50 protein-coding genes and 1 pseudogene are annotated in these 57,671 nt (G+C 67.6%); 39 read left to right on the top strand and 12 right to left on the bottom strand.

Annotation, left to right across the window (positions count from 1 at the left end; all coding sequences use genetic code 11):
- The first annotated feature begins 105 nt into the window (after positions 1-105).
- From gcvH to QK291_RS15905, 5 genes are all read left to right on the top strand, one after another.
- Positions 106-492, top strand: a complete 387-nt coding sequence (gene gcvH, locus QK291_RS15925; protein ID WP_282383641.1) for a glycine cleavage system protein GcvH — start codon at positions 106-108, stop codon at positions 490-492.
- Positions 493-645: 153 nt separating this feature from the next.
- Positions 646-1,122: an FHA domain-containing protein gene (locus QK291_RS15920; protein ID WP_282383640.1), complete on the top strand. Its 477-nt coding sequence runs from the start codon at positions 646-648 to the stop codon at positions 1,120-1,122.
- Between the two features lie 23 nt (positions 1,123-1,145).
- Positions 1,146-1,862: a MerR family transcriptional regulator gene (locus QK291_RS15915; RefSeq protein WP_282383639.1), complete on the top strand. Its 717-nt coding sequence runs from the start codon at positions 1,146-1,148 to the stop codon at positions 1,860-1,862.
- Positions 1,862-2,365 (top strand): bifunctional nuclease family protein, encoded by a 504-nt coding sequence (locus QK291_RS15910; RefSeq protein WP_282383638.1) that lies wholly within the window; start codon positions 1,862-1,864, stop codon positions 2,363-2,365. The genes QK291_RS15915 and QK291_RS15910 overlap by 1 nt, the downstream gene beginning before the upstream one ends.
- A gap of 271 nt (positions 2,366-2,636) precedes the next feature.
- Positions 2,637-3,233 (top strand): MerR family transcriptional regulator, encoded by a 597-nt coding sequence (locus tag QK291_RS15905; RefSeq protein WP_282383637.1) that lies wholly within the window; start codon positions 2,637-2,639, stop codon positions 3,231-3,233.
- Between the two features lie 122 nt (positions 3,234-3,355).
- Here the strand turns inward: QK291_RS15905 and QK291_RS15900 are convergent, their stop codons facing one another.
- On the bottom strand, positions 3,356-4,207 hold the full coding sequence (locus tag QK291_RS15900) for a ParA family protein (RefSeq protein ID WP_282383636.1): 852 nt from the start codon (positions 4,205-4,207) through the stop codon (positions 3,356-3,358).
- A 350-nt stretch (positions 4,208-4,557) separates the two neighbouring features.
- Here QK291_RS15900 and QK291_RS15895 point away from each other — a divergent pair, with 350 nt between their 5' ends.
- Positions 4,558-7,953 carry a pyruvate carboxylase gene (locus QK291_RS15895; protein WP_282383635.1) on the top strand — a complete coding sequence of 1,132 codons (3,396 nt, stop codon included), beginning with the start codon at positions 4,558-4,560 and terminating at the stop codon, positions 7,951-7,953.
- A gap of 203 nt (positions 7,954-8,156) precedes the next feature.
- Here the strand turns inward: QK291_RS15895 and QK291_RS15890 are convergent, their stop codons facing one another.
- Positions 8,157-9,977 (bottom strand): AMP-dependent synthetase/ligase, encoded by a 1,821-nt coding sequence (locus tag QK291_RS15890; RefSeq protein WP_282383634.1) that lies wholly within the window; start codon positions 9,975-9,977, stop codon positions 8,157-8,159.
- Between the two features lie 182 nt (positions 9,978-10,159).
- Here QK291_RS15890 and QK291_RS15885 point away from each other — a divergent pair, with 182 nt between their 5' ends.
- Positions 10,160-11,251, top strand: coding sequence for an ROK family glucokinase (locus QK291_RS15885; protein WP_282383633.1), 1,092 nt, complete (start codon positions 10,160-10,162; stop codon positions 11,249-11,251).
- Between the two features lie 47 nt (positions 11,252-11,298).
- On the opposite strand, the gene QK291_RS15880 is transcribed toward QK291_RS15885, so the two are convergent.
- Genes QK291_RS15880 through QK291_RS15870 form a run of 3 tightly spaced genes read right to left on the bottom strand, consistent with a single transcriptional unit; the run spans position 11,299 to position 13,605 of the window.
- The gene (locus QK291_RS15880; RefSeq protein WP_282383632.1) at positions 11,299-11,988 is read right to left on the bottom strand and encodes a hypothetical protein; all 690 of its coding nucleotides are present in this window, start codon (positions 11,986-11,988) and stop codon (positions 11,299-11,301) included.
- On the bottom strand, positions 11,981-12,784 hold the full coding sequence (locus QK291_RS15875; RefSeq protein ID WP_282383631.1) for an alpha/beta fold hydrolase: 804 nt from the start codon (positions 12,782-12,784) through the stop codon (positions 11,981-11,983). The genes QK291_RS15880 and QK291_RS15875 overlap by 8 nt, the downstream gene beginning before the upstream one ends.
- The gene (locus QK291_RS15870) at positions 12,781-13,605 is read right to left on the bottom strand and encodes an alpha/beta fold hydrolase (RefSeq protein WP_282383630.1); all 825 of its coding nucleotides are present in this window, start codon (positions 13,603-13,605) and stop codon (positions 12,781-12,783) included. The genes QK291_RS15875 and QK291_RS15870 overlap by 4 nt, the downstream gene beginning before the upstream one ends.
- A gap of 112 nt (positions 13,606-13,717) precedes the next feature.
- On the opposite strand from QK291_RS15870, the gene QK291_RS15865 reads away from it, so the two are divergent.
- Together QK291_RS15865 and QK291_RS15860 are read left to right on the top strand one after the other, a co-directional pair.
- Entirely contained in the window at positions 13,718-14,461 is a 744-nt protein-coding gene (locus QK291_RS15865; RefSeq protein ID WP_282383629.1) for a lysophospholipid acyltransferase family protein, read from the top strand.
- Between the two features lie 139 nt (positions 14,462-14,600).
- Complete coding sequence (locus tag QK291_RS15860; RefSeq protein ID WP_282383678.1) at positions 14,601-15,974, top strand: 3-deoxy-7-phosphoheptulonate synthase class II; 1,374 nt, start codon at positions 14,601-14,603, stop codon at positions 15,972-15,974.
- A gap of 148 nt (positions 15,975-16,122) precedes the next feature.
- Here the strand turns inward: QK291_RS15860 and QK291_RS15855 are convergent, their stop codons facing one another.
- The gene (locus QK291_RS15855) at positions 16,123-18,246 is read right to left on the bottom strand and encodes a PASTA domain-containing protein (protein ID WP_282383676.1); all 2,124 of its coding nucleotides are present in this window, start codon (positions 18,244-18,246) and stop codon (positions 16,123-16,125) included.
- Positions 18,247-18,386: 140 nt separating this feature from the next.
- Positions 18,387-19,775: a LysM peptidoglycan-binding domain-containing protein gene (locus QK291_RS15850; protein WP_282383628.1), complete on the bottom strand. Its 1,389-nt coding sequence runs from the start codon at positions 19,773-19,775 to the stop codon at positions 18,387-18,389.
- Positions 19,776-20,053: 278 nt separating this feature from the next.
- Here QK291_RS15850 and QK291_RS15845 point away from each other — a divergent pair, with 278 nt between their 5' ends.
- Positions 20,054-20,407: an Rv2175c family DNA-binding protein gene (locus QK291_RS15845; RefSeq protein WP_282383627.1), complete on the top strand. Its 354-nt coding sequence runs from the start codon at positions 20,054-20,056 to the stop codon at positions 20,405-20,407.
- Positions 20,408-20,582: 175 nt separating this feature from the next.
- On the opposite strand, the gene QK291_RS15840 is transcribed toward QK291_RS15845, so the two are convergent.
- Positions 20,583-21,677, bottom strand: a complete 1,095-nt coding sequence (locus tag QK291_RS15840; RefSeq protein ID WP_282383626.1) for a polyprenyl synthetase family protein — start codon at positions 21,675-21,677, stop codon at positions 20,583-20,585.
- Positions 21,674-22,207: a hypothetical protein gene (locus tag QK291_RS15835; protein ID WP_282383625.1), complete on the bottom strand. Its 534-nt coding sequence runs from the start codon at positions 22,205-22,207 to the stop codon at positions 21,674-21,676. Before QK291_RS15835 ends, QK291_RS15840 begins: the two co-directional genes overlap by 4 nt.
- A gap of 176 nt (positions 22,208-22,383) precedes the next feature.
- Between QK291_RS15835 and dinB the strand changes: the two genes are divergently transcribed.
- The 23 genes from dinB to dnaE all read left to right on the top strand — a co-directional run bounded on the left by dinB (position 22,384) and on the right by dnaE (position 50,305).
- Complete coding sequence (gene dinB / locus QK291_RS15830) at positions 22,384-23,544, top strand: DNA polymerase IV (protein ID WP_282383624.1); 1,161 nt, start codon at positions 22,384-22,386, stop codon at positions 23,542-23,544.
- A 275-nt stretch (positions 23,545-23,819) separates the two neighbouring features.
- Entirely contained in the window at positions 23,820-24,194 is a 375-nt protein-coding gene (locus QK291_RS15825) for a DUF3040 domain-containing protein (RefSeq protein ID WP_282383623.1), read from the top strand.
- Positions 24,195-24,566: 372 nt separating this feature from the next.
- Entirely contained in the window at positions 24,567-24,995 is a 429-nt protein-coding gene (mraZ, locus tag QK291_RS15820) for a division/cell wall cluster transcriptional repressor MraZ (RefSeq protein WP_160666519.1), read from the top strand.
- 196 nt (positions 24,996-25,191) lie between these two features.
- Positions 25,192-26,187: a 16S rRNA (cytosine(1402)-N(4))-methyltransferase RsmH gene (gene rsmH, locus QK291_RS15815; protein WP_282383622.1), complete on the top strand. Its 996-nt coding sequence runs from the start codon at positions 25,192-25,194 to the stop codon at positions 26,185-26,187.
- Positions 26,184-26,867, top strand: a complete 684-nt coding sequence (locus QK291_RS15810) for a hypothetical protein (RefSeq protein ID WP_282383621.1) — start codon at positions 26,184-26,186, stop codon at positions 26,865-26,867. The genes rsmH and QK291_RS15810 overlap by 4 nt, the downstream gene beginning before the upstream one ends.
- A 42-nt stretch (positions 26,868-26,909) precedes the next feature.
- Positions 26,910-28,712 carry a penicillin-binding protein 2 gene (locus tag QK291_RS15805; protein WP_282383620.1) on the top strand — a complete coding sequence of 601 codons (1,803 nt, stop codon included), beginning with the start codon at positions 26,910-26,912 and terminating at the stop codon, positions 28,710-28,712.
- A 126-nt stretch (positions 28,713-28,838) separates the two neighbouring features.
- On the top strand, positions 28,839-30,485 hold the full coding sequence (locus tag QK291_RS15800) for a UDP-N-acetylmuramoyl-L-alanyl-D-glutamate--2,6-diaminopimelate ligase (protein ID WP_282383619.1): 1,647 nt from the start codon (positions 28,839-28,841) through the stop codon (positions 30,483-30,485).
- A gap of 6 nt (positions 30,486-30,491) precedes the next feature.
- The gene (gene murF / locus QK291_RS15795; protein WP_282383618.1) at positions 30,492-32,081 is read left to right on the top strand and encodes a UDP-N-acetylmuramoyl-tripeptide--D-alanyl-D-alanine ligase; all 1,590 of its coding nucleotides are present in this window, start codon (positions 30,492-30,494) and stop codon (positions 32,079-32,081) included.
- Positions 32,078-33,187 carry a phospho-N-acetylmuramoyl-pentapeptide-transferase gene (gene mraY, locus QK291_RS15790; protein WP_282383616.1) on the top strand — a complete coding sequence of 370 codons (1,110 nt, stop codon included), beginning with the start codon at positions 32,078-32,080 and terminating at the stop codon, positions 33,185-33,187. Before murF ends, mraY begins: the two co-directional genes overlap by 4 nt.
- Entirely contained in the window at positions 33,184-34,770 is a 1,587-nt protein-coding gene (murD, locus tag QK291_RS15785) for a UDP-N-acetylmuramoyl-L-alanine--D-glutamate ligase (RefSeq protein ID WP_282383614.1), read from the top strand. Before mraY ends, murD begins: the two co-directional genes overlap by 4 nt.
- 2 nt (positions 34,771-34,772) lie before the next feature.
- Positions 34,773-36,374 (top strand): putative lipid II flippase FtsW, encoded by a 1,602-nt coding sequence (ftsW, locus tag QK291_RS15780; protein ID WP_282383612.1) that lies wholly within the window; start codon positions 34,773-34,775, stop codon positions 36,372-36,374.
- Between the two features lie 7 nt (positions 36,375-36,381).
- On the top strand, positions 36,382-37,569 hold the full coding sequence (gene murG / locus QK291_RS15775; protein WP_282383610.1) for an undecaprenyldiphospho-muramoylpentapeptide beta-N-acetylglucosaminyltransferase: 1,188 nt from the start codon (positions 36,382-36,384) through the stop codon (positions 37,567-37,569).
- A 4-nt stretch (positions 37,570-37,573) separates the two neighbouring features.
- The gene (murC, locus tag QK291_RS15770; protein ID WP_282383609.1) at positions 37,574-39,019 is read left to right on the top strand and encodes a UDP-N-acetylmuramate--L-alanine ligase; all 1,446 of its coding nucleotides are present in this window, start codon (positions 37,574-37,576) and stop codon (positions 39,017-39,019) included.
- Positions 39,012-39,875 carry an FtsQ-type POTRA domain-containing protein gene (locus QK291_RS15765; RefSeq protein WP_282383608.1) on the top strand — a complete coding sequence of 288 codons (864 nt, stop codon included), beginning with the start codon at positions 39,012-39,014 and terminating at the stop codon, positions 39,873-39,875. Before murC ends, QK291_RS15765 begins: the two co-directional genes overlap by 8 nt.
- Positions 39,876-40,086: 211 nt before the next feature.
- Positions 40,087-41,307 (top strand): cell division protein FtsZ, encoded by a 1,221-nt coding sequence (ftsZ, locus tag QK291_RS15760; RefSeq protein WP_282383607.1) that lies wholly within the window; start codon positions 40,087-40,089, stop codon positions 41,305-41,307.
- Between the two features lie 100 nt (positions 41,308-41,407).
- Positions 41,408-42,181, top strand: a complete 774-nt coding sequence (locus QK291_RS15755; RefSeq protein ID WP_282383605.1) for a polyphenol oxidase family protein — start codon at positions 41,408-41,410, stop codon at positions 42,179-42,181.
- A 4-nt stretch (positions 42,182-42,185) separates the two neighbouring features.
- Positions 42,186-42,932, top strand: a complete 747-nt coding sequence (locus QK291_RS15750) for a YggS family pyridoxal phosphate-dependent enzyme (RefSeq protein ID WP_282383603.1) — start codon at positions 42,186-42,188, stop codon at positions 42,930-42,932.
- Between the two features lie 88 nt (positions 42,933-43,020).
- Positions 43,021-43,551 (top strand): cell division protein SepF, encoded by a 531-nt coding sequence (sepF, locus tag QK291_RS15745; protein WP_282383602.1) that lies wholly within the window; start codon positions 43,021-43,023, stop codon positions 43,549-43,551.
- A gap of 138 nt (positions 43,552-43,689) precedes the next feature.
- On the top strand, positions 43,690-43,998 hold the full coding sequence (locus QK291_RS15740; RefSeq protein WP_282383601.1) for a YggT family protein: 309 nt from the start codon (positions 43,690-43,692) through the stop codon (positions 43,996-43,998).
- 149 nt (positions 43,999-44,147) lie between these two features.
- Positions 44,148-44,843, top strand: a complete 696-nt coding sequence (locus QK291_RS15735; RefSeq protein WP_282383600.1) for a DivIVA domain-containing protein — start codon at positions 44,148-44,150, stop codon at positions 44,841-44,843.
- A 148-nt stretch (positions 44,844-44,991) separates the two neighbouring features.
- A complete protein-coding gene (gene lspA, locus QK291_RS15730; RefSeq protein WP_282383599.1) occupies positions 44,992-45,570 on the top strand; it encodes a signal peptidase II in 579 nt (192 codons plus the stop codon).
- Positions 45,560-46,654, top strand: a complete 1,095-nt coding sequence (locus tag QK291_RS15725) for an RluA family pseudouridine synthase (RefSeq protein ID WP_282383597.1) — start codon at positions 45,560-45,562, stop codon at positions 46,652-46,654. Before lspA ends, QK291_RS15725 begins: the two co-directional genes overlap by 11 nt.
- A 93-nt stretch (positions 46,655-46,747) precedes the next feature.
- Entirely contained in the window at positions 46,748-50,305 is a 3,558-nt protein-coding gene (gene dnaE / locus QK291_RS15720) for a DNA polymerase III subunit alpha (RefSeq protein ID WP_282383596.1), read from the top strand.
- A gap of 113 nt (positions 50,306-50,418) precedes the next feature.
- Here dnaE and QK291_RS15715 read toward each other — a convergent pair whose 3' ends face one another.
- Positions 50,419-50,877, bottom strand: coding sequence for a flavin reductase family protein (locus tag QK291_RS15715; protein WP_282383675.1), 459 nt, complete (start codon positions 50,875-50,877; stop codon positions 50,419-50,421).
- Positions 50,878-51,098: 221 nt separating this feature from the next.
- Here QK291_RS15715 and QK291_RS15710 point away from each other — a divergent pair, with 221 nt between their 5' ends.
- The 3 genes from QK291_RS15710 (at position 51,099) to nrdR (ending at position 53,830) form a co-directional block, all read left to right on the top strand.
- Positions 51,099-51,692 carry a hypothetical protein gene (locus QK291_RS15710; protein ID WP_282383595.1) on the top strand — a complete coding sequence of 198 codons (594 nt, stop codon included), beginning with the start codon at positions 51,099-51,101 and terminating at the stop codon, positions 51,690-51,692.
- 105 nt (positions 51,693-51,797) lie between these two features.
- Positions 51,798-53,165, top strand: coding sequence for a histidinol dehydrogenase (gene hisD, locus QK291_RS15705; RefSeq protein WP_282383674.1), 1,368 nt, complete (start codon positions 51,798-51,800; stop codon positions 53,163-53,165).
- A gap of 173 nt (positions 53,166-53,338) precedes the next feature.
- The gene (gene nrdR / locus QK291_RS15700; RefSeq protein WP_282383594.1) at positions 53,339-53,830 is read left to right on the top strand and encodes a transcriptional regulator NrdR; all 492 of its coding nucleotides are present in this window, start codon (positions 53,339-53,341) and stop codon (positions 53,828-53,830) included.
- A 146-nt stretch (positions 53,831-53,976) separates the two neighbouring features.
- Here the strand turns inward: nrdR and ppgK are convergent, their stop codons facing one another.
- Both ppgK and map read right to left on the bottom strand, forming a co-directional pair.
- A complete protein-coding gene (gene ppgK / locus QK291_RS15695) occupies positions 53,977-54,780 on the bottom strand; it encodes a polyphosphate--glucose phosphotransferase (protein WP_282383593.1) in 804 nt (267 codons plus the stop codon).
- A gap of 88 nt (positions 54,781-54,868) precedes the next feature.
- Positions 54,869-55,747 carry a type I methionyl aminopeptidase gene (gene map / locus QK291_RS15690; protein ID WP_282383592.1) on the bottom strand — a complete coding sequence of 293 codons (879 nt, stop codon included), beginning with the start codon at positions 55,745-55,747 and terminating at the stop codon, positions 54,869-54,871.
- A 70-nt stretch (positions 55,748-55,817) separates the two neighbouring features.
- Here map and QK291_RS15685 point away from each other — a divergent pair, with 70 nt between their 5' ends.
- The 3 genes and pseudogenes from QK291_RS15685 to QK291_RS15675 all read left to right on the top strand — a co-directional run.
- The gene (locus QK291_RS15685) at positions 55,818-55,985 is read left to right on the top strand and encodes an SPOR domain-containing protein (RefSeq protein WP_282383591.1); all 168 of its coding nucleotides are present in this window, start codon (positions 55,818-55,820) and stop codon (positions 55,983-55,985) included.
- Between the two features lie 272 nt (positions 55,986-56,257).
- Positions 56,258-56,548, top strand: a complete 291-nt coding sequence (locus QK291_RS15680) for a transposase (RefSeq protein WP_282383673.1) — start codon at positions 56,258-56,260, stop codon at positions 56,546-56,548.
- A gap of 14 nt (positions 56,549-56,562) precedes the next feature.
- Positions 56,563-57,438 (top strand): annotated as a pseudogene (locus QK291_RS15675) (IS3 family transposase); the annotation flags it as partial.
- Between the last annotated feature and the right edge of the window lie 233 nt (positions 57,439-57,671).

Below are 57,671 nucleotides of genomic sequence, written 5' to 3'. Positions count from 1 at the left end.
GCCAGAGTCCTCCCCGGGCCCGACCGGATATGCCTATACTTTCAGCGGCGGGCCGTTCACATGCCCGCCGCCGATATTGGTGATTGACCCGACGAAAGGCCCGTCATGAGCATCATTCCCGAAGAGCTGTCCTACACCGCAGAACACGAATGGGTTTCCGCCCCGAACGCCGACGGCGTCGTGCGCGTGGGCATCACTGATTTTGCCCAGGACGCCCTTGGGGACGTCGTCTATGCCCAGATGCCGGAGGTCGGCACGACGATCAAGGCAAACGACGTGATCGGCGAGGTCGAGTCCACCAAAAGCGTCAGCGACATCTACGCCCCGGTGTCCGGTGAGGTGGTGTCCCGCAACGAGGCACTGGACACCGATTCCGCCCTGATCAATTCGGATCCCTACGGCGAGGGCTGGCTGATGGAAATCAAGCCGGCTGAAGCCGACGCGATCGAGTCGCTCCTCAGTGCATCGGAGTACGAACAGCAGGTAGGCTAAAGCTAAAGGCCTTTCGGTCCGGGTCGTTGTTTCCAGCGCTGGGAAACCAGCCAAACGACGCCCCGCCGAAGGGTTGAATCCCGGATTTGCCAGGCACTTCCGGACGGCATGCGTTGTTTGCAGGGGGGACACCTGCAGCGAATGGAGGAATCAATGTTTGGGCACGAACGCAACAACACCGGTGACGGTTTTGGCACGGGTGGAGTGAAGTCTTCGGAGACCACGTCGATCAACCTCACGCCGGTCCGCGATGAACCCACGATCACCCCGAAGCTCTCGGCCGAGGAGCGGACCGCCGCGGAGGCGCTGCCGTACGGCTCGGCCCTGCTGGTCGCGCACAGCGGCCCGAACATGGGCGCGCGCTTCCTGCTGGACTCGGACGTCACGACGGCGGGCCGCCACCCGGACGCCGACATCTTCCTCGACGACGTCACGGTCTCGCGCCGGCACGTCGAGTTCCGCCGTACGGCGCGCAGCTTCGAAGTGGTGGACACCGGAAGCCTGAACGGCACGTACGTGAACCACGACCGCGTCGACAGCGTCGAGCTGAAGTCCGGCAACGAAGTGCAGATCGGGAAGTTCCGCCTCACCTTCTACCTGAGCCCTGCCCGCGCAGCAGGCCACGTCTGATTCCGGGGTAGCTGCCTGTGGCCATGGCACAAGCGGAACGGCGCGGACCCCAGGTTCTGAACATCGGGGAAGTCCTGGCTCAGCTAAGCGACGACTTCCCCAATATGACCGCGTCAAAAATCCGGTTCCTTGAGGAAAAGGGACTGATCAACCCCCAGCGGACCCCCGCCGGGTACCGGCAGTACGGCGAGAACGACGTCGAGCGGCTGCGTTTCGTGCTCGCCCTCCAGCGCGACCAGTACCTGCCGTTGAAGGTCATCAAGGACTACCTCGACGCGATCGACCGCGGCGAACGTCCGGACAACCTGCCTCCCGGCGTGACGGTCTCGCCGCGGATTGTCTCCGAGGAACTCGCCTCCGAGCTCCACAACCGGGTCCGCCGGCTCAGCGAGGAACAGCTCCGGACCGAATCCGGCGCCAGCGTGCCGCTGGTCGAATCGCTCCTGAGCTACGGCCTGATCGGCCATGTCAACGGCAAATTCGACGAGCACGCCCTCCAGGTCGCACGCGCCTGCGTCCAGCTGGAGAGCCACGGCCTGGAACCACGGCACCTGCGGCCGTTCCAGGCCGCCGCCGAACGCGAGTTCGGTCTGGTGGAGCGCGCGGTGGCCACCCTGACCTCCCGCAAGGATGCCGCTTCCCAGGCGCGTGCCGCCGAAGCCGCCCGGGAGATCAGCGAGCTGTGCCTGACACTGCACCGCGCCCTGGTCCAAGACCGCATCTCGAGGATGGACATCTGATGATTGAGGTGGAAATTGTAGGCGTTCGGATAGAGCTTCCGTCCAACCAGCCGCTCGTCCTGCTCAAGGAGATCCACGGGGAGCGGCATGTGCCGATCTGGATCGGCACCCCCGAGGCCAGTGCGATCGCCCTGGCCCAGCAGGGGGTCGTGCCGCCGCGCCCCATGACCCACGACCTGCTCATCGACGTCGTCGAAACCCTCGGCCACACAATCGTCAGCGTCAACATCGTGGCCGTGGAGGACAACGTCTTCTACGGGCAGTTGCAGTTCGAGAACGGGACCACGGTCAGTTCCCGGGCCTCCGACGCTCTCGCGCTGGCCCTCCGCGCGAAGTGCCGGATCTGGTGCGCCGACGCCGTGATGGAGGAGGCTGGCGTGCGGATCACCGAACACGACGAGGGCGAAGACACCCACCCGGGTCCCGCCGTCGACGAGGAAGGGGAGCTGCGCCGTTTCCGCGAGTTCCTCGACGACGTCGAGCCTGAAGACTTCGCCGGTTGAACGGGCTGACATCACGTTAAGGTTAAAGTCGAGGATGAAAGTTTCGACACGCCCTGCAATACCCCGAACGTCTTTGACCTTGGGCCCCGGCAGGCCTAACGTCAGAAGTACAAGTTCCCATTGCACGCAACAGCCGCTCAGGTCACACTGGAAGGTGCAGCCCCGGCACAATGACACGGATGAATTTTATCCATCCGTGGTTTCTTTTCGCTAGGGATAACCGGTTGTTACTGCAAATGTCCGCAGGGGAGCCATGACAAGGAGGATCCACGTGAGTCCGAAAGGCGAAGCAGGCGAGCTTAACCAGCCCTCGACGGCCGGTGTAGCCGTGCCGGCCAGCGGTGCCCAGGGTCTGCTGTTCACCGAGGATCTCCCTGTTCTGGACGAGGACGCGGGTTACCGCGGCCCGACGGCCTGCAAGGCAGCGGGCATCACCTACCGCCAGTTGGACTACTGGGCACGCACCGGACTGGTCGAGCCCGCCGTCCGCGGCGCCGCAGGTTCCGGTTCGCAGCGGCTCTACGGTTTCCGCGACATCCTGGTCCTCAAGGTCGTCAAGCGGCTCCTTGATACCGGCGTTTCCCTGCAGCAGATCCGCACCGCCGTCGAGCACCTCCGGGAGCGCGGCGTCGAGGATCTTGCCCAGATCACCCTGATGAGCGACGGCGCCAGCGTGTACGAGTGCACCTCGGCCGACGAGGTCATCGACCTCGTCCAGGGCGGACAGGGCGTCTTCGGCATCGCCGTCGGCCGGGTCTGGCGGGAAGTGGAAGGCAGCCTCGCGGCGCTTCCCAGCGAACACGCCGGCGTCCAGTCCTTCCCGGACGACGAACTCAGCAAGCGCCGGGCCACCCGAAAGATCGGCTAGGCACCGGCCCCACCAACACACCCCAAAAGGCAACGCGGGGTCACTTTGCGCCCATCCGGGAATGACGGACGGGCGCAAAGTGACCCCGCGTTGCTTTTGCTTTGGGGGTTCCGGGGGTGAGGCTAGCGGTTCACGCGGTCCCGGACCCGGGCGGCTGCCGGCCGGCTGTCCGCGGCCAGCAGGTTGGCCAGCAGGGCGTCGAACAGGGCGGCTGCGTGCTTGGCCGACTCACCGGGCCAGTGGTGGATGGAGTGCGCAGCGCCCTGGATCTGCTGCCAGTTGGCCTGCTCCGGGATGTGCGGTGACAGCAGTAGCCGGCCGAACATGGATTCCATCTCGGCGAGCCGGAAGGTGTGCTCGGCGGATCCGCTGCGTACCCGGTTCGCGACGATGCCGGCCGGAGAGAGGTTCGGAGCGAATTCCTGCCGGAACAGCTGGATGGCGCGCATGGTGCGTTCCGTTCCCGCCACCGAGAAGAGCCCGGGTTCGGCCACAAGAGTGACCTTGTCGCTGGCGTACCAGGCCATCCGGGTGAGCCCGTTCAGGGACGGCGGGCAGTCCACGAGGACCAGCTCGTACTTCTCCGCGCCGGCCAGCACCGCGGAAAGCCGGCGCAGGTCGCGGCGTCCGAGGTCCGGCCGGTCGTAAATGCCGGTGTAGGCGGAGCCGACGGCCACATCCAGAACGCCCGGCGATGAGCCTGCCCGCGCCGCGCCTTGGGCGGCAGCGCGCTCCACCCAGCCGCTAGGGACAACGTTTTCGGACAGGCGGGCCCGCCGGGGAGCCTTGAGCATCCGGCCGATGTCCAGCTGGTCTCCCGGCCGGACTCCGAGGGCCGTACTCGCATCCGCGTGCGGATCAAGGTCGACGACGAGGGTGGGGATGCCGGCGGCCAATGCCGCGGACGCCAATCCGGTGGTCACCGATGTCTTGCCGACACCGCCTTTGAGGCTGCTGATGCTGACTACTTGCACTTGAAAAACCAATACCTAACGCCGGTTGCCGGGACGGGGTCCTGCCGGCTCCTGCGTTCTCCGGAGCCGGGGCGAGCATGCGCCACCCACCTCCCCATCATATGTTGCCGCCCCGCCTAAGCCAGCCTCATCTGGTGCCGGGGCGGCAGATGATGGATAAGCTTCAACCGGGGCCGGGATCCGACCCTCGTTGGGATGTACCCGCTTGATGTATTTGCCTGGCGTTTTGCCTAATCCGGCATACGTGACGCGCGCCGCTGTGACGGTCGACACAATGATTTGTGTTTGTCCGTGCAGGTCCTAGACACTGTGACCAATTACCGATACACCCGCGATGATGCAGGAGAAGTATGTTTTCGAAGATTCTGGTGGCCAACCGCGGCGAAATCGCGATCCGTGCCTTCCGCGCCGGCTACGAACTCGGTGCCAAAACTGTAGCCGTCTTCCCGAACGAGGACCGCAACTCCATCCACCGCCAGAAGGCCGATGAGGCCTATCTGATCGGTGAGGAGGGCCACCCTGTCCGGGCCTACCTCGACGTCGACGAAGTGGTGCGCGTGGCCAGGGAATCCGGGGCCGACGCCATCTATCCCGGCTACGGCTTCCTGTCCGAAAACCCGCGCCTGGCCCGCGCCGCGGCCGCGGCCGGCATCACCTTCGTGGGGCCGCCCGCCGAGGTCCTCGAACTCGCCGGCAACAAGGTCGCCGCCCTCGAGGCGGCCCGCAAGGCCGGCGTCCCGGTCCTGAAGTCCAGCCAGCCCTCCAAGGACCTGGACGAACTCATCGCTGCCGCCGACGAGATCGGCTTCCCCATCTTCGCCAAGGCCGTCGCAGGCGGCGGAGGGCGCGGCATGCGCCGCGTCGAATCCCGCGACGCCCTGCCCGAAGCACTGCAGGCAGCCATGCGCGAAGCCGACGCGGCGTTCGGCGACCCGACCATGTTCCTGGAGCAGGCCGTGCTGCGCCCCCGCCACATCGAGGTCCAGATCCTGGCCGATGCGGAGGGCAACGTCATGCACCTCTTCGAGCGCGACTGCTCCATCCAGCGCCGCCACCAGAAGGTCATTGAGATCGCCCCGGCGCCGAACCTCGACGAAGGGATCCGGCAGGCGCTTTACCGCGACGCCGTGAAGTTCGCCAAGGCGCTGAACTACGTCAACGCTGGCACCGTGGAATTCCTCGTCGACACCGTGGGGGAGCGGGCCGGCCAGCACGTCTTCATCGAAATGAACCCGCGGATCCAGGTCGAGCACACCGTCACCGAGGAAGTCACCGACGTCGACCTCGTCCAGGCACAGCTGCGCATCGCCGCCGGCGAGACCCTCGCGGACCTGGGCCTTTCCCAGGAGACCGTCAAACTCAGAGGCGCCGCCCTGCAGTGCCGCATCACCACGGAGGATCCGGCCAACGGCTTCCGGCCCGACGTCGGCAAGATCACCGGCTACCGGTCGGCCGGAGGTGCCGGCGTCCGGCTCGACGGCGGCACCGTCTACTCCGGTGCCGAGATCAGCCCGCACTTCGACTCGATGCTGGTCAAGCTGACCTGCCGCGGCCGTGATTACCCGGCCGCTGTGGCCCGGGCCCGCCGGGCCCTCGCCGAGTTCCGCATCCGCGGCGTCTCCACCAACATCTCATTCCTGCAGGCTGTCCTGGACGACGCCGACTTCATCGCCGGCAACGTGGCCACCTCCTTCATTGACGAACGCCCGGAACTGCTCAAGGCCCGGGTCTCCGCGGACCGCGGCACGAAGCTGCTGACCTGGCTCGCGGAGGTCACGGTGAACAAGCCCAACGGCGAGCTCACGGTCCACAGCGATCCCGCCGCCAAGCTCCCGGCGCTGGACGACGCCGCCGCCGCGCAGGGCTCCCGCCAGCGGCTGCTGGAGCTGGGCCCGGAAGGCTTCGCGAAGGCCCTGCGCGCGCAGAACGCCGTCGCCGTCACGGACACCACGTTCCGCGACGCCCACCAGTCCCTGCTCGCCACCCGGGTCCGCACCCGCGACCTCGTGGCAGCCGGCCCGGCCGTTTCCAAGCTCCTCCCTGAACTGCTCTCCGTCGAGGCCTGGGGCGGCGCCACCTACGACGTCGCGCTGCGCTTCCTCGGCGAGGATCCCTGGGACCGGCTCGCGGCGCTGCGCAAGACGCTGCCGAACGTCTGTCTGCAGATGCTCCTCCGCGGCCGCAACACGGTCGGCTACACCCCGTACCCGGAAGAGGTGACGGTGGCCTTTGTCAACGAGGCCGCCGCGACCGGCGTCGACATCTTCCGCATCTTCGACGCGCTCAACGATGTCAACCAGATGGCCCCGGCCATCCGCGCCGTCCGCGACACCGGGACGGCCGTCGCGGAGGTTGCCCTCTGCTACACCGCTGACATGTTGGACCCGGACGAGACGCTCTACACCCTGGACTACTACCTGGAGTTGGCCCAGAAGATCGTCGACGCCGGCGCGCACATCCTGGCGATCAAGGACATGGCGGGTCTCCTGCGTCCCGCCGCCGCTGCCCGTCTCGTGAGTGCCCTGCGCGAACGCTTCGACCTGCCGGTCCACCTGCACACGCACGACACCGCCGGCGGCCAGCTGGCCACGCTGCTGGCAGCGGTCGACGCCGGAGTGGACGCCGTGGACGTGGCCTCCGCCTCGCTCGCGGGCACCACCAGCCAGCCCTCGGCATCCGCGCTGGTGGCAGCCCTGGCCCACACGCCGCGGGACACCGGGCTGAGTCTGGCGAACGTGTGCGCGCTGGAACCGTACTGGGAGGCCGTCCGCCGCGTCTACGCACCGTTCGAATCCGGCCTTCCCGGCCCCACCGGCCGGGTCTACCAGCACGAGATCCCCGGCGGCCAGCTCTCCAACCTGCGCCAGCAGGCAATCGCGCTGGGCCTGGGGGAGCGGTTCGAGGCCATCGAGGACATGTACACCGCGGCGGACCGGATCCTCGGCCGGCTGGTGAAGGTCACACCCTCCTCCAAGGTCGTCGGCGACCTGGCCCTGCACCTCGTGGGACTCAACGCCGACCCGGCGGACTTCAACGAGAACCCGCAGAAGTACGACATCCCGGATTCCGTGATCGGCTTCCTCTCCGGTGAACTGGGCGATCCTCCCGGCGGCTGGCCGGAACCGTTCCGCACCAAGGCGATGCAGGGCCGTACCGTCAAGGTCCGCGACGTGGAGCTCAGCGCCGAGGACAGCGCCGCCCTGAAGTCCGATTCCAAGACCGTGCAGCAGACCCTGAACCGGCTGCTCTTCGCCGGTCCCACCAAGGACTACCAGAAGAGTGTGGAGTCCTACGGCAACCTATCGGTGCTGGACACCCGCGACTACCTCTTTGGGCTGCAGCGCGGCGCAGAGCACGAGATCGAGCTGGAGAAGGGCGTCCGCCTGATCGCCTCGCTCGAAGCGGTTTCCGAACCGGACGAGAAGGGCATGCGCACCGTGATGTGCACGCTCAACGGACAGTCCCGCCCGGTGGTGGTCCGCGACCGTTCCGTAGTCAGCAACGTCAAGGCCGCCGAACGCGCCGACACCTCCCAGCCCGGCCAGGTGGCCGCACCGTTCGCCGGCGCCGTCACCCTGACCGTCAAGTCCGGCGACGAGGTCAAGGCCGGCGACACCGTCGCCACGATCGAGGCCATGAAGATGGAAGCGTCCATTACGACGCCGGTCGCCGGCAAGGTCTCGCGACTCGCCGTGGGCGCGATCGAACAGGTCCAGGGCGGAGACCTGCTGCTCGTCGTCGAATAGCGGCCACGCACCACCGCACAACACAACCGCACAACAATGAAGAAGGGTCCTTCCGGCCGAGAGGCTGGAAGGACCCTTCTTCATAAACAAACTCAAAGCAACGCGGGGTCAGACCCGGCCCATCAGCCAGCCGCTGACGGGCGGTATCTGACCCCGCGTTGTTTTGGGGCGGTATCTGGCGCTGCGTTGCTTTGGCGCGCCGCTTAGACCTGGTCGGGGCGCGGGGCGCCGTACATTTCCTCGATGACGTTCTCGAAGTCCTTCATCACCTGGGCCCGCTTGACCTTCATCGAGGGCGTGAGGTGCCCGGAGGCCTCGGTGAAGTCGGCCGGCACGATCCGGAATGACTTGATGGCCTCGGCCTGGGACACCGACTGGTTGGCACCGTTGATGAGTTCCTGCACCGCTGCCTTGACCACCGGGTTGTCGGTGGCCTCGGCAAGGGTCGTGGAGGCGGGCAGCCCGTGGCGGTGCAGCCAGCCGGGCAGGGCCTCCTCGTCGAGGGTGACCAGCGCGCCGATGAAAGGGCGGTTGTCACCGACCACCAGCACCTGGGAGACCAGCGCGTCGGCACGGATCTGGTCCTCCAGAAGGGCCGGCACGACGTTCTTGCCGCTGGCCGTGACGATGATTTCCTTTTTGCGCCCGGTGATGGTCAGGAAGCCCTGCTCATCGAGTTGTCCGATGTCGCCGGTCCGGAACCAGCCATCGACGAAGGACTCGGCGGAAAGGTCCTCACGCTTGTAGTACCCGCGCATGACGCACACGCCCTTGGCGAGGATCTCGCCGTCGTCGGCGATCTTCACGGCATTGCCTGGAATCGGGGCCCCGACGGTGCCGATCATGATCCGATCCGGTGTGTTCACGGTGACGGGCGCCGTGGTCTCGGTGAGCCCGTAGCCTTCCAGGATCTGCATGCCGATGCCCTGGAAGAAGTGGCCCAGCCGCTCGCCCAGCGGGCCGCCGCCGGAGACGGCGTGGGCCACCTCGCCGCCCATGGCCGCGCGGAGCTTGCTGTAGACGAGCTTGTCGAAGAGGGTGTGCTTGAGCTTGAGGCCCAGGCCGATCTTGCCGGCCTGGCGGGCGCGGGAGAACTCGATGGCGGTGTCCGCCGCGCGGTGGAAGATGGCGCCCTTGCCGCCGTCCTCTGCCTTGGTCAGCGCCGAGTTGTAGACCTTCTCGAAGACCCGCGGCACCGCGAGGATGAAGGTCGGCTTGTAGCTCTGCAGGTCCGGCAGGAGGTTCTTGATGTCCGGTGTGTGCGCCACTGTGACGCCGGCGGCGACCGCGAGCACCGAGATAAAGCGTGCGAACACGTGGGCCAGGGGCAGGAACATGATGGTCCGGGCGTGCTCGTGGACGATCTTGTTCAGCGAGGTGGCAAGCGCGTTTTCGGAGAGTTCCACGAAGTTGCCGTGGGTCAGCTCGCAGCCCTTGGGCCGGCCGGTGGTCCCCGAGGTGTAGATGATGGTGGCGAGGTCGCCGAGGGAGGCCAAGGCGCGCCGCGCCTCCAGTTCCTCATCGCTGACCGCCGCGCCGGCGGCGCGGACCTCGTCCAGGCCGGTTCCTTCGAGCTGCCAGACGTGGGCCAGCGCGGTGAGTCCTTCGGAGGTGGCGGCCTGCCGGATGACATTCTCATGGTGGGCGGATTCGCCGAATGCGGCGACGGCGCCGGAATCGCCGAGGTTCCAGGCGACCTGGGAAGGGGATGAGGTCTCATAGATCGGCACGGAGACGGCACCGGCGAACCATATGGCGAAGTCGATGAGGGCCCACTCGTACCGGGTGCGGGACATGATGCCGACACGGTCGCCCGCGCCCACGCCGCTGGCCATCAGGCCTTTGGCGAGCACCGAGACATCCGCCAGGAAATCGGTGGCCCGGATGTCCTGCCATTGTCCGGCCGTGTCCAGGCGGGAGAACAAGGCCGGGTTGGACGCCTTCGCGGCCTGGCGGAGGACCAGGTCGGTGACGTTCATTTCCGGGGGGACTGTGACCAGGGGCGGGACACTGATTTCTCGCACGTTAGCTCCTTTGATATCCATGGACCCGCGAGGGGTACGACTAACACTAGTATGCGGTCGAAGGCATGTGTGTTCCACCACACCTACTGGCGAGTAACCTTACGGTTTGGTGACCCCCTCGTTGCGGCCGCCGCGGTGATGCGGCCTCTGCCCGGCCGTTCCGCCGAATAGGATAAGGAACCATGCACACACCTACATCCGGGCAGCAGCCCGGCCCGTACCGCAGGACGGCCGCCTGGCGGCGCAGGACGCTCGCGGGCGCAGCCGCCGGACCGGCCGGCCAGGGCTTCCGTGAGCACCTGCGGCTGGGCCGGAAAGGCCTCGCCATCGGCGTGGACATTGGCGGCACCAAGGTGGCGGCCGGTGTGGTCGATGCGGAGGGCAGGATCCTCGCCCAGGCCAAGCGGTCCACTCCCGGCAACGACCCCCGTGCGGTGGAACAGGTGATCGTGGAGCTGGTGGAGGAACTGGGCGAAGGCCACCGGATCTGGTCGGTCGGGATCGGTGCGGCCGGTTGGATGGACCTCGACGGCGGGACCGTGCTGTTCAGCCCCCATCTTGCGTGGCGCAACGAGCCCCTCCGGGACAACCTGCAGCGGCTGCTCCGTCGTCCCGTGCTGCTGACCAACGACGCCGATGCGGCCGGCTGGGCGGAGTGGCGTTTCGGGGCCGGGCAAGGCCAGAACCGCCTGGTCTGCATCACCCTCGGCACCGGGATCGGCGGTGCCATGGTGATGGACGGCCGGCTGGAACGGGGGCGCTTCGGCGTGGCTGGTGAGTTCGGCCACCAGATCATCATGCCCGGCGGCCACCGCTGCGAGTGCGGCAACCGGGGCTGCTGGGAGCAGTACGCGTCCGGCAATGCACTCGGCCGGGAAGCCAGGGAACTCGCCGCCGCCAATTCCCCGGTGGCCCAGGAGCTGCTCAAAGCGGTGGACGGCCACGCGGAGCGCATCACCGGCGTGATTGTCACCGAACTGGCCAAGGCCGGTGACCAGACTTCCCGGGAGCTGCTGGAGGAGGTCGGGGAGTGGCTGGGTTTGGGCCTCGCCAACCTCGCCGCCGCGCTGGATCCGGGCAAGTTTGTGATTGGCGGCGGACTCTGCGACGCCGGCGAACTGCTGGTTGGCCCGGCCCGGACGGCCTTCGCCCGGAACCTGACCGGCCGCGGGTTCCGGCCCGCGGCGGACATCGAGCTCGCGGCCCTGGGCCCGAATGCGGGCCTGATCGGTGCCGCGGACCTGTCCCGGGTCAGCAGCCGCATGCACAGCTAGCCGGCCACGGCCGGAGGCGCACGCCCGGATCGGGCGTACGAGCTCAGCTAGATGCGTGCGCCGTCGTCGTGTTCGTCCTTTTCGCCCGGCAGCTTCATGATCAGGAAGACCACCGACGCCGCGAAGGCTGCCACCATTCCCAGGATGGCCATCAGCGGGGCGGAGCGCCAGAACATCGCGGCGATCAGGAGTGCCACGGGGCCGCCTACGGCCCCCAGCCAGGCCAGCATCGTCAGCGGGTCGGTTCCGGCGAGGCTGGGCGGTTCCTCCGGCACGAACTCGCCCGGGCCCAGCGGGTCGTCCTCCGCGCCCTCGTAGTCCCGCGGCCCGGAGGCAGCCCCGGGGCGATCGGCGGCGGCGCCGGCCAGGGGGCCGCCGTCCGCGTGGAGCTGCGCCTGCCGCTCCTCGGCGGAAAGCTCCATCGGCACCCCGTTGGAAAGCCCCAGCGGGTCGAAATCGCTGAAAGGCCGCGGGGCGGAGCCGGCGGTGTCCGCGGCGGGCGCAGCGTCCGAGGCGGGTGCGTCCGGTACCTCGGGGTCCTCCGCGCGGGCCGCGGCACCGTGGCCTTCCCGGGCGTCCGGGCCTGCAAGGCCGTCCCGGGCTTCCGGATTTTCCGGTGTCACGGGGCGGGCGGCCGCCGCCGTGTCCCTGCCTTCCAGCCTCGCGACCAGGTCCAGCCAGACGGCGTCGTCCTGGTTGGCGCTGGAATCCGCGGAGTTTGGGTCCGGTCTAGTCATCTGCCGTGTCCTTTTGGCTAGCGTGGGCGGCGTCCGGGCCGCCTCCCGCACCCAGCGAACGGATAAATTCGGCCGTGCCGCGGAAGATCTCGGGCGCGTCGTTGTCCATGGTAGCCACGTGGTAGCTGTTTTCCAGCCGGATCACCTCCAGCGGCGCGTGGGTCAGTCCCCGGCGGAGGGCCACAATGCTCGAGTCGGAGACCACATGGTCCACCGCGGAGCGGTACACCCGCACCGGGGCGGTGATCCGGGGGAGCAGCCGCACGGTGTCCTTGAACATCCTGTTCAGTTCGTGCGCCGCGGCAACGGGTGTCCGGGGGTAGGCCCCCTCGTCGATGCCCTCTTTGAGGATGTCGTTGGCAATTGCCGGGGTGCTCTTGAGCACGAATTTCAGGATGCCCGCCAGCGGTGCCCGGGGATCGTCAATGACCAGGCCGGGGTTCACCAGCACAGCCCCCGCGACCGGCCGGGTGGCCGCAATCCGCAGAGCCAGCGCCCCTCCCATCGACAGCCCGGCAACGACGACCTGTTCACATTCCCCGGCGAGCTCAAGGTAGGCGGCGTCCAGCGCCGTGTGCCAGTCCTGCCAGCGGGTCCGGGCCAGGTCCTGCCAGCTGGTGCCATGTCCGGGCAGCAGCGGCATCCGCACGGCGTAGCCGGCGTCGGCCAGCGACCGGGCCCAGTCCCGGACGCCGTGCGGGCTGCCGGTGAAACCATGCGAGACGACGACGCCGGTGCGGGGCCCGGTTCCGGTGAACGGGCTGCTGAACGGTGCGTGGTCCAAGGGGATGTTCATGGGGTCTCCGGGGTGCTGGTGGCGGGCTGGTCCGGCCCCGCCGCGGACGGCGGAGCGGCGGCTGCATGGTGCAGGAAGAACCGGGCGGACCGCTCAAAGATGAGCGGGGCGTCGACATCGAGCGTGGCCACGTGCCCGCTGGCCGGCAGGCTGACCACTTCCAGCTCCCGCGACCCCAGTCCCTTCCGCAGCAGTTGAATCGAGGAGGGCGGGACCACAATGTCGGTGGCGGACTTGAACACGAGCGCCGGGGCGTCGACGGCCGGCAGGTCCCGCCGCGCCTCCTTGAAGAGCCTGCTCAGCTGGTGGACGGCTTCCAGCGGAGTGAGCGTGTAGTCGCCGTCCTTGGTGGCGGACGCCGTCGGATGCGGTTCCTGGACCGGAACGGTGGTGCGCTGGACATGTTTGAGCAGACCGATGTAGCGCACCCTGCGGTCATAGAAACTCAGCCCCGGATTGACGACGGCGATCCCGGTGACGTCGTGGCGCGCCGCCGTGCGCAGGGCAATGGTTCCGCCCATCGACAGCCCGGCCACGTAGCAGCGCCCGGTCCTGGCGGAGAGCTCCAGATAGGCGGCCTCAAAGGCCCGGTACCAGTCCTGCCAGCCGTACCTGGCCAGGTCGCGCCAGTCCGTGCCGTGTCCCGGCAGCAGCGGGACGGACACCGCGAAGCCCCGCCCGGCCAGATGCTCCGCCCAGGGCAGGACGCTCAGGGGACTCCCGGTGAAGCCGTGGCAGATGGCCACGCCGATGCCTGCGTTGGCGCCGTGGCCGGGATAACGGAACGCTGCGGGCGCCAGGGGAGTGCTGCTTCCGGTCATGTGCCCATCGTGTCACTGTTCCGGACAAAACTCACTAGAGTAGGGTGTCATTGAAGTGCTGGCCGGGTCCGATGGAGGGCCGGCCAGACGCCTTTCGGAGAGGTTCCGCCACGTGTTTTATTGGTTCATGAAGACGTTCGTCCTCGGACCCGTCCTGAAGACGCTTTTCAGGCCGTGGGTCAAGGGCCTGGACAACGTCCCCGCCGAGGGCGCAGCCATTCTGGCTTCCAACCATCTCTCCTTTTCCGACTCCATCTTCATGCCGCTGATGGTGCCCCGCCCCGTGGTGTTCCTTGCGAAATCCGAGTACTTCACCGGCAAGGGGGTCAAGGGCAGGCTGACGGCCGCCTTCTTCCGGCTGACCAACCAGTTGCCGATGGATCGCTCCGGCGGCGCGGCGTCCGCCCGCTCACTCGATGCCGGCATGGACGTGCTGAAGAACGGCTCGCTCCTGGGAATCTACCCCGAGGGCACCCGCAGCCCGGACTCCCGGCTGTACCGCGGCAAAGTGGGGGTGGCGCGGCTGGCCCTGCAGGCCCGCGTCCCGGTGATCCCGGTTGCGATGATCGGCACGGACAAGGTCCAGCCGATCGGCAAACGGATGCCCAACATCCGGCGCATCGGGATGATCTTCGGCGAGCCGCTGGACTTCAGCCGGTACTACGGCATGGAGGACGACCGGCTGATCCAGCGGTCCGTGACCGATGAGATCATGTACGAACTCATGCGGCTCTCCGGCCAGGAATACGCCGACGAGTACGCCGCCGTCGTCAAGCTCCGGCTCGCCGGGAAAGCCACCGAAGTGCCCGGGGACGGCACCGCCGGCACCGGACCTGCTGCCCCGGAGAGTGTGTGACCGGAGCGTGTGACGGGCCGGGCGCTGTCAATGACGGCCCGGGTCCGACGATCGCCACGGAGGCAACTATCCTTAGAGGGTGACTGAGCTATCTGCGCCTTCGGCCTCCCCCCTGACCAGTTCCCTGAGCGGCTCGCCCCTGGCGGGCTCTGCCCTGACCAGCACCGCCCAGAGCGGTGCCGCCAACTATCCCGGCCTGGACCACTGGCGGGAGCTGCCGGCCTCCCAGCAGCCGAACTGGTCGGACAAAACCGTCTTCGAAGCCTCCGTCAAGGAACTCTCCGTGCTTCCGCCCCTCGTGTTCGCGGGCGAAGTGGATATCCTGCGCGAACGCCTCGCCGCGGCGGCACAGGGCAAGGCGTTCCTGCTCCAGGGCGGCGACTGCGCGGAAACCTTCGAGGCCGCCACGGCGGACAAGATCAGCGCCCGCGTCCGCACCATCCTGCAGATGGCGGTGGTCCTCACCTATGGTGCCGCCATGCCGGTCATCAAGATGGGCCGCATGGCCGGGCAGTTCGCCAAGCCGCGGTCCTCCAACGATGAGACCCGTGAGGGCGTCACGCTGCCGGCCTACCGCGGCGACATCGTCAACGGCTACGACTTCACGCCGGAATCCCGGGCGCACGACGCCAGCCGGATGCTGAAGGCGTACCACACCTCCGCCTCCACCTTGAACCTGATCCGAGCGTTCACCCAGGGCGGCTTCGCGGACCTCAGGCTGGTGCACCAGTGGAACAAGGGCTTCACCGAAAACCCCGCCCACGCACGCTACGAGTCCCTGGCGCGGGATATCGACCGTGCCATCAAGTTCATGTCCTCCTGCGGCGCGGACTTCGAGGCCCTCAAGCGCGTGGAGTTCTACGCCAGCCACGAAGCGCTGCTGCTCGACTACGAGCGCGCCCTGACCCGCATCGACTCCCGCACGGGCTTCCCGTACGACACCTCCGCGCACTTCCTCTGGATCGGTGAGCGCACCCGCGAACTGGACCATGCCCACGTCGACTTCCTCTCGCGGGTCCGCAACCCGATTGGTGTGAAGCTGGGGCCGGGCACCAGCGGCGATGACGCGCTGCGCCTGATCGACAAGCTGGACCCGGACCGCGAACCTGGCCGCCTCACCTTCATCACCCGGATGGGCGCCGGCAACATCCGGGAGAAGCTGCCCCCGATCGTGGAGCGGGTCACCGCGTCCGGCGCCCAGGTCCTCTGGGTCACCGATCCGATGCACGGCAACACGGTCACCTCGCCGAACGGCTACAAGACGCGCAACTTCGACGACGTCATCGATGAGGTGCGCGGCTTCTTCGAGGTCCACCATGCGCTTGGCACGGTCCCCGGCGGGCTGCACGTCGAAATGACCGGCGACGACGTGGCTGAATGCCTCGGCGGGGCCGATCCGGTGGACCAGGAGTCCTTCCTGGACCGCTACGAATCGGTCTGCGATCCGCGCCTGAACCACATGCAGTCCCTTGAGATGGCCTTCCTGGTCGCCGGGGCCCTGGCCAAGCGGTAAGCAACGGTCCAAGCACCAGAACAGAAAGCTCCGCCCGGCTGGTTTCAGCCGGGCGGAGCTGCTTTAACGCGGAGCCTGATTGACGCGGAGACAGCCTGGCGCGGAGCCTGCCTGACGATGATCCTGCCTGGTGCGGTGACAGCCCGGGTCAGACCACGGTCAGGGTGATCACGGAGCCTTCCGGAACCTTCTTGTTCACGGGGTCCTGGTAACGGACCGTGCCAAAGAACCCGCCCAGGATATCCTCCACCTGGACTTCAAACCCCAGGGCCTCGAGTGCCTTGCGTGCCTCGTCGACCTGCTTGCCGACGAAGCTCGGAACGTCGACGAGCCTGGGCCCCTTGGAAACGGTAAGGGTCACCGCGCCGCCCCGGGTGAGGTTGCCGGAGGCCGGATCCTGTGCCACGACGGAGCCCTTGGGCACGGTCCGGTCAAAGACGGTTTCCGGCGAGATCACAGCCTTCAGCCCGGCGGCCTCGATGGCCTTGACCGCGTCCCCCTGCTCCTGGCCCCGCACGTCCGGCACCGGAAGGGGCTGCGGGCCCTTGGACACGGTGAGCTCGACCGGCGTGCCGTGCCGGACCGGATTGCCGCTGGGCGGTGCCTGCGCCATGACGGCGCCGGCGGGCTCGGATTCGTCAAAGGTTTCAGTGATCTGGCCGAGGGCCATGCCCGCACCGTTGAGGGCAGTCTTGGCTTCGTCGAGGGACGTCCCGACCAGCTCCGGCAGGGGGAACAGCTCCGGGCCTTTGGAGACCGCGAGGGACACCGGTTGGAACTTCCGGATGACTTCCCCGGCGGCGGGTTCGGATCCGACGACCAGCCCGGGGGCGACGTCGTCGTGGAACACGTCCTGGGTGGTGGACTGGAAGCCCGCGGTGCGGAGCAACTGCTGGGCCTCCGCCACCGTCATGTTCTCGAGCTGCGGAATCGTGCCGGGGGAGCCCGGCCCCATGCCAAAGAACCAGCCGGCCCCGCCGGCCAGCAGCGCCGCCATGACCAGGACCAGTACCCAGATCAGCCCCCGGCGCCGGGGGTTCCCCTCGCGCAGGCTCCGGACCGGCGTGGCCGCGGCACGCTGCCGCGCCTTGTCCTCGTCGCGGTCGTGTTTGCGCTGCGCCCGCTTGCTGGCGGGAACTGCCGAATCGTCTGTGTCGCGGCGGCCGTCATGGTTATCCGGGTAAGGCACCTCGTCGGGGGCGGACAGCGGGCCGTAGCCGGGGTGCCGCGGCGCCGCCGACATCACCGTGGTCGGGTTGCTGCCGCGGGCGATGAACTCCGTGGGCTGCTGCCGCCCGCCGATGACCTCGGTGGCGCCGTCGCCGCGAGGATCCGGTGAGCCCGGGCGCCGGGCCGGCGGACCCGGCGGGGGCGGCACGGCAGGCAGGGCCGGACGCGCCGCAGGAGGCTGCAGATCGAGTTCGGCGTCGCTGAGGTTCCGCCGGATGTGGCGGAGCTCGGAGAGCAGGGCGTAGCCGTCGACGGGGCGTTTGTCGGGGTCGTTGGCCGTGCACCACTGCACGAGTTCGTCGATTTCGGCGGCGAGACCGGGCACGAGCTGCGAGGGGGCACCGACGGTGGAGTTGACGTGCTGGTAGGCGACCTGGATGGGAACCTCGCCGTCGAAAGGCTGGCGGCCGGTGAGCATCTCATAGAGCATGATCCCGACCGAGTAGATGTCACTGCGCGCATCGGCCTGCCGGCCCAGCACGAGTTCGGGGGAGAGGTACGCCACGGTGCCGATCAGCCCGCCGGTACTGGTCGACGTTGAGATGGCGCGGGCCAGCCCGAAGTCGCCGAGCTTGATCCGCCCGTCGTCGGCGATCAGCACGTTCTCGGGCTTGATGTCCCGGTGGATGAGGCCCGCCTCATGGGCAGCCCCCAGGCCTTCGACGACGGGATCGATCAGCGCCAGCGCCAGGCGCGGCGGAAGTGCGCCCTTTTCCTTGAGAACGTCGCGCAGGGTGTGGCCCTTGATGTACTCCATCACCAGGTAGGCCACCCGGTCATCCTCGCCCTGGTCCAGCACCCCCACGACGTGCGGGTGCGACAGTCGGGCCGCGGCCTTGGCCTCTCGGCCCAGCCGGTCGAGGAACTGCGGGTCTCCGGTCATGTGGGGGTGCAGCACCTTCAGGGCCACGTCCCGCTCCAGCCGGCGGTCGGTAGCCACATACACAGTGGACATGCCGCCGCTGGCGAGCCTGGACTGAATCAGGTACCGGCCATCCACCAGGGTGCCAACGAGAGGGTCCGACGAGTATTCCTGCACTATACGATCCTAATCGCTGCACGGAAACGGGCCCGAATCAACATGCGATCCGGGCCCGTATCGTTATCCGCCGTGGCTTGGCGTGGACGTTGCCGTGCCTTAACCGGGGCGGCTGGCGCCGAAGCCGTGGTTGCCCTGGACTGCTAGGCGAAGTTCTTCTGGTGCGCCTTGATGGACTCCACGTAGCGCTTGGTGTCCTCGTACATGCCGTACTTGCTGACCGAGTACTGGCCCTGGTAGTAACCGGCGATGGCGCTGTCCTGGTCCGGGCTGGTGCGGATCAGCTGGCGGATGATCGCGACGCCGGCCGTGGCGTTGTCGTACGGGTCCAGCAGGTTCAGCTGGCGGCCCACGAGGTCCGAAGCCCACTCGCCCGAGGAGGGGATGACCTGCATGGCGCCGATCGCGTTCGCGGGGGAGACCGAGCGGTGGTCGAAGCTGGACTCCTGGAACGCGAAGGCCAGGGCCAGTGACGGGTCGACGCCCATGCGGCGGGCGGTGTCCGCGACGATGGTCTTCATCTGTTCGCGGCTGGGCACCGGCGAGGCGTTCAGCAGGGCCTTGTTCTGGTTGGCGGAGCTGACGACGGCGGCCGGATACGTGAAGCCGAGGAAGGTGCTCGGGACCAGCGGCGTGACAGTGGCAGCGGGCGGGGTGGCAGCCGGTGCGATGGACCCGCCCGTGAGCGCCAGCTTCTGGCCGGGGTAGATGATGCTGGACATCGTCAGGCGGTTGGCGGACAGGATGTCGGCGAGTTTGACGCCGTTCCTGGCGGCGATGCCGGAGAGGGTGTCGCCGGACTTAATGGTGTAGGAACCCGAGGCGGAGGCCGGGGCAGGAGCCGGGGTCGCGGCCGGCGCGGGGGCTGCCGGGGCTGGTGCCGACGGGGCCGGTGCCGCAGCGCCGCCGCCGATTTTGATCTGCTGGCCGGGGTAGATAATGGAGCCCAGGTTGAGCCCGTTCCAGCCGAAGACCTCGGAGAGCTTGACTCCGTGGCGGGCCGCGATGGCACTGAGGGTGTCGCCGGACTTCACGGTGTAGGCACTGCCGCCGGAAGGCGCGGCAGGGGCCGGGGCGGCCGGAGCCGCCGGCTGCGGCGCGGTGGCCGATTCGTCAAGTTTGATTGTCTGGCCGGGGTAGATGATGGCGTTGGCCCTTAGCCCGTTCAACTTCAGGACAGCGTAGGTGTCCAGGCCAAACTTGCCGGCGATTCCACTGATTGTGTCACCGCGGGTGATCGTGTACTCCGCCGGAGCGGAAACCTGGGCGGGCCGGAAGGCGGACGGCACGGCCGCCGGAACGGAAGTGGCAGGGATCAACGCGGAACCCAGGGAGCGTGCGGTCTGTCCCTGGGTCTGTGCCTGCATGGCCGCGGCGAGGGTAGCCGGGATGGTGCGGGCACGCGATTCGGCCGCAGCGGGCTGGGCGAGCGCCAGTGAAGAAAGGACGACGGCGGGAAGGGCCGCCGTCGTGGCCGCAATCATCGGCAGGCTGGGCCGCGTAGCGGGCTTTGGCGAACGTGACGTCGTCATGGGAAAGGTCCTCTTCTCAGCGGCGAACGCTGCGGGTCTGGCCGGCAATACTGGTGTTACCAGTGTGACTCAAGTTGTAGCTGTTACAAATGTGATCCATGTGAATCTCTCATGATTTGGGAATTAGCACAAGAACTCTTTGACATTCCGCAAACAAGTGTTCGTGGAGTGTCGGTCCGGGAACCGGGACCCGGACGGAAGCCACATCCGGGGCCGCCGGCATTTATTCGGGTGGCGTCGACTAGGCGCAGAGGCTGCCGGCATGGCAATCTTGATCCGTGAGTAATGTAGAAAGCCTTGTGGGCGAATGGCTGCCCCTGCCCGATGTCGCACAGCTTATGAACGTTTCGATTACAAAGGTTCATGCCCTCCTGGACGAACGCGCGCTGGCGGCACTGAGGGTCGGTGAACGCCGGATCCGTTGCGTTCCTGCGGACTTCATTCAGGACGGCCATGCCGTGGAAAGCCTCAAGGGAACGATTGTGGTCCTCGCGGACGCCGGATACTCCGACGAGGAACTCATTACCTGGCTGTTTACGCCGGATGAATCCCTGCGCGGCCGTCCGATCGACGCCCTCCGCGAGGGGCGGAAAACGGAAATCCGGCGCCGGGCGCAGTCCCTGGCCTGGTAGCACAAAGAACGCGCCCGCCCTTAACTGACGCAGGCCCCGCACCTCACATGTGAGGTGCGGGGCCTGCGTCAGTTCGTGCCGCCGGCATTGTTCACGCCGCCGGCATTGTTCTTGCCGCCGGCGGACGTGCCGCCGGCGGACGTGAAGCGGGCTGACGTGTCAACGGGGCTGCGGCTCAGGCCGCTCGGCTGACCGTGGCCTCGGCCAGCTTCCGCAGCGCCGTCTTTGGCAGTTCCTCCAGCGGCAGGAGGTCCAGGGCAGCGAAGGCCGCGCGGCCGAATTCCTCGATCAGCACTTCCGTGGCCTGGAGTGCCCCGCAGTCTGCGATGATGCGGCGGATTTCGTCCACGTCGGCGTCGCCGAGCCCCGGGCTGCCGAGCTTCGAGTCGATGAACGCGGACTCGGCGGGGCTGGCCAGGTCCAGGGCAAAGGCGATCAGCACGGTCCGTTTGCCTTCCCGCAGGTCATCTCCCGCAGGTTTTCCGGTGGTGACCGGATCCCCGAAGACCCCCAGGACGTCGTCGCGGAGTTGGAAGGCCTCGCCCAACGGAAGGGCAAACGCCGAGTAGCCACGCAGCAGCTCGTCGCGGGCGCCGGCCAGGGCACCGCCCAGAGCCAGCGGATGCTCGGTGGAGTATTTGGCCGATTTGAAACGAATGATGGACTGTGCGCGGCTGACGGCCCCGGCCCGGTCCCGCCGGGGCCCGGCGACCTCCTCGAGGATGTCGAGGTATTGGCCGGCCATGACCTCGGCGCGCATCAGGTTGAAGATCAGCCGTGCCCGGCTCCCGGAGGCTGCGCTCTGACCGATCTCGGTAAAGGACTCCTCGCTGAATGACAGGCACAGATCACCGGTCAGGATGGCGGCGGCGTGTCCGAACCGTTCACTGTCCAGTGCCCAGCCTTGGGTCTCATGCAGTTCGCTGAAGCGCCGGTGCACGCTTGGGCCGCCCCTGCGCGTGTCAGAGCGGTCGATGATGTCGTCGTGGATCAGGGCAGCCGCCTGGAACAGCTCCAGCGCGGAGCCTGCCGTTACGACCTCGGTGGCGTCCGCTCCGCCACCGGCGCCCCGCCAGCCCCAGTAGCACATGAGTGCCCGGAGGCGTTTGCCGCCGGTCACGAGGTTCGAGATCGATCCCATCAGCGGATCGATGTCCGGGGAGATCGAGGACATCACCGCCTGGCGGGTGGTCAGGAAATCGGTGAGCTTCCCGGCGACTGCGGCCACATAGGCGGCTTGTTCCAGACGCAGCTGCTCCGCGAGGGTCACTTGACGGACTCGGCGGCGACGTTCGCACCGATGGTGAAGGTGGAGACGCCGGCGGTTTCCAGCACCGAGATGTTTACGGTTTCGGTGTCACCACGGAGGAAATCCTTGGACGGCACCGCTCCCACAGTTTCCCCCGGAACGGCCTGGAAGCCCTGGGCTTCCAGCTCCTTCGTATAAAAGGCAAGCACCTCAGCGGACGGCGCGGAGATGCTGGCGACGAGGGCCACCGTGGCCGGCTCCGTGGTCTTGTCAAAGCTGGAGGAGACGACCTTCGCCCCCGGCATCACCGGGAGGAGCTTCTCCGGGAACCCTGGAACCATCGCACCTACGGTGGCCGAGGTTCCGGGTTCGGCGGAGGGGCTGGCCGACGCTGTCGCGGTGGGCTGGGCCGCTGACGGCGGAGCCGAGACCGACGAGGACCCCGGGGCAGCGGCCCCGGGGTTGGCGGGTGTGCATGCCGCCAGGGCTATCAGCGTGCCCGCCGCCACTGCGGCTGCCGCAGCACGCTTGCGCTGTCCAAATACCTTCACGGGGACTTTCCTCCTGGTGTTGACGCCGGATTCAGCCTCCAGTTTAGTCAGTCCCGGGGCATAGGATTGAAGTTGTGGGGCCGGACGAGAATATACAGCAGCGGGAGCAGTCTCCCCAGGGCACAGCCAGGCGGCCCAGCGAAGCGGAACTTCGGGAGCTCCGGCGGAGCAGCATCATGCACGTCGACATGGATGCGTTCTTTGTGTCCGTGGAATTGTGCAGCCGTCCGGCGCTCGTGGGCAGGCCCGTCATCGTGGGCTATCCCGCCGACCGGTCCGTCGTGCTGTCCGCCTCGTACGAAGCCCGGAAATTCGGCGTCAAATCCGCCATGCCAATGGTGGTGGCCATGCGGATGTGTCCGTCGGCCATTGTCATCGAGCCCCGGCACCAGCTTTACTACGAGGTGTCCGGCCAGATGATGGCGATTTTCGGGTCCATCACCGAATTGGTGGAGCCGCTCAGCGTGGACGAGGCCTTCCTCGACGTCGGGGGAGCGATCCGCCGGCTGGGTCCGCCCCGCGCGATCGGCGAACTCATCCGCACCCGGGTCCGCAGTGAATTGGGTATCACCGCGTCCGTGGGGATAGCCGCCAGCAAGTTCGTGGCGAAGATTGCCTCCACCCGGTGCAAGCCGAACGGGCTGCTGCTCATCGGTCCGGAGGAGACGGTCCCGTACCTGCACAGCCTTCCGGTCAGCGCCCTCTGGGGTGTCGGCGCAAAAACCGTTGAGGTGCTGTCCCGGATGGGCATCCGGACGGTCGCCGACGTCGCGGCGTCACCGCTCCCGTCCCTCCGGAAGGTGCTCGGTGCGTCCGGGGAACACGTCTACCGGCTGTCCTGGGGAATTGACCCCCGCCCGGTGACCCCCGTCCGGCTCGAAAAGAGCATTGGCGCGGAAGAGACCTTCGCCCTGGACACCGCCGACGAGGCCCTGCTGCACCGGGAACTGCTGCGCCTGTCACACCGCACGGCGGAGCGGCTCCGCGGTGCCGGCATGCATGCCCGAACCGTGGCACTCAAGCTGCGCTATGCGGACTTCTCCACGATCACCCGCAGCCGCACTGTCAGCACCCCGATCGAGAGTGCCCAACTTCTGTACTCCGTCGCCGTCCAGCTCCTGGAATCGGTCGGCGACCGCCCCATGACCGTGCGGCTCGTGGGTATCCGCGCCGAACAGCTTGAGGAGGCCGCGCAGGCGCCCCTGCAACTCAGCCTCGACCGCCGGGATGACAATTGGCGCGCCGCGGAGCAGGTTCTGGACCAGGTGACCCGGAAATTTGGCACAAAATCAGTGCTTCCGGCCAGGCTCCTGGACCCCGGGAGCAATTCAGGCTGATCCGGGTGTCAATCACGCGCTTTTTGAAGTCAAGGGGACGTTCGGCATCTTTCAGAACAGGACGCAACAAACTATCCTTATTTATACGTAAGTTTGGAACGACTGGAACGAGCGTTCGGACTAATGCAGGACCAGCTGATCACCCCGGATGGGGTCGTGGAGAACCCCATTCGACCAACGGCGGCGATTGGGAACCACGCGGGGATCCCGCACGTTGTGGGTTCAGGGACACTGGCGGCGTCAGTCTGGACGTCGGCCGATTTAAGGAGGTCGTGATGCCGCTCTCGGAGCACGAACAGAAGTTGCTGGAGCAACTTGAGAAGCAGTTGCATGAGGACGACCCTAAGTTCGCCAGCTCGATGGGCTCGGACGCGGGACGTTCATGGTCAACCCGCCATTTGGTGATCGGCGTCCTGGCCACGCTGGCCGGTGTCGTGCTCCTTCTCTTTGGCGTGACGATTCAAAACATCTTTGTCGGAGTCCTCGGCTTTGTGGTCATGGGGGCCGGGGTCTACTACGCCACCATGCGCGGTGCTGCTGCCGGCAAGGCCAAAGCCTCCGGTGCGGCCCGGAAGTCCGGGAAGCCCAGGAGCTCGTTCATGAGCAATCTTGAGGAACGCTGGGACGAGCGGCACCGCGGGGAGCCCTGAGCTCCGGCCGATCCACCGAAACTCCAGTCCGACCTCCACTTTCCACCACAGGCAACGCCCGGGTGGCGTAGAAGACCCGCTCCGGCGGGTCTTTTGTCGTTAACCCCGGGGCTCGCCATGCCCGGAGAGGGCCAGGAGCGGCCGTGTGCGCCGGATGCCGTGCCGCGGCCCGGCATATTTCCTCCACTGCGCCCCACCGGCCCCGGTTCCCAGCCATTACGGGGAACAAAGAGGCCACCGCCCCACAAATTGACGCCGAATCGTTCGGCGTGTCGTTGACTGGGGAGGGATGTGGAGTAATGTGGAGGGCGTAAGAGGGTAGTGGCAGCACGGGGGACGTTGGGCTTCCTACGAACAGACAGGCGGTGGGCCGTGTTTCTCGGCACACATTCGCCACGTCTGGACGAGAAGGGTCGAATCATCCTTCCCGCGAAGTTCCGCGAGGAGCTTGCCGGGGGACTGGTTCTCACAAGGGGCCAGGAACGCTGCATCTACGTCTTTAGTGAGGCGGAGTTCGGCCGGGTTCACGAGCAAATGCGGGAGGCCCCAATCTCCAGCAAACAGGCTCGTGACTACATCCGTGTTTTCCTCTCTGGAGCCTCCGACGAGGTACCTGACAAGCAGGGGCGCGTGACGATTCCACCGGCGCTCCGGGAGTACGCAGGGCTCGGCCGGGAACTCGCCGTTATCGGTGCAGGAACCCGCGCTGAGATCTGGGACGCACAGGCCTGGAACGAGTACCTCGCCGAAAAGGAAACGGCCTTCTCGGAGACCGACGACGCAATACCGGGGATTCTGTGAAGCCCCGCAGGACCAAGGCAGCACTGCACGATTCTTGACCGAGATCTCCAGCCGCCCATCCGGCTGTTTTCCTGGCTCACTTCCCCGGAGCCAGGCAGACGCAGGGTAGGCGCGGATGGGGATCTGGATTAAGAAGCGGCACGCGCAGCCAGCACCGCACTCCAGGAACCAGCCGGACAAACGAAAGGACGCAGGCATGACGGACCCTGACCAGAAGCCCACGTCCGAACGCCATGTACCGGTCCTCAGGGACCGGTGCATCAGTTTGTTGGCACCCGGGTTCGAGGCGGCGCGCAGCCGCGGCGAGACCCCCGTGGTCATCGATGCCACCCTTGGCATGGGCGGTCACGCGGAGGCCATGCTGCAGCGCTTTCCGGACCTGCACCTGATCGGGATCGACCGCGATGAGGAAGCCCTGGCCCTCGCCGGGGACCGACTCCAGCCCTTCGCCAACCGGATTGACCTCGTGCACGCCGTGTACGACGAGATCCCCGACATCCTTGAAGACCTCGGCTTCGCTGAGGTCCACGGGGTCCTGATGGACCTCGGCGTCTCCTCGCTCCAGCTGGACGAACGGGAACGCGGCTTCGCCTACTCCTTCGACGCCCCGCTGGACATGCGCATGGACACGAGCCGCGGCCAGACCGCCGCCGACGTCGTCAACAACTACAGCGAAGAGGACCTGGTCCGGATCATCCGGAAATGGGGCGAGGAGAAGTTCGCCGGCCGCATCGCCAACCGGATCGTCACCGCCCGCGCCGGGAAGCCCTTCACGACAACGGGGGAGCTCGTCGAGCAGATCCGCGATGTTGTCCCCTCCGGCGCCGCAAAAAAGGGCGGACATCCGGCAAAGCGCACCTTCCAGGCACTCCGGATCGAGGTCAACGAAGAACTCGATGTCCTCGAACGCGCCATCCCGGCGGCCATCAACGCCATCGCCGTCGGCGGCCGCGTGGTCGTCATGTCATACCACTCGCTGGAAGACAAGATCGTCAAGGGCTTCTTCCAGGCAGGATCCAAATCCTCCGCACCGCTCGGCTTCCCCGTGGAACTCGAAGAGCACAAGGCCGAACTGAAAACCCTGACGAAGGGCACCGAAGTGCCCACCGCCGCCGAAATCGCCGAGAATCCACGCGCCGCGTCCGCCAGACTCCGCGCTGTGGAACGCATCAAAACCAGGAGGGCCGCATGAGCACCGCCGCTGTCAACAGATTCCCCGTTGCCACAGGCGCGACAGCCCGCGCCCTGCCCGGGATCACTCCCGGCACCGGCCCCTCCCGGAAAGCGCGCACCCCGCTCTCCCTGGTCCGGTCGGCCCCGCAGAAGCGCCGCGCCCCGTTCGTCGTGCTCTGCTTTGGCCTCCTGGCAGTGGCCCTGATGGCGGTACTGGTCCTCAACATCTCCGTGTCCACCGCGCAGTACCAGCTGGTGCAGCTGCGGAGCGAGCAGTCCACGCTGACGAAACAGAACCAGGACCTGACCCAGCAGGTGCAGAACTTTGACGCCCCGCAGAACCTGGCCGCCAAGGCCACCGAGCTGGGCATGGTGGCGTCCACCACCAAGGGCCAGATCGACCTCTCCACCCTCAGCGTCACGGGCAAGGCCAAGCCCGCGGTGAAGGGCGACGCCCCGGGCGCCGTCATTGCCGCCCCGGCCGTGGCCGGACAACTCAGCGTCGTTCCGCCGGCCACTGTGAAGGAGCCGCTGGCGAACCGCAAACCCGCGGCTGCCCCAGCGGCCGCTGAGGCCGCCGGTGCACCGGCTGCCGCCGCACCGGCCGCCGAGGCTGTGCCGGTCCCGCCGGCAAAACCGGCGGTCGAACTCCACGGGGGCTCTGTTCCTGCCCCCGCGCAGAAGGTGCCGGGACAGTAACGCAGGACGGACCACCAGCCAGGCAACCAGCAAGGAAACATCGTGGCGCAGAACACCGGCAAGGCACGCAAGGCGAAAGCGCCGAGTGCGACCCGGCGGCTGAGGCTGGGCCTCGGCGTCATGCTGACGCTCCTGCTCGTCGTCGGCGGAAAACTCTTCCTGGTGCAGGGCCTCGACGTCGGCGGTATGGCCGAGGCCGCCTTGCAGAACAGGCTCACCCCCATCGAACTGCCCGCCGAGCGCGGCAGCATCCTGGATGCCAACGGCACCGTCCTGGCCAGCAGCGTGATCCGCTACAACCTCGTTGTCGACCAGACCGTCAACACCAAGACCGAGGAGTTCCGCCGGCTGGAACCGGTGGGTGGCAAGGAAGAGCTCGTCAAGGTCTCCCGGGACCAGGGCATCAACGAACTCGCAGCCGTGCTGGGCATGGCCAATGCCACCCTCAAAGACGCACTGACGGGTGACCAGCGCTACTACATCGTGGCCAAGGACCTGAAGCCCGACGTCGAGGACCGTATCGCCAAGCTGCAGATCCCCGGCATCGTCACCGAGGGCACCAGCAAGCGCGTGTACCCCAACGGCTCGGTGGCCGGCGGGATCGTAGGCTTCCTGAAGGACGGCACCACCGGCCAGGCCGGCCTGGAGCAGACCCAGGACGAGGTCCTCAGGGGAACCTCGGGCAAACGGCTCTTCGAAATCGGCGCCGACGGTCTGCGCATCCCGGTCGGAGTCGACCAGTTGACCCCGGCCGTCAACGGCAAGGACCTCAAACTCACCCTGAACGCCGACCTCCAGTACTTCGCCCAGCAGGCCATCCAGAGCCAGCGGGACAAGCTCAGCGCCGAGTGGGGCGTCGTGATCGTCCAGGACATCAAGACCGGCAACATCATCGCCATGGCGGACACCAACGCACCGGACCCCAACGACCCCGGCAAGGCCGAGGCCCAGGACCGCGGCGTCCGTGCCGTCACCGCGGCGTACGAACCCGGATCGGTGGAAAAGATGATCACGGCGGCCGCCCTGATCGAGGAAGGCAAGTCCTTCCCGCTGGATAAGTTCACCATCCCGTCCTCGTACACCGTGGACGGGCAGACCTTCAGCGACTCCTTCGCGCACGGCACGGAGGAACGGACCCTGGCAGGCATCCTGGGCTGGTCGATGAACACCGGGACGGTCATGGCCGGCGCGCGGCTCAGCAAGGAGCAGCGCTACGACTGGCTGAAGAGGTTCGGCATCGGCGAAGCGCCGCACGTCGGACTGCCGGCCGAGGCCTCCGGCATCCTGACCCCCCACGAGCAATGGGACGGTCGACAGGAGTACACCGTGCTGTTCGGCCAGGGCGTCTCGCAGTCCACGCTGCAGACCGTCCGGGCCTTCCAGACCATCGGCAACAACGGGGTGATGCTCCAGCCGCGGCTGATCGACAGCCACGTCAACCCGGACGGCACCGAGGAAAAAGTTCCGGCGCAGCCTTCACGGCAGATCGTCACCCCGGACACCGCCCGGCAGGTGCGGGACATCCTCGAAAGCGCTGTCACGGAGGGCCAGATCAAGGAGGCCGGTCTGGACGGCTACCGGGTCGGGGCGAAGACCGGCACCTCGCAGTCGCCGTGCGACGACGGCACCGCGGGCTTCTGCGGCTTCACGGCGTCGATGGTGGGAATGGCGCCGATGGACGATCCGCGGTTTATTGTTGAAGTGGTCCTGCAACGGCCCAAGGGCGATATCTACGGCATCTCGAACGGACCGGTCTTCCGGTCCGTGATGAGCCAGGCGCTGCGGACGTACAACGTCCCGCCGTCCACCGGCGAACCCGTCCGGCTGCCGCAGTTCGTCAAGTAGCACCCCCGCGGGGACCAGCACCACGCACGTCCGCCACCAACCTGTACCGGGAATACTGAGCCTGCGGGCCGGAGCAATCCTCCGTGCGCAGCGCCAGATCCACCAGCACCACCAACGGAGATCCACGTGTCAGACCAGAATGCCCCCGGCGCTTACGCCGCGCCGTCCGCGCCGGGCTTCCGGCCCACTGCGGTAGCTGCCGTGCCGCTGGCCGCCATCGGCGAGGCAATCGGCGTCGTTGTCCCCGGGGCTTCCGGTTCCGTCGCGGTCACCGGGATCTCCCTGAACTCCCGAAGCGTCCAGCCCGGCGACCTCTACGTCGCCCTGCCCGGCGCGAGCCGGCACGGCGCCGACTTCGTCTCCCAAGCCCTGGCAGCCGGGGCGTCCGCCGTGCTGACGGACGACGCCGGCGCGCGCCTGCTGGCGTTCTCCCACGACATCGCCGCGCCGGTCCTGCTGGCCCGGGAGCCCCGCAGCCTCGTCGGACGGCTGTCCGCCCTGATCTACCGGAGCCGGCCGCAGGGCGAGCCCGCCCCGGCTCTCTACGGCGTCACGGGCACCAACGGCAAGACCACCACCACCTACTTCATTAACGCCCTGCTGCAGGCCCTCGGGCAGAAGACAGGGCTGATCGGCACCATCGAAATCCTGGCCGGCGGAGAGCCGATCCCCAGCCTCCTCACCACCCCGGAGTCCACCGACGTCCACGCCCTGCTGGCCCTGATGCGCGAACGCGGTCTGGACGCGGCCTCGATGGAGGTCTCCTCGCACGCCATCTCCTTCCACCGCGTGGACGGGGTCGAGTTCGACGTCGCCGGCTTCACCAACCTGACCCAGGACCACCTCGACCTGCACGGCAGCATGGCGGAGTACTTCCAGACCAAGGCCCGGCTCTTCGCCCCCGGGCGGGCCCGCCGCGCAGTCGTGACCGTCGACGACGACTGGGGCGTTCAGCTGGCCGCCACAGCGGGCATCCCGGTGACCACGCTGGCCACGCACGTCGCCGGCGGCGCGACAAGTCCGCCCGCGGCCGCGGACTGGACGGTCTTCGGGCCGGCCCCGCGCGGACTCGGCACCGTCTTTACCCTCCGCCACCGCGACGGAACGGAGCTGCGCGTCCACACCGGGCTGCCCGGAAGCTTCAATGTGGCCAACGCCGCACTGGCAACCGTCATGGTGCTCGAGGGCGGCCACAATGCCGCCGACATCCAGGCCGCCCTCGACGCCGGCGATCCCTTCACCGTCGCCGTCCCCGGCCGCATGCAGCTCGTCTCCACCGCCCCCGCCGCGGTGGTGGACTTTGCGCACAACCCCGATGCCCTGGCCCGCGCCCTGGAGGCGGTCCGCTCCCCGGAACCGGGGTCCAGGGTGATCATCGTCTTTGGCGCCACCGGCCAGCGTGACCAGGGCAAGCGCCCCGCCATGGGTGCCATTGCCGCCCGCCTCGCCGACGTCGTCATTGTCAGCGACGACGACCCGCACGACGAGGACGCCGCGGAAATCCGCGCCGACGTCCTGGTCGGCGCGGTTGAGGCCAAGGAGCACGAGGGCCTGGACTGCAGCATTATGGAGGTCTTTCCCCGCGATGCGGCCATCCGGAAGGCCGTTGCACTGGCGGACGCGGCCGACACCATCCTCGTCGCGGGACGGGGCCACGAAATTTGGCAGGAAGTCAAGGGCGTCAACCTCGCCCTTGACGACAGGGTGGAGCTCCGCCGGGCCTTGACGGCCCGGGGATTCACCGTTCTCGAAGACCAGCGGATAGAGTCCTAAACCGAGATGATTGCATTTACCGCGGCGGAAATCGCCGACATAACCAATGGCCGGCTGGCCGCCGAACCGGGGACAACCCCCGGCTCCGTGGTCACCGACTCCCGGGACACCACCCCGGGTTCCCTCTACGTGGCCAAACCGGGCGAGACGGCCGACGGCCATGACTTCGTCGGTGCTGCCTTCGAGCGCGGCGCCGTGCTGGCCCTGGTCGAACACGACGTTTCCGACGCCGCAGGCCGCGCCTACCCCGCCATCGTGGTCCAGGACTCGGTCCTCGCGATGGGCGCCCTGGCCGCGGAAACCGTCAGGCGGATCCGCGCCGGCCGCGCAGCCGACGGCGAGCCGCTGACCGTGATTGGCATCACCGGGTCCGCCGGCAAGACCACCACCAAGGACCTGCTGGCCGGGATCCTGGCCGCGGAAGGCAACACCGTTGCCCCGCAGGGATCCTACAACGGCGAGGTCGGGGTCCCACTGACGGTCTTCAAGGCCGGGACCGACACCCGTTACCTCGTGATCGAGATGGGCGCCACGGGCGTCGGCCACATCCGCTACCTCGCCGAGATGGTCCGCCCCGACATCGGGGTGGTCCTTGGTGTCGGCACGGCCCATGCCGGTGAATTCGGCGGCGTGGACAACATCGCCATCGCCAAGGGCGAGCTCGTCGAAGCCCTGCCTGCCAGCGGCACCGCCGTCCTCAATTTGGACGATGCCCGCGTCGCCGCCATGGCCGCGCGCACCCGGGCCACCGTGCTCGGGTACACCGCCCAGCCGGCCCGTGACAGCGTCGGCGACACCGCCGGAGCGAACACCGCCGCTGCGGAGCTGGTCCGCGCCGGGGGCCTCGGACTCACGTCCGGCGGCAGCCCGGAGTTCGACCTCTTCCTGCCGGGTGAAAGCGCCGGGCACCACGTCGTGGCCCGGCTGATCGGCGCCCACCACATCGCCAACCTGCTGGCAGCGGCGGCGGCGGCCCACGCCGCCGGCGTTCCCGCCGCACGCATCGCGGCCTCGCTGGGCGCCCAGACGGCCGCCAGCCGGTGGCGGATGGAACGCACCGAACGGCCCGACGGCGTCACCGTCATCAACGACGCCTACAACGCCAACCCGGAATCCATGCGCGCCGCGCTGCGCACCCTCGCCGACCTCGGGCGGGGCCGCCGGACCTGGGCCGTGCTCGGGGCCATGCTGGAGCTGGGACCCGACTCCATCCGTGAACACATGGCCGTGGGCACCCAGGTGGTCCGGCTCAACATCTCCCGGCTCGTCGTCGTCGGACGCGAGGCCCGGTCGCTGTATGTCTCAGCCGTCAACGAGGGGTCCTGGGGCGACGAATGCGTCTTCGCCGAGACCCCGGAGGAAGCCTACGAGCTCCTGCAAGCCGAGCTGGAGCCCGGTGACCTGGTGCTCTTCAAGTCCTCCAACAGCATCGGACTGCGCCATCTGGGCGATCGGATAGCATTACCCCCACAGGCCCCCGGGACCGCTGCCGGTCCCGCTGAGGGAAGGGCTGCCGGAAACGCAGCCGGAGACGCCGCAGGAACCGCCGCCGAAAACGCTGCCGGAACCGCCACTGAAGGGAGTGCGCTGCTGTGATTGCACTGCTGATGGGCTCTGGACTGGCCCTGCTGTTCGCCTTTCTGGGCACCCCGCTCTTTATCCGCTTCCTGGTCCGCAAGAGCTACGGGCAATTCATCCGGGATGACGGACCCACCACCCACCACACCAAGCGCGGCACCCCCACCATGGGCGGCACCATTGTGGTCCTGGCGGTGCTCGCCAGCTACGGCATCACGCACGGCGTGATGTGGATGATCAACCCGGCATCGCCAGGGCCGTCCGCCTCGGCCATCCTGCTGCTGTTCCTCATGGTCGGCATGGGGCTGGTCGGCTTCCTTGATGACTTCATCAAGATCTCCAAGCAGCGGAGCCTGGGCCTGAACGCCAAGGCCAAGCTCATCCTGCAGGCCGCCGTGGGCATCATCTTCGCGGTCCTGGCCCTGCAGTTCCCCGACGAGAACGGCGTGACGCCCGCGTCCTACCAGATTTCCCTGGTCCGCGATATCCCATGGCTGAACCTGGCCTTCGCCGGCACCCTGATCGGCGCCGTCCTCTTCGTGCTGTGGTCGAACCTGATCATCACCGCCGCGACCAACGGCGTGAACCTCACTGACGGCCTCGACGGCCTCGCCGCCGGCGCCTCCATCATGGTCTTCGGCGCCTACACCCTGATGGGGATCTGGCAGAGCAACCAGGCCTGCGGCTCGCCCCGGCAGGCCGGCGCCGGCTGTTACACCGTCCGCGACCCGCTGGACCTGGCCCTGCTCGCCGCCATCCTCAGCGCGGCGCTGGTCGGCTTCCTGTGGTGGAACACCTCACCGGCCAAGATCTTCATGGGCGACACCGGTTCGCTGGCGATCGGCGGCGCCGTCGCCGGCTTCGCCATCCTGTCCCGGACCGAGCTGCTGCTCGCCTTCATCGGCGGCCTCTTCGTTCTGATCACCCTCTCGGTGATCATCCAGGTCGGCTATTTCAAGATCACCAAGGGCAAACGGTTCTTCAAGATGGCCCCGCTCCAGCACCACTTTGAACTCAAAGGCTGGGCCGAGGTCACCGTCGTCGTCCGGTTCTGGATCCTGTGCGGCCTCTTCGTCGCCGCCGGCCTGGGAATCTTCTACGCCGAGTGGGTGGTCCTGCTGTGACCGGTTCGATTCCCGCACCCCTCACCACCTCACCCCGGCTCCAGGGTCTGGTCAGCTGGGACTCCGACTGGGCCGGACTCCGGGTTGTCGTTACCGGCATCGGGGTCTCCGGCTTCGCCGCCGCCGACACACTGATCGAACTGGGCGCCCGTGTGGTCGTGGTGGACGCCGCCACCGGCCCCACCGCACAGGCCCAGGCGGACACCCTCCGGATCGTCGGCGCTGTCGATGTCCTGCTGGGCGAGGACGCCGTAGGGACCGTTCCCAAAATCGACGGCGCCAAGCCGGACCTGATCGTCACCTCCCCGGGCTGGCGGCCGGACCAGGCGCTGCTCGCCGCCGCGGCCCGGGCCCACATCCCGGTCTGGGGCGACGTCGAACTCGCCTGGCGCCTTCGCGAACGCCAGGGGCGCAAGACCGCCGACTGGCTGACCATCACCGGCACCAACGGCAAGACCACCACCGTCGGGCTGACCGAGTCGATGCTGCAGGCGGCCGGGCTCAAGGCCATCGCCGTCGGCAACGTCGGCACCCCGATCCTAAACGCCCTGCGCGATCCGGTGGACTACGACGTCTTCGCCGTCGAGCTCTCCAGCTTCCAGCTGCACTGGAGCGACTCCATCTCGCCGGTGGCGAGCGTCTGCCTCAATGTCGCCGAGGACCACGTCGACTGGCACGGCTCCTACGCCTCCTACCTGGCGGACAAGGCCAAGATCTACGAACACACCCAGAAGGCGTGCATCTACAACGCCGAGCAGATCGAAACCGAACGCATGGTGGAGGACGCCGACGTCGTCGAAGGCTGCCGTGCGGTGGCCTTCACCACGCTCACGCCGGCCATCAGCATGCTCGGCGTCGTCGAAGGACTCCTGGTGGACCGCGCCTTCATCGCCGAGCGCAAGGACAGCGCCGCCGAACTGGCGTCGGTGTCGGACCTCGGCCCGGTGGCACCCCGCCATATGGTGGCCAATGCCCTGGCCGCCGCCGCCCTCGTCCGGGCCTACGGCGTCGACCCTGCCGCCGTCCGCAAGGGCCTGCTGGACTACCTGCCGGGGGACCACCGCATCCAGCCCGTTGCCCGCCACGACGGAATCCTCTGGGTCAACGACTCCAAGGCCACCAACCCGCATGCCGCAGCCGCCTCGCTCTCCGCGTTCGAGAGCGTCGTGTGGATCGCGGGCGGACTGTCCAAGGGCGTCAACTATGAGCCGCTGGTCCAGGAACACGCCCGGCGGCTCAAGGCCGTGGTCCTGATCGGGGCGGACTCCAGCGATCTCCGCTCCGCGTTGCAGCGACACGCACCCGATGTCCCCGTGATCGATGCGGGGACGGGCGAAAATGAAGAGGTGCAGATTGCCGGGACGGCCGGTGCCGTGGCAGGTCCCCCGCCGATTGCGGGTGGGACTGTGATGGCCCGGGCCGTTGCGTCGGCGGCGCAGCTGGCCGCCTCCGGGGACACTGTGCTCCTGGCCCCGGCGGCAGCATCCATGGATCAGTTCTCTTCCTACGCTCACCGTGGCGACGCCTTCATCGAAGCTGTCCGCGAGCTCGTGGAAGGGCAGGCTCAGACCAGCGAGGAGTAACAATGGTCAGCACGCCCACACGTCACCCAGCGGCCGCACCGGCCGCAACCAACGCCCCCGCCGCGAAATCTGCGGCAGCCAAAGCCCCCGCCCCCGCGCCCGGGGCCGGCGCCGGCCCGCAAGCGGCCCTCCGGAAAGCCCAGGGCTGGCACCGGGGCTTCTGGTCCGCCCTGGAAGGCACCGGGAAGTCCCGCAACGGCTCCACGTATTACCTGATCCTGGGCTCCACCCTGGCACTGACGGCCATCGGCATCATGATGGTGCTGTCCGCCTCCAGCGTCGAAGCCATCGCGGCAGGGGAGTCGCCCTATACCGCGGCCCTGAAGCAGGGAATGTTCGCCGGGATCGGCCTGTTCTTCATGTTCCTGCTCTCGCGGGTCAATGTGGTCTGGCTCAAGCGCGGCGCCTGGATCGCCATCCTCATGGCGTTCGTGCTGCTGGTGCTCGTGCTGCTCGTTGGCCGCAGCGCCCTCGGCAACCAGAACTGGATCGACGTCGGACCCTTCACCTTCCAGCCCTCCGAGGCGGCCAAACTGGCGCTGGCCCTGTGGATGGCCACCGTCCTGGACCGCAAGGCCAAACTGCTCTCCCAGGCCAAGCATGCCCTGATCCCCGTCGTGCTCCCGGGCGCTGCCGGAGTGATCGGGCTCATCCTCATGGGCAACGACCTCGGCACTGCCATGATCGTCATGATGATCGTGGCGGCCGCCCTGTTCTTCGCCGGAGTGCGGCTGTACCTGTTCGGCATCGCCGGGATTTTCCTCGCCGCCGCCACCGCTGTCCTGGCCATTACCAGCCCCAACCGGGTGTGCCGCATCCTGTCCTGGACCGGGCAGACCTGCGCGGATGGCTCTGACCTGAACTACCAGTCCACCAACGGCCTCTACGGGCTCGCCTCCGGCGGATGGTTCGGGGTGGGGCTGGGCCAAAGCCGGCAGAAGTACAGCTGGATCCCGGAAGCCCACAATGACTTCATCTTCGCCATCATCGGCGAGGAGCTTGGACTCGTCGGAACCCTGGTGGTGCTGGTTCTCTTCGCCATCCTCGGCACCGCCATTTACCGCGTGGTGGTGGCCCAGAAGGCCATGTTCCACCGGGTCCTGGCCGGCACCATCATGGTCTGGCTGCTCGGCCAGGCGACGGTCAACATGGCCGTGGTCACCGGGCTGGCCCCCGTGGTGGGAATCCCGCTCCCGTTCATTTCCTACGGCGGCTCGGCGCTGCTCATGTCGCTGTGTGCGATCGGCGTAGTCTTGTCACTGGCCCGGGCCCAGATGGCACCCGCCCTGCAGCCCAAACGGCTGTTCAGGTTCGGCCCGGCCGGACTCGCGGCCTCCCTGCGGAAGCGCACCGCGGCGCGCACCGCGGCCGGGAAGCCCGGGAAGCCCGGGAATACCGGAAAGCCCGGCAAACCCGGGAAACCCGGCCATACCGGAAAGCCCGGCAACTATCCGGCCGCCGGGCCCACCCCGGCCCGAAAGGCTGCCGGGACGTCGGCCGCCGGAGCGCCGGCCACCGGCACGTCGGCCGGCGGAACACCTGCCGCCGGAGCACGGACCGCAAGAACGCCCGCCCCCAGCAATCCCGCACGAAAGCGTAAATAGGCCCTCCATGACTACCGATCCCTCTTTGTCCGTCGTCCTCGCCGGCGGCGGAACAGCCGGGCACATCAGCCCGCTCCTGGCCATCGCGAACGCACTCCGCGAGGCCCGCCCCGGGGTGCGGCTCCTGGCCGTCGGAACACCCGGCGGGATGGAAGCCCGGCTGGTCCCGGCCGCGCGACTGGAACTCGCCACCGTCAGCCGGGTGCCCTTCCCGCGCAGGCCCTCAATGGACCTGCTCCGGCTCCCCGGACGGCTGGCCGGCGCGGTGAAACAGGCCGGCGTCATCCTCGACGAGGCCAAAGCGGACGTCCTGGTCGGCGTCGGCGGGTACGTCTGCACCCCGATGTACCTCGCCGCCTGGCGCCGGAAAATCCCCATCGTCATCCACGAGGCGAACACCCGCCCGGGACTGGCGAACCGCGTGGGATCCCGGCTGGGCGGACACGTCGCCGTGGCCTTCGCCGCCACCAGGCTGGGCGCCTCCCGGCACGTCGGCATGCCGATGCGCAAGGAAATCTCCGGCCTTGACCGGACCGCAGCGAGGACCGCGGCCCGGGCCGCCCTCGGCCTGGACCCGGACCGACCGGCCCTGATTGTCACCGGCGGCTCCTCAGGCGCCCAAAGCATCAACCGCACCATCGCCGCCTCGGCCGGCCTCCTCGCGGAGGCCGGCATCCAGACCCTGCACCTCACCGGGCGCGGCAAGGCAGTCCACGACGCCAACGGCAAGCCCCTCGCGGCCCCGGGCTACCAGCAGCGCGAATACGTCGACGGCATGGAAACCGTGTACGCCGCGGCCGACCTGCTGCTGGCCCGGTCCGGTGCCGCGACGGTCTGCGAGGTCGCCGCCGTCGGCCTGCCCGCCGTCTTCGTCCCGCTGCCGATCGGCAACGGCGAACAGGCGCTCAACGCCGCCGGACTCGTCGCAGCGGGAGCCGCCCTGCTCGTGGAGGACAGCGCGTTTTCGCCCGGCTGGGTCCGGGAGCACATCATCCCGCTGCTTCAGGACCCCGACAGGCTCGCCCGGATGGCGGCCAGCGCCGAACAGCTCGGCATCCGGGACGCTGACCAGCGCATGGCCGGCCTCATCCTGGACACGGCGGCCACGGCGGGCACGAAGTCGCGGCAGGCACAATCGCGGCCGGCAAGGTCGTTGAAAGCAAAATCCTCGACGCAGCAGAGCAGGAAGCGGTAACGCAATGACCCAGCCCGAACACCAGCACGCCCCCGCGGCGGCCCGCACCGGGGACGACCTCGGCCGCGTGCACTTCATCGGCGTCGGCGGCGTCGGGATGTCCGCCGTGGCCCGCATCCTGGTGGCCCGCGGCCTGCCGGTCAGCGGGTCCGACGCCAAGGACCTGCCGGTCATGGCGGACCTGGCCGCCGCCGGCGCGCGGATCTGCGTCGGCTACGACGCTGCCAACCTCGGCGACGCGCAAAGCGTGGTCGCCGGTTCAGCCATCCGCCCGGACAATCCCGAACTCGAAGCGGCACGGGCCGCCGGACTGCCCGTGCTGCACCGCTCCGAGGCCCTGGCGGCCGCGATGGCCCAGGACACCGCCGTCACCGTGGCCGGCACCCACGGCAAGTCCACCACGACGTCGATGATCACCGTCCTCCTGCAGGGCGCCGGCCTGGACCCGTCCTTCGCCATCGGCGCGAACGTCCCGGCGCTGGGCGTCAACGCCGCCAGCGGCAGCTCGCCGGTCTTCGTCGCGGAAGCCGACGAATCCGACGGGTCCTTCCTGAACTACCGCCCGCAGATCGCCGTCGTGACCAACGTGGAGCCGGACCACCTCGACTACTACGGCACCGCCGAGGCCGTCTACGCCTCCTTCGACCGCTTCACCGCACTGCTCCCGGCCGACGGCGTGCTGGTTGCCTGCGCGGACGACCCCGGCGCACTGGCCCTTGCCCAGCGGACCCTGGAGCGCGGCAACACGCGCGTCGTGCTCTACGGCACCGGCGATGACGCCCAGGTTGTGCTGCACGACGGCGGCCCCGGGTTCGTCGCGATCACCACCCCTGCCGGACGCTTCGCCCTCGACCTGCACGTCCCCGGGCGGCACAACGCGCTGAACGCGGCGGCCGCCTTCGCCGTCGCCCTGGAACTCGGAGTGGACCCCGGCCTGGCCGCCGGAGCCCTGGCCCACTTCACGGGCGCGTCCCGGCGCTTCGAATTCAAAGGCGAGGGCCGAGGGGTCCGGGTCTACGACGACTACGCCCACCACCCCACCGAAGTGCGGGCCGCCCTGTCCGCCGCCCGGTCGGTGGCCGGCGGCCACAAGCTGCACGTCCTCTTCCAGCCGCATCTGTTCTCCCGGACCCGGGAATTCGCCCGGGAGTTCGCCGCGGCGCTCAACACCGCCGACACCGCACTGGTCCTGGACATCTACCCCGCCCGCGAGGATCCGATTCCTGGCGTCAGCAGCCAGCTGATCGCGGCGCACCTTGGCGCCGGCGGCCGGCTCGTCGGACCGGGCGACGAGGCCGTGCAGTCCGTTGTCTCCGCTGCCGCGCCGGGGGACATCGTGCTCACGGTCGGAGCCGGCGATGTCACCGCCTACGGGCCGCTGATCGTCACTGCCCTGAACAACGGTGGCCTGAACGACGCGGCCCTGACCAACGGCGTCCACGGTGCCTAGCACCCGCCGGCCCAGCTACCGGGCGGGCCCACGGCGGCCGCCCGCGGCGCGGGGGGAGTCGGGCTCTTCCGACGTCATCTCCGCCTCCAAGGACAGCCCCGCCGTCGGCCAGGCCACCGCCCCGGCGGCCCCGGACAACGTGCTGTCCTTCCCGGAGCCCAAAGCCAAACGCCGCAGGCGCATCCTGCAGGGCACCATCGCGGCCCTGGTGGTGCTGATCGGGGGCATCCTGGCCGCCGCCGTCTATTCGCCGGTCCTGGCCGTCCAGACAATCACCGTGGAGGGGACCAGGCTGCTGACACCGGACCAGGTCCGGACGGCCCTGGCGCCGCTGCAGGGCAAGCCGCTGCCGCAGATCAGCGACAACGACGTGGCCGCCCTCCTGCAGCCGCTGGTCCAGGTCAAGAAGGTCACCGCCGAGGCCCGCCCGCCGTCGGCGCTGCAGGTCACGGTGACCGAACGGGTGCCGGTGGCGCTGGTCAGACAGGGCGAGGCGCACCAGCTCGTCGACGTCGAGGGCGTGAAGCTCAGCGACAACGCAGACCCGGCCTCGATTCCGCTTCCGGTCATCGACGGCGGAGGCGGCACCCTTCCCAAGGACCTGTTCCATGCGATCACCGAAGTCCTGGGGGCCCTGCCGGCCGATGTGCTGGCCAGGCTCTCGAACGCGTCGGCGAAGTCAGTGGACGCCGTTGAGCTCAAGCTCGTCGACGGCCAGACGATTGTCTGGGGCAACGCGGGGGAGAAGGAGCTCAAGGCAAAAGTCCTCGAGGCCCTGCTGAAGGCACCCGCGGACCCCAAAAACCCGGTGCGGACCTACGATGTCAGCGTGCCGCGGCACCCGGTCACCCGATAGCCGCCGATCACTTCCGGGAAGCTTTTTCTCCGCTAATACCGCGACACGCGGCGCCGGTAATTGAATGTCCCCGGCATAGGAAATAGCGTCACAACATGAGTTACTTGACATAACTATAACCTTCAACTCGAAGGTTAGGGTTTAAAGCTTCAAGCCCGACTCCATCAGTTTTCGCAATAGCGCAATAGAACACGAACAAGGGACACGTAACGTGGCAGCTCCGCAGAATTACTTGGCCGTCATCAAGGTCGTCGGCATCGGCGGCGGTGGCGTGAACGCAGTCAACCGCATGATCGAGGTGGGTCTTCGCGGCGTCGAATTCATCGCGGTCAACACCGATGCTCAGGCACTGTTGATGAGCGATGCAGACGTCAAGCTCGACATCGGGCGTGAGCTGACGCGCGGCCTGGGAGCCGGTGCGAACCCGGAGGTCGGCCGGCAGGCTGCAGAGGACCACGCCGAGGAAATCGAAGAGGTCATCCGCGGCGCGGACATGGTCTTCGTCACCGCCGGCGAAGGCGGCGGCACCGGCACCGGCGGCGCGCCCGTCGTGGCCCGCATCGCCCGATCGCTCGGCGCGCTGACTATCGGCGTTGTCACCCGCCCCTTCACCTTCGAAGGCCGCCGCCGCGCCGGCTCCGCCGAAGCCGGCATCGACGCCCTCCGCGACGAAGTCGACACCCTGATTGTCATCCCGAACGACCGGCTGCTCTCCATCAGCGACCGCAACGTCTCCGTCCTCGACGCGTTCCGTTCCGCCGACCAGGTCCTGCTGTCCGGTGTCCAGGGCATCACCGACCTGATCACCACCCCGGGCCTGATCAACCTCGACTTCGCGGACGTCAAGTCCGTCATGCAGGGCGCGGGCTCGGCGCTGATGGGCATCGGCTCGGCACGCGGCGAGGACCGCGCGGTCAAGGCCGCCGAGCTCGCCATCGCCTCCCCGCTGCTGGAGGCATCCATCGACGGAGCCCACGGGGTGCTGCTGTCCATCCAGGGCGGCTCGGACCTCGGACTCTTCGAAATCAACGAGGCGGCCCGCCTCGTCCAGGAAGTGGCCCACCCCGAGGCCAACATCATCTTCGGCGCGGTCATCGACGACGCCCTCGGCGACGAGGCCCGCGTCACGGTCATCGCGGCCGGCTTCGACGACGTCAAGGCCACCTCGCCGTCCATGGACCAGTCCCTTCCGCAGTCGGCTCCGCAGCGTCCGGCAGCGCCGGCAGCAGCCCCGGCCCAGGCTCCGGCCTCGGCCCAGGTGCAGCCGCTGCACGCCACGGTCGGTGCCTCCGGCTACGGCGGCTGGGGCCAGCAGCGCCCGTCAGCAGTCCCGGCAGACTCCGGCTTCGACGTCGATCTGCCGTCCGTCGTGGAGCCGGACCTGTCCGGCCGTCACTCCGACGACCTGGATGTCCCTGACTTCCTCAAGTAGGTCCTGAAGCACCATGGCACTGCCGGATGGCAGTGCCATGGTGCTTTCTCGTAGGATCGAAGTTCTGCAAACAAGTTCTGGCAACGATTTGGGGTTCAGAGTGTTCTCGTGGCGGGCGGAAGTCCGGCCCGGCGTGTGGGTGGCCTTCACCGACGCCGGCGCCGGGAACCTGGCGCTCCATGTCGGCGACGACCCGGCCGAGGTCGGACGCCGGCGCCGGGCCATCGAGGCGGCGCTGGGGCTGTCCGGCCGGCCCTTCCAGTACATGAACCAGGTCCACGGCAACATCGTCGCCGGCATTGGCGCCGCCTCGGCGGCGGCCGGAACGGGTGCCCCGGTTGCTGGTGCCCCCACCGCGGACGCCATGGTGTCCTACGGTGAACCCCTGGCCGTGATGGTGGCGGACTGTGTGCCGATCGTCCTGGTGGGGGACGGGGCCGGCGGGAAAGCGCCCGTCCTGGCAGTGGTGCACGCCGGACGGCCCGGCGTCGCGTCCGGCGTCGTCCCGGCAGCGGTGGCGCGGATGCACGCACTGGGCGCGGCGGGGCTGGGCGCCTGGATCGGCCCGTCCGTCTGCGGGCGCTGCTACGAGGTCCCCGGCGACATGCGCGAGGACGTGGCGGCCGTGGTCCCCGCGGCCCGGTGCACCACCTCCCGCGGCACCCCCGGCCTGGACTTGCCGGCCGCCGTCCGCAGCCAACTGCAGGACGCCGGCGTCAGGGTCGAATACTCCGGGGGCTGCACCCTGGAAGACGACACCCTGTTCTCCTACCGCCGTGACCCGAACACCGGACGATTCGCCGGACTCGTATGGACCGACGCCCCCGGCACCCCGGCGGGGCCCCATCGGGTGAATGAGCAAATGAGTGAATGAGCGGATGACTGAACACGAGCCCGCACCCGGGCAGCACGATCCCCGGCTGGAGCAGCTCCGCGAGCGGCTCGCCGCCGTCCGGCAGCGCATCGATACCGCCGTCGCGGCGGCCGGACGGCAGGAGCGGCCGCCCCAACTGATTGTGGTCACCAAATTCCACCCGGCCGACGACGTCCGGCGGCTCGCCGCGCTCGGCATCACCGACGTCGGCGAGAACCGGGACCAGGAGGCCGCGGAGAAGGCCGCCGCACTGGGCGGGCTGCAGCTCCGCTGGCACTTCATCGGCCAGCTCCAGAGCAACAAGGCCAAGTCCGTCGTCAAATACGCCCACGCCGTGCACTCCGTGGACCGTCGGCAACTGGCCGGCGCCCTGGCCAAGGCCATGGCCGCCGAACAGGAGCGGACCGGGCGGGCGCCGCTGGAATGCTTTATCCAGATCAGCCTCGACGACGACGCGGGCGCCCACCGCGGCGGCGCCCTGCCGGCAGACGTCCCGGCTCTGGCGGAGCAGTTGGCCGCAGCGGAGGGACTCCGCCTGGCCGGCGTGATGGCGGTCGCTCCCTTCGGCGCGGATCCGGCCCCGGCGTTCGAGAAGCTCGCGGAGCTGTCCGCCGGGCTGTCCGCCGTCCATCCCGGCGCCACGGGCATCTCCGCGGGCATGAGCCAGGACCTGGAACAGGCCGTCCGGTTCGGGGCGACACACCTGCGTGTTGGCTCCGATATTCTCGGTCCGCGTCCGGCGTTGCGGTAGGTTCAACGTATTGGAAGGTAATGGCGGGGATTCCAAGGCTACTAAGTCAAATGATCGGCCCGCTGACGGACACGATTAGGAGTCGACCATGGCCGGCGCTCTGCGCAAGACAATGATCTATCTTGGGCTCGCTGATGGCGACGAACACTATGAGTCCGAGCACCAAACATCGCACAAGGATGAGGACAATTCCATGGATCATGACCGCGAGGAACGCCGCGCAGCGGCGCCTGTCCGCGAGGTCCCCAAGGAAGAGCCCTACGCCGCTGAAGAGGAATATCGCGCACCTGTGACACCCATCAAGCGAGCGGCGTCAAGCCGTGAAGAACACACCGGACTCCGCCAGATCACCACGATCCACCCGCGGTCCTACAACGACGCCAAAATCATCGGTGAAAGCTTCAGGGACGGCATCCCCGTCATCATGAACGTCACGGACATGGGTGAAGCAGACGCCAAACGACTTGTCGACTTCTCCGCCGGGCTGGTCTTTGGACTCCGCGGCAGCATCGAACGGGTCACCAACAAGGTCTTCCTGCTGTCGCCGTCGTACGTTGAAGTCATCGGCGATGACAAGAAGGTCAGCGAGACACAGGCCACCTTCTTCAACCAGAGCTAGACGGGGATTCTTCCGACGGATGCCAGGCAAGGACACCTTGTCTGGCATCCTTGCTGAATTTTCCGTGTTGAAATAGAGGCATAACTATCAAGAGGACACCGCGGTATCCGGAATGAACATGGAGATATGAGTTAACTCATGGGAATTGTTTTCGGACTTGTCTATATCGCCCTGCTGTTGTTCCTTGTTGCCCTCATCATCCGGCTGATCTTCGACTGGGTGCAGATGTTTGCGCGGAGCTGGCGGCCGCGCGGCGCCGCCCTCGTCACCGCGCACGCTGTGTATTCCGTCACAGACAAGCCCCTCAATCTGCTCCGGCGGCTCATCCCGCCGCTGCGGCTGGGCGGAATCTCCCTGGACCTCGGCTTCCTGCTGCTCTTCGTGGCAGTCACCATTGCCATGTCGGTAGCCAAGTTCCTGGTGGTTTCCCAGCCCATCGTGGCGTAGCCGGCCCGCGGACCCGGTCCGCAGCCGCCAACAGATTGAAACTCCGGTTTGACACTGCGGTGTTGAATTAGAGTAACCAGACCATATTTAGGTACCGTAGTTTGACGGCCGAAAGGCCTACTGACTAACTAGACCAACGAGGTGACCAGATGGCTTTGACGCCAGAAGACGTTGTCAACAAGCGCTTTCAGCCGACCAAGTTCCGCGAAGGCTACGACCAGGATGAAGTTGATGACTTCCTGGACGAGATCGTCGTCGAACTGCGGCGCCTGAACCAGGAGAACGACGAGCTGCGCAAGAAGCTCGCCGAACTGGGCGCCGGCACGCCTGCCAGCTCCGCCGCCGCGGCTCCCGTCGTGGAAAAGGTTCCGGCACCCGTCAAGGTCGAGAAGGATGACCGCGCCAAGGCAGATGCCGAGGCCAAGGCCGCTGAGGCTGCCAAGGCTGCTGAGGCTGCTGAGGCTGCCAAGAAGAAGGAATCCGAGCAGGCAGCCGCCCCGGCACGCACCGTGGCTTCCCCGGCAGCCGAGTCCGCTGCAGGCCTGCTGGCCATGGCGCAGCAGATGCACGACAAGCACGTCGCCGACGGCGAGCAGCAGCGCGACAAAATCATCGCCGAGGCGCAGATCGAGGCCAGCAGCCTCGTCAACGACGCGCAGGAGAAGTCCCGCAAGATCCTCGGCGCCCTTGAGCAGCAGCGTTCCGTGCTGGAACGCAAGGTCGAACAGCTCCGCGGCTTCGAGCGTGACTACCGTTCACGCCTGAAGGCCTACATCGAAGGCCAGCTGCGTGACCTGGATGCCCGCGGCTCCGTCGCGGCCCCTGAGGTCGAAGCCAGCAGCTAGGGCAATAAGCAAGTATTCTGAAAGCCGGTGGCTGAGGATTCCTCGGCCGCCGGCTTTTGGTGTTACCCAGTGACATTTATCGGTCCTCCGGCGGCCGTGACCAAGCACCAGCTCCCAGTCCCCGCACTGGCCCGCGAACGAAAGCCTTATGACTGACGCACCAACACCCGACGCCACGCAGCCCGCCGAACCGGCCCACGCTGGTCCCACCAGGCCGCGGCGCGCGCTGCTGTTCGCCGTCTTCTTTGGCCTGGCGGTGTTCGCCTACGTCTTCGACCAGCTGACCAAGCTGTGGGTTACCGGGAACATGACCGAGGGGGAGAGGATCCCGGTGCTGCCCCCGCTGCTGCACTGGTACTACATCCGAAACTCCGGGGCTGCGTTCTCGATCGGCGAAAACGTCACCTGGGTGTTCACCATCATCATGACGGCGGTTTCCATCGCCATCCTGCTGCAGCTTCGCAAGCTCGGGTCGCTCTGGTGGGCGCTGGCCCTCGGGCTGCTGCTCGGCGGCGCCCTGGGCAACCTCACGGACCGGCTGTTCCGGGAGCCCTCATTCGCCATGGGCCATGTCGTGGACTTCATCCAGCTCCCCAATTTCGCGATCTTCAACATCGCCGATTCGGCCGTGGTGTCCTCCGTGGTGATCATCTGCCTGCTGACGCTGCGCGGGATCTCCCTGGACGGCACCCACCTGACGAAGGACACAGTGAAACATGACTCCTGAGCACACGGCGCCTGAAGCCAACACGCCCGAGGACCTGGCCCCAGAGGACCTGGCCCCGAAGGACCTGGCCCCGGCCGGTGCCCCATCGGAGGACATCCTGCCCGAAGACGTCGACGACGACGTCTCGGCCGACGTCGAAGGCGGCGCGACGGCTGCCGCCTCCTACCGGTTTGTGGTGCCCGATGAACTGGCGGGAAGCCGGGTGGATGCCGGGCTGGCGAAACTCATGGACATTTCCCGCTCACAGGCCGCCACGCTGATCGCGGACGGCAACGTGATCAGCAAGGACAAAGCGGTCGGAAAGTCGGCCAAGCTCGCCCCCGGCGCCGTGCTCGACGTCACCGTCCCGGCACGCCGGGACCCCCTGGAAATTGTGGAGGAAGTAGTGGAAGGCCTGAACATCCTGCTGGACGATGACGAGTTCGTCGTCATCGACAAACCGGTCGGCGTGGCCGCGCATCCCTCCCCGGGCTGGGTGGGACCCACGGTCGTCGGCGCCCTGGCCGGCCTTGGCTACCGGATCTCCACGTCGGGCTCCCCGGAACGCTCCGGCATCGTCCACCGGCTCGACGTCGGGACGTCCGGGGTGATGGTGGTTGCCAAAACCGAAGAGGCGTATACCGCGCTCAAGCGCGCCTTCAAGGAGCGGACCGTGGACAAGGTCTACCACGCCGTGGTCCAGGGCCTTCCGGATCCGCTGGCGGGCACCATTGACGCGCCGATCGGCCGCCACCCGGGCCACGACTGGCGTTTCGCCGTGATCGAGGACGGCCGGGACTCGATCACGCACTATGAGGTCCTGGAGGCATTCGGGAAGGCCTCGCTCGTGGAAGTCCACCTCGAGACCGGCCGCACCCACCAGATCCGGGTCCATTTCTCCGCCCTGCGCCACCCCTGCGCCGGTGACCTGACCTACGGCGCGGACCCGCGGCTCGCCGCCACGCTCGGGCTCACCCGGCAGTGGCTGCACGCCCGGCAGCTGGGCTTCGACCATCCCCGGACGGGGGAGCGGGTCACGGTCACCAGCGAGTACCCGCAGGACCTGCGGTACGCGCTGGAGGTCCTGGAGTCCGGACAGGCCTGACGCGCCTGCTGCGCCGCCGGATGTGACCTGTCAGATCGGTCGGCGGCCGGGGTGCCGCGCCGAAAGGTCGGTGCGCGGCACTAGAATGATTCGGTGACTTCCAGCAACGACTCGTTTGTCCATCTCCACAACCACACCGAGTACTCGATGCTGGACGGCGCCGCCCGGCTCAGTGAACTGTTCGACGAAACCGAACGGCTCGGCATGCCGGCCCTCGCCACGACGGACCACGGCTACCTCTTCGGCGCCTTCGACTTCTGGAAACGGGCCACCGACCAGGGCATCAAACCGATCATCGGCGTCGAGGCCTATGTCACGCCCGGGACGGCGCGCACGGACAAGACCCGCGTCCGCTGGGGCGAGGAAAACCAGCGCAAGGACGACATCTCGGGCGGTGGCGCCTATACCCACATGACGCTGCTCAGCTACAACAACGTGGGCATGCGGAACCTGTTCCGCGCCTCCTCGATCGCCTCCCTGGACTCTGTCTTCGGCAAATGGCCCCGGCTGGACCGCCAGCTGCTGAACACCTATTCCGAAGGCCTGATTGCCACCACCGGCTGCCCCTCCGGTGAGGTCCAGACCAGGCTCCGGCTCGGGCAGTACCGCGAAGCCGTGGAGGCGGCCGCCGAGTTCCGCGACATCTTCGGCGCCGAGAACTACTTCTGCGAACTCATGGACCACGGCCTGGACATCGAGCGGCGCGTCACCGGCGACCTCCTGCGCCTCGCCAAGGAACTGAACCTGCCCCTGGTGGCCACCAACGACCTGCACTACACCCACGAGCACGACGCGAAGGCGCACGAGGCCCTGCTGGCCATCCAGTCAGGCTCCACCCTGCTGGAGCCCACGTACGACAACGGAGGCTCGCGCTTCGCCTTCTCCGGCAGCGGGTACTACCTGAAGTCGCCGCAGGAGATGCGGGAGCTGTTCCGCGACCACCCGGAGGCGTGCGACAACACCCTCCTGATCGCCGAGCGCTGCGAAGTATCCTTCAACACCGGCGCCAACTACATGCCCCGGTTCCCCTGCCCGGAGGGGGAGGACGAAACGTCCTGGCTGGTCAAGGAGGTCGACAAGGGCCTCCAGTACCGCTATCCCAAGGGCATCCCGGACAAGGTGCGCACCCAGGCTGACTACGAACTCGGCGTCATCACCTCGATGGGCTTCCCGGGCTACTTCCTCGTCGTGGCCGACTTCATCAACTGGGCCAAGAACAATGGGATCCGGGTGGGTCCCGGACGTGGCTCCGGCGCCGGGTCCATGGTGGCTTACGCCATGCGCATCACCGACCTCGATCCGCTGCACCACGGCCTGATCTTCGAGCGTTTCCTCAACCCGGACCGCGTCTCCATGCCCGACTTCGACGTCGACTTCGATGACCGGCGCCGCTCCGAAGTCATCGACTACGTCACCCGCAAATACGGCGACGAACGCGTCGCGATGATCGTCACCTACGGCACCATCAAGACCAAGCAGGCGCTTAAGGACTCATCACGTGTGCTGGGCTACCCGTTCAGCATGGGCGAGCAGCTGACCAAGGCCCTTCCGCCGGCCGTGATGGCCAAGGACATCCCGCTGGCGGACATCCAGAACAAGGACTCCAAGCGCTACAGCGAGGCCGGTGACTTCCGGCAACTCATCGCCACGGACCCGGAGGCCGCCAAGGTGTTCGAAACGGCGCTCGGCATCGAGGGCCTGAAACGCCAGTGGGGCGTCCACGCGGCCGGCGTCATCATGTCCTCGGATCCGATCATCGACGTCATTCCGGTCATGCGCCGTTTCCAGGACGGCCAGGTCATCACGCAGTTCGACTACCCGACGTCTGAGGGCCTCGGACTGATCAAGATGGACTTCCTCGGACTGCGGAACCTCACGATCATTTCCGACGCCCTCGAGAACATCAAGATGAACCGCGGCGAGGACCTTGACCTGGAGGCGCTGGAACTCGACGACACGGCGTCCTACGAGCTGCTGGCCCGGGGAGACACCCTTGGGGTGTTCCAGCTCGACGGCGGACCGATGCGGTCCCTGCTCAAGCTCATGAAGCCCGACAACTTCGAGGACATCTCCGCCGTGCTGGCCCTCTACCGGCCCGGCCCCATGGGCGCCAATGCGCACACGGACTACGCCCTGCGCAAGAACAAAATCCAGGACGTCATCCCGATTCACCCGGAGCTGGAGGAACCGCTCTCTGAAATCCTCGGTGGAACCTACGGCCTGATCGTGTACCAGGAGCAGGTCATGGCCGTGGCGCAGAAGCTCGCCGGCTACACCCTGGGCCAGGCCGATATCCTGCGCCGCGCCATGGGCAAGAAAAAGAAATCCGAGCTGGACAAGCAGTTCGCCGGCTTCTCCCAGGGCATGCAGGACAACGGCTACTCCATGGCCGCGGTCAAGACCCTCTGGGACATCCTGCTGCCGTTCTCCGACTACGCCTTCAACAAGGCCCACTCGGCCGCCTACGGCGTGATCTCCTACTGGACCGCCTACCTCAAGGCCCACTACGCGCCCGAGTACATGGCCGCCCTGCTCACCAGCGTCGGGGACGACAAGGACAAGTCGGCGATTTACCTCAACGAATGCCGGCGCATGGGCATCACCGTGCTGCCGCCGGATGTCAACGAGTCCGCGTTGAACTTCACCCCCGTCGGCACCGACATCCGCTTCGGCATGGGGGCCATCCGCAACGTCGGCGTCAACGTCGTCGAGGCCATGGTGGCCGCCCGGGACAAGGAAGGCGCCTACACCTCCTTCAAGGACTACCTGGTGAAGGTCCCGGCGGTGGTCTGCAACAAGCGCACCATTGAGTCCCTGATCAAGGCCGGCGCGTTCGATTCGCTGGGCCACCACCGGCGCGCCCTGGCGCTGATCCACGAAGAAGCGATCGACTCCGTCATCACGCTCAAGCGCAACGAGGCGATCGGCCAGTTCGACCTGTTCGCCGGGTTCGACGAGGCCGAATCCGAGGCCTCGCTGAGCATCGAGATCCCGGACCTGCCCGAATGGGAGAAGAAGGACAAGCTCTCCTTCGAGCGGGACATGCTCGGCCTGTACGTCTCCGACCACCCGCTGCAGGGGCTCGAGGGTCTCCTGAGCCAGCACGCCGACCAGTCCATCACCTCGCTCATCGCCGAGGACGGCCCGCACGACGGCACCATCGTCACCATCGCCGGCATGATCACCTCCCTGAGCCGGCGGATCGCGAAAGCCAGCGGCAACGCCTACGCCCGCGCGGAGATCGAGGACCTGGGCGGTTCCGTTGAGGTGATGTTCTTCGGGCAGGTCTACGGCCCCATCGCCTCCGTGCTCGCGGAAGACCTGATCGTGGTGGTCAAGGGAAGGCTGCAGCGCCGCGATGACGGCGCCGTCGCCCTCAACTGCATGGAACTGTCCGTCCCGGACCTCAGCGAGGGCCTCAACGGCCCGGTGGTGATCACCATGCAGACCCACAAGGCTACCGAAGCGGTCGTGACCGAGCTCGGGGACGTGCTGCGCACCCACCGCGGCAAGTCCGAGGTCCGGCTGCACCTGCAGGGCGACTCCAGGGTGGAGATCATGGGCCTGCCCGTGCATCTGCGAGTGAACCCCAGTCCCTCCCTGTTCGGGGACCTGAAAGTGCTGCTCGGCCCGACCTGCCTGGACAACTGACAGGCAGGGGTCGCCGGCCCGGGTTGGGCTGTGGACCCGCGAGGTGGCAGTTGACGCCCATGCCGCTGCAAAACACCGGCATCAAGTGTCACCTCGGGTAGCGAAGTAGCCGGTCAGATCTCGTAATCGAGCGGCGCGGGCTGGCCGTAGGCGCCCGAGTGGTACAGCAACGGAGCGCCGTCGGCGCCCACCTCACCTTCGACCACCTCAACCACCACCACGGCGTTGTTCTCGAAGGAGAGGCGCATCTGGACCTTGCCGATCAGCCAGCCGGCCACGTCATTCAGGATCGGCACCTCATGGGGCCCGAGCGCCCAGTGATCGCCCTCGAAGCGGTTGCTGGTCCGGGCAAAGCGGTCCGCCAGCGCCTGGTTGTCCAGCCCCAGCATGTGGACGCCGATGTATGTGGTGTTGGCGACAGCCGGCCAGGAGCTTGACGTGCGGGCCATGTTGAACGTGAACCGGGGCGGCTTCGCCGAGAGCGAGGCCACCGAGGTTGCTGTGAAACCGAAGGGAACGCCGTTGAAGTTGGCGGTGATGATGGCCACGCCGGCCGCATGCCGGCGGAACATTTCCTTGAAGGTTCCCTCGAAGGCTTGGTCCTCTGTGGCCACTGCGATCCAACTCCCTGCTGCACGTGTGTGATGTTCCTACCTGCCAGCGTATTGCGCCCGTGAACGGCCGCGGTACTTGTTTACCCGGAGGCGTCATGTGGAACGACGTCCGGGGACGAGATCCATGGACGCACGGTGTCATCTGCCCCACCGCGGTAAAGGTTGTTACGGTTTGTTGCATGACACAGCCCGCAGTGCACGGCCAGGTCCCGCAGGATGCCCCGCAGGACACTCCCCGGTTCCCGCTCCCGGGTTCCGCTCCGGACGATTCGTCCGGCCGGCCGGTCCACGATGCCGGCGTCCGCGCCACGTCGTGGCGGATGGCCGCTGTCATCGCCGCCGCCGGCATCCCGGTGGGGCTGCTCTGGTGGCTCCTTGCGCCCTCCGGGCTGAACTTGCTCTCGGGCAATCCGGAGCTGCGGAGCGGCGGGAACACCGAGGGGTGGCTGCCGCGGGACCTGGTGCTGGCGGGACTGTTCCTGCTCGCCGGCTGCATTGCCGGGGCCGTCGCCTCCGGCAGCAAGCACAACCCGCCGTCCGGCCGGGACGTTGTACTCGCCGTCGGTGCCGGCGCACTGGGCGCCCTCGCGGCCTGGGCGACCGGCGTCGTGTGCGGCCTCTGGTGGGGAACGCCCGAGGACACGTCGGCCAGCGCCAGTATTGCCTTCTCACTGCGGTCCGTCGCTGTCCTCGCGATCTGGCCGGCTGCAACCGCGCTGGCCATCTTCCTGAACACCGTCTTTACGACGCCGGAAGCGGAGCCCGGGGCCTGACCACGGGACGCGGGCAGCCCGAACCGGCAGCCCGATGTAACAGGCGCGGGACCCCGCCGGGACTGCCCGTAAAATAAACGGGTGACCCCTTCAGCTGACCGCTCCGTGCCCGCCGTTACTGCGCCCCCGGTTCCCGCCGATCCCAATTTCCGCACCGTCGACCTCCGCGGCCGGCATCTGACCCTCGCCGGCCTCCGCGCGGCGGTGCCCCGGGCGCAGGCCGGCACCATGGCCGATGCCGAGCACAAAGTCCTGGACATCATCGACGCCGTCCGGACCCGGGGCTTCGAGGCGCTCAGCGAGCTCGCCCGGACCTTCGACGGCGTGGAGCAGTCGCACCCCCGGGTCCCCGCCGACGCGCTGGCGGCGGCCCTGGCCGGCCTGGATCCCGCCGTGCGCGCGGCTCTGGAGGAGTCCATCCGGCGCGCGCGGCTTTTCGCCGATGCCCAGCGGCCCGCGGACACCGACGTGGCACTCGGCGAAGGCGCGGTGGTCAGCCAGAACTGGGTCCCCGTGGCGCGCGTGGGCCTCTACGTTCCGGGCGGCCTGGCGGTCTACCCGTCCTCCGTGATCATGAACGTCGTCCCGGCCCTCGCCGCCGGCGTTGAATCCATCGCCCTGGCATCTCCGCCGCAGAAGGACTTCGGCGGGCTCCCGCACCCCACGATCCTCGCTGCGGCGTGCCTGCTGGGGATTGACGAGGTCTACGCCATCGGCGGCGCCCAGGCGATCGCGGCCTTCGCCTATGGCATCCCCGCCCGGGAGGACCAGGCCGGACTGGACCCAGTCGACGTCGTCACCGGCCCGGGCAACGTCTTCGTCGCCACGGCGAAGCGCCTCGTCAAGGGCGTCGTCGGCATCGATTCCGAGGCCGGCACCACCGAGATCGCGATCCTCGCCGACGCCACGGCACAGCCGAACCTGGTCGCGGCCGACCTGATCAGCCAGGCCGAGCACGACCCCAAGGCGGCATCCGTGCTGATCACGGACTCCGAGGACCTCGCCTCCGCCGTCCGGGTGGAACTGGAGCGCCAGGCGGCAGCGACCAAGCACAGCGCTCGGGTCCGCGAGGCCCTCTCTGGCCCGCAGTCCGGCGTCGTCCTGGTGGACAATCTGGATCAGGGCATCGCGGCATGCAACGCCTACGCCGCCGAACACCTGGAAATCATGACGGCGGACGCGGCAGGCGTCGCGGGCCGGATCCGCAGCGCCGGGGCGATCTTCGTGGGGGACTACAGCCCCGTCAGCCTGGGCGACTACTGCGCCGGCTCCAACCACGTCCTGCCGACCAGCGGCACCGCAGCGTTCTCCTCGGGGCTGAACGTGACCACATTCCTGCGCGCCATTCAGGTGGTCAACTACACCCGCGCAGCCCTGGCCGAGGTCAGCGGCCACATCGTAAGCCTGGCCGGGGCGGAGGACCTGCCGGCGCACGGCGAGGCGGTCACCGCCCGGTTCCCGCAGGGCGCCTGACCACAACATGTAGTAATTACAGGCTTGTTATTCAGCTACATCTAGTCGTAAACTGATGACGGAGCCAACCGCTCCGGCGATTTACAACGGCGATTTACAACGGCGATCTGCACCGGCGATCTGCACCGGCGATCACCGTCCGGCCGTTTGCTTGCGACAGGGGAGGAAACGTCATGTACTGTCCGTTTTGCCGGAACCCTGATTCGCGTGTGGTGGACAGCCGGATCGCCGACGACGGTTCCGCCATCCGGAGGCGCCGGCAGTGCCCCGAGTGCGGCCGCCGGTTCACCACGGTCGAGACCACCAGCCTCACCGTGATCAAACGGTCCGGTGTCGGTGAGCCGTTCAGCCGCAGCAAGGTCATCAACGGCGTCCGCAAGGCCTGCCAGGGCCGTCCCGTCACCGAGGACGACCTCGCGATGCTGGCCCAGGAAGTTGAGGAGGCGATCCGTGCCTCGGGCGCCGCCGAAATCGACGCGCATGAAGTCGGCCTCGCCATCCTGAACCCGCTCCAGCGGCTCGACGAGGTCGCCTACTTGCGCTTCGCGAGTGTCTACCAGGCCTTCGAATCCCTGGAGGACTTCGAGGCGGCCATCTCGCTGCTCCGCCATGAGGCCGAGACCAAGGGCCGCGAGGGCACGAGCCAGCAGCAGGGCGCGCTCTAAGGCCGTTCCATGAGCGCCGGCTCACAGACTCCGGTGGTGGCAACGGAGGGGAAGCCGCGGCCACCACCGGCACCACGTAACAAAAGAGCTATCACTCCGGGTCGTTCCCAGCATTCAGAACGACCCGCAGTGATAGCTCTTTTTGGCTACTTGGCGAGCTTGTGTTTCAGGGCGATCTCGAGGGCGGCGCCCACGATGCCGGCGTCGTTTTTCAGCTCAGCCGGAACGATGGGCGTGCGCAGCTGCAGCCGCGGCAGGTATTCGTCGGCGCGCTTCGAGATGCCTCCGCCGATGATGAACAGCTCGGGGGAGAAGAGGAACTCCACGTGCGACAGGTAGCGCTGCAGCAGCACGCTGTACTCCTCCCAGCTCAGGCCGTCCCGCTCACGGGCCACTGCCGAGGCTTTGCTTTCGGCGTCGAATCCGTCAATTTCCAGGTGTCCGAGTTCGGCATTGGGGACAAGTTTGCCGTCGAAAATGAAGGCGGAGCCAATGCCGGTGCCGAGCGTAATGACCAGCACTGTGCCCTCTATGAACTCGCCGGCGCCGTAGCGGGCCTCCGCGAGGCCGGCGGCATCGGCGTCGTTGATGACCTCCACGGGCCGGCCCAGGCGGGCGGTCAGCATCGCGTCGATGTCCATTTCCAGCCAGGACTTGTCGACGTTGGCGGCGGAGTGGACGACGCCGTGCTGGATGATGCCGGGGAAGGTGACGCCCACCGGCGAGTCGGGAGCCGGAGCATCGGGACGGGCGGACAGCTCGGCGACAACCTGGGCAACAACCTCGGCCACGGATTCGGGTGTGGAAGGCTTCGGGGTGGGCATGCGCAGGCGGTCACCGACCAGCTTCCCCTTCTTCAGGTCCACTATCCCGCCCTTGATGCCGGTGCCACCGATGTCGATGCCGATCAGCGGGGCGTTCTTCTTCGACTTCTCGTCCTTCTTGGCCAATGTGGTTCCGTTCGTGGCAGGGGCGGGGCTAGGAGGGTGCGGCCCAGGGCCGACGGGCGAAGACCGGGATCTTCTGGTGGAGCGGGAATCAGGGGAGCGTCAGGACTTCGGCGCCGGACTCCGTGACAAGCAGGGTGTGCTCGAACTGTGCGGTGCGTTTGCGGTCGCGGGTCACGACGGTCCAGTCATCGGCCCACATGTCCCAGTCCACGGTGCCAAGCGTCAGCATCGGTTCGATCGTGAAGACCATGCCGGCTTCGATGACGGTGTTGTAGGCGGGGGCGGCGTCGTAGTGCGGGATGATCAGGCCGGTGTGGAAGGCCTCACCCACACCGTGTCCGGTGAAGTCACGGACCACACCATAGCCGAAGCGCTTGGCGTAGGACTCGATGGTCCGGCCGATCACGTTGATTTCACGGCCGGGGGCCACTGCACGGATGGCGCGGTTCAGGGACTCCTGTGTGCGCTCTACGAGCAGCCGGGATTCTTCGTCGACGTCCCCGGCCCGGAAGGTGTAGTTGGTGTCGCCGTGCACGCCGCCAATGAAGGCGGTGATGTCGATGTTGAGGATGTCCCCGTCCTGGACCACAGTGCTGTCCGGGATGCCGTGGCAGATGACTTCGTTCAACGACGAGCACAGGGACTTCGGAAAGCCGCGGTAGCCGAGGGTCGACGGGTACGCGTTGTGGTCGAGCAGGAACTCGTGGCCCACCCGGTCCAGCTGGTCCGTGGTGACACCGGGCTGGATGTGTTTCCCGACCTCCACGATCGCCTGCGCGGCGATCCGCGAGGCGATGCGGATCTTTTCGATGGTCTCCGCCGACTTGACCTCGGAGCCGGTGAACTTGGCCGGTGCGGGCTTACCCACGTATTCGGGACGCGGGATCGACGCCGGAACGGGAAGCTGCGGACTGACGGCTCCCGGGACCAGGGTACCGATGGGTGCAGTCGAGGCGAGAGAAGGCATACATTGATCATATAAGGCGCGGCCGGAGGCAAATAAACAACGGCCAAGAAATATCAGCTGAGGAGCATCGATGCCGGAGTACTGGTACAACGTCAATACGCACGAGGTTGAAGAGGACGCCATGTCCGATTGGAGCCAGCTGATTGGCCCGTACAAGACGGGGGAAGAAGCTGAGCACGCCCTCGAGAAGGTCAAGGCCCGCAACGAGTCCTGGGAAAAGGGCGACGAGGACGACTAGGGTCGTTCACCGAATTGGAGCTGCAGGCATTCCGGGTAGTGACCATCGCGGAGCGCAGGCCACGGCGGATCCTCTGGTTCTGCTGTAGGGAATTCGTGCCCGGAAGTGAAGTGGTCCCAGTCCGGGAAGGGGTCCGGCGGTAGTTCCAGGTTGGGGTCCGGGGCGAGGTCCAGATCGGAATCCCAGCCCGGATGCGCGGTGAGGTCCGGTTCGGGGTCCCGGTCGGTGAGGTGTACTACTGATGTGAGACACAGTTTGAAAGGATTGTGCTCATGCCAGCTAGACCAACCTATTCCGATGAATTCAAAGCCGATGCCGTGGATCTTGTGATTTCTTCCGGCCGGTCACCCATGTCCGTCGCCCCGGAAGTCGGCGTCTCCGTTACGGCGCTGAAGCGGTGGGTGCAGCTGCACCGTGATGCTGCAGCCGGGGCGGGTGGCAAGCCCGATGATCCGGTGGATACCGCGAAGTACAAGGCACTGGAAGCCCGGCTGCGCGAGGTCGAACGGGAGAACGATTTTCTAAAAAAAGTTTCCGCGTTCTTCGCCAAAGAACAACGGTAGAGGATCTCTACCGTCTCGTTCAGGCGAAGGACGCGCAGTTTCCCATCGAGTGGATGTGCCGTCGGCTGGGCATTTCCAGGGCCTCGTATTACCGCTGGCTGGACGCGGAGGAATCCCCGACGGCCCTCCGGCATTTGGAGCTCACAGAACAGGTGAAGACGATGTTCGATTCCTCGGACGGGATCTTCGGACACCGGATGGTCCACACGAAGCTGGCCGCAGCCGGCATCGAGGTCTCCGTCGGCACCGTCGCCGCCATCATGGCGGAGAACGGGTGGGCCGCGAAACGGATGCGCGCATTCAAACGCACCACGATCCCCTCGGATCCGGACAAGGTCTTTGCTGATCTCATCGGCCGGGACTTCACCTCAGCAGCTCCCGGGACCAGGCTCGTCGGAGACATCACCTATCTGCGCACCGATGAAGGCTGGCTGTATCTGGCCACCGTCATCGACCTGTGCACCCGCATGATCGTCGGCTGGGCCATGGCTGACCATATGCGCGCCTCCCTCACGACCGGTGCGCTGAAGATGGCCAGGGACCGTGGATACATGCAGCCCGACGCGATCTTCCATAGCGACCGCGGCACCCAATACACGTCCCGCGAAATGGGGGCCTGGTGCCGGGGGAACCAGATCCGTCAGTCGATGGGAGAGACGGGGGTGTGCTGGGACAATGCCGTCGCGGAATCGGCGTTCTCGTCCCTGAAGAATGAGTTCTACCATCACCACAGCTTCACCACGAGGCAGGCAGCCCGGCGCGGGGTCATGCGCTACATCGAGGTCTTCTACAACCGCTGGCGACCCCACAGCAACAATGACGGACTACCGCCAGCCACCGCCATGGCCCGCTTCAAGACCGACAGCACCAGGCTCCAAGCCGCCGCCTAAATAGCCGAAAAAACCAACCGACTGTCTCACATCCTTGACACACCTCACGGGGTCCGGGGGGAGGTCCAGGTCGGGATTCCAGCCCGGGTCCGCGGGCGGGTCCAGGTCGGGATTCCAGCCCGGTTCCGCGGGCAGACCCGATTCGAGGTCCCAGTCCGGGTCCGCGGGCAGGTCCAGGTCGGGATCCTGGCCCGGTCCTTCGTCCGGGGGCGGGCTTTCGTCCGGGGCTGGGT

The sequence above is a fragment of the Arthrobacter sp. AL12 genome, from assembly GCF_029960645.1.
Taxonomy (GTDB): domain Bacteria; phylum Actinomycetota; class Actinomycetes; order Actinomycetales; family Micrococcaceae; genus Arthrobacter.
This window is presented reverse-complemented; position numbering and strand designations above follow the sequence as displayed.

What these genes read in the sequence shown, in the direction of transcription:
- gcvH (WP_282383641.1), top strand. Translation starts at nt 106, where the DNA reads ATGAGCATCATTCCCGAAGAGCTGTCCTACACCGCAGAACACGAATGG.
- QK291_RS15920 (WP_282383640.1), top strand. Translation starts at nt 646, where the DNA reads ATGTTTGGGCACGAACGCAACAACACCGGTGACGGTTTTGGCACGGGT.
- QK291_RS15915 (WP_282383639.1), top strand. Translation starts at nt 1,146, where the DNA reads ATGGCACAAGCGGAACGGCGCGGACCCCAGGTTCTGAACATCGGGGAA.
- QK291_RS15910 (WP_282383638.1), top strand. Translation starts at nt 1,862, where the DNA reads ATGATTGAGGTGGAAATTGTAGGCGTTCGGATAGAGCTTCCGTCCAAC.
- QK291_RS15895 (WP_282383635.1), top strand. Translation starts at nt 4,558, where the DNA reads ATGTTTTCGAAGATTCTGGTGGCCAACCGCGGCGAAATCGCGATCCGT.
- QK291_RS15885 (WP_282383633.1), top strand. Translation starts at nt 10,160, where the DNA reads ATGCACACACCTACATCCGGGCAGCAGCCCGGCCCGTACCGCAGGACG.
- QK291_RS15880 (WP_282383632.1), bottom strand. Translation starts at nt 11,988, where the DNA reads ATGACTAGACCGGACCCAAACTCCGCGGATTCCAGCGCCAACCAGGAC.
- QK291_RS15875 (WP_282383631.1), bottom strand. Translation starts at nt 12,784, where the DNA reads ATGAACATCCCCTTGGACCACGCACCGTTCAGCAGCCCGTTCACCGGA.
- QK291_RS15870 (WP_282383630.1), bottom strand. Translation starts at nt 13,605, where the DNA reads ATGACCGGAAGCAGCACTCCCCTGGCGCCCGCAGCGTTCCGTTATCCC.
- QK291_RS15850 (WP_282383628.1), bottom strand. Translation starts at nt 19,775, where the DNA reads ATGACGACGTCACGTTCGCCAAAGCCCGCTACGCGGCCCAGCCTGCCG.
- dinB (WP_282383624.1), top strand. Translation starts at nt 22,384, where the DNA reads ATGCACGTCGACATGGATGCGTTCTTTGTGTCCGTGGAATTGTGCAGC.
- QK291_RS15825 (WP_282383623.1), top strand. Translation starts at nt 23,820, where the DNA reads ATGCCGCTCTCGGAGCACGAACAGAAGTTGCTGGAGCAACTTGAGAAG.
- rsmH (WP_282383622.1), top strand. Translation starts at nt 25,192, where the DNA reads ATGACGGACCCTGACCAGAAGCCCACGTCCGAACGCCATGTACCGGTC.
- QK291_RS15810 (WP_282383621.1), top strand. Translation starts at nt 26,184, where the DNA reads ATGAGCACCGCCGCTGTCAACAGATTCCCCGTTGCCACAGGCGCGACA.
- murF (WP_282383618.1), top strand. Translation starts at nt 30,492, where the DNA reads ATGATTGCATTTACCGCGGCGGAAATCGCCGACATAACCAATGGCCGG.
- ftsW (WP_282383612.1), top strand. Translation starts at nt 34,773, where the DNA reads ATGGTCAGCACGCCCACACGTCACCCAGCGGCCGCACCGGCCGCAACC.
- murG (WP_282383610.1), top strand. Translation starts at nt 36,382, where the DNA reads ATGACTACCGATCCCTCTTTGTCCGTCGTCCTCGCCGGCGGCGGAACA.
- murC (WP_282383609.1), top strand. Translation starts at nt 37,574, where the DNA reads ATGACCCAGCCCGAACACCAGCACGCCCCCGCGGCGGCCCGCACCGGG.
- QK291_RS15750 (WP_282383603.1), top strand. Translation starts at nt 42,186, where the DNA reads ATGACTGAACACGAGCCCGCACCCGGGCAGCACGATCCCCGGCTGGAG.
- sepF (WP_282383602.1), top strand. Translation starts at nt 43,021, where the DNA reads ATGGCCGGCGCTCTGCGCAAGACAATGATCTATCTTGGGCTCGCTGAT.
- QK291_RS15740 (WP_282383601.1), top strand. Translation starts at nt 43,690, where the DNA reads ATGGGAATTGTTTTCGGACTTGTCTATATCGCCCTGCTGTTGTTCCTT.
- QK291_RS15735 (WP_282383600.1), top strand. Translation starts at nt 44,148, where the DNA reads ATGGCTTTGACGCCAGAAGACGTTGTCAACAAGCGCTTTCAGCCGACC.
- lspA (WP_282383599.1), top strand. Translation starts at nt 44,992, where the DNA reads ATGACTGACGCACCAACACCCGACGCCACGCAGCCCGCCGAACCGGCC.
- QK291_RS15725 (WP_282383597.1), top strand. Translation starts at nt 45,560, where the DNA reads ATGACTCCTGAGCACACGGCGCCTGAAGCCAACACGCCCGAGGACCTG.
- QK291_RS15715 (WP_282383675.1), bottom strand. Translation starts at nt 50,877, where the DNA reads ATGTTCCGCCGGCATGCGGCCGGCGTGGCCATCATCACCGCCAACTTC.
- QK291_RS15710 (WP_282383595.1), top strand. Translation starts at nt 51,099, where the DNA reads ATGACACAGCCCGCAGTGCACGGCCAGGTCCCGCAGGATGCCCCGCAG.
- nrdR (WP_282383594.1), top strand. Translation starts at nt 53,339, where the DNA reads ATGTACTGTCCGTTTTGCCGGAACCCTGATTCGCGTGTGGTGGACAGC.
- map (WP_282383592.1), bottom strand. Translation starts at nt 55,747, where the DNA reads ATGCCTTCTCTCGCCTCGACTGCACCCATCGGTACCCTGGTCCCGGGA.
- QK291_RS15685 (WP_282383591.1), top strand. Translation starts at nt 55,818, where the DNA reads ATGCCGGAGTACTGGTACAACGTCAATACGCACGAGGTTGAAGAGGAC.
- QK291_RS15680 (WP_282383673.1), top strand. Translation starts at nt 56,258, where the DNA reads ATGCCAGCTAGACCAACCTATTCCGATGAATTCAAAGCCGATGCCGTG.